The sequence below is a fragment of the Celeribacter sp. genome (assembly GCF_048259695.1).
GTDB lineage: Bacteria > Pseudomonadota > Alphaproteobacteria > Rhodobacterales > Rhodobacteraceae > Celeribacter.
The window spans coordinates 224493-280633 of the sequence record NZ_JBLXHL010000002.1 but is presented as its reverse complement, the minus strand read 5'-3'; the positions used below and the strand labels follow the sequence as shown (position 1 = coordinate 280633).

The following is a 56141-nucleotide window of genomic DNA, read 5'->3' as shown; positions in this document are numbered from 1 at the left end:
AACCGGCGAGCAACAGGATATCGGGAGCATTGGACAGGATGTGTTCACGGGCCGCCAAAACGTCAGGAGCGTCTTTTTCAAATATATCTTTGAGCAAGAGACCGGGACCGTCACGGGTCAGACCAACATCCCACATCGCGACCCGAACCGTGTCTTGGGCATGGGCGGCAAAACCGCAAGCCGCCAATACCACAGACAGGATCAGGCGGGTTGGTGGTCGAGATCTGCCTTGGCGTAGGTTTGACGGCGCTTGTCGGAAATCATGTCGGCAACACGCCCCATCGCGATCCCGCGCATGAACAGCGAGGCGGGCAAGAAGGCCCACGCGGATACGGCCCAGATAAGCGATTGGTAATTCTCCACAGTGATGGTGCCAAAGAGCGTTGCGGCCGACTTTAGCACTGCGGGGATCAAAAACGGCAAGAGAAAACCCAAAATGATGTTGAGGCGGGCATCGCGCGTAAGGCGTGCAACCACATCGCCACCCGCTGTCGGGTCAAAGGTCGGCAGGTTGATCCAGACATTGAACGTGCCGTTTTTAGCGGGCCAATTGCCCAACCGCAGCGCGATATAGAACACACACAGGGAGACCAGAGAAATCAGATAGCTCATACCGGCGGCAACGCGCACCAAGGCGACCTGTTCGAGCGGCATATCAGACGGCAAGACAAGAATAATCAGGCGCACAGGCGAAAACGGAAAGTCCATCACATAGCCGATCAAGCCGCCAATGGCGGTGACAAGAACGCTAAGAACCGAAGGATTGACAGTGCCCTGCATAATCACGGTGAGTAAAATCACGGTCGCATAAAGCGAGCCGAAGCGGATACGGTTGAACGGTGGCGCATCGCGAAACTCGACGAGACCGGGGTACGCGGAGACATATTCGAAAAAAGTCAAAGCGGCGCCGAACAGCGCAATAAGGGCGATGACCTGTGCAGAGTCACCTGACACATTCGGTAAAAACACCGATGGCCACACGATTAACGACACGACCAAAGCCGCGCGCACAATGGCACCTAGAATGCGGTTAAGCACTGTCCAATCCCCTTCAAAGTGGTCGACCGCGATGCGATGCCGCGCTCTTTTCCCAATTTGATTCCGCCAGTTATGGCGTATTGCCTCAATTTCGCCCAATTTTTGCCTTCTTTCGTTTCGGTCAGCAAGGAATGGTTAAGGTTAACGGGCAAAATGAGGCGTTTTCGTGGATAAAGCGGTGCCATTTTGCATCATTGTCCACGGACACCAGTGTGCGGTCGAGACACAGCCACAAGATGTTGGGTCTTCAGGCAAAAGCGACAATACGGCGGCCTTTTTGTCGCTTTTGTCGAATTGTTTGACACAGCGCATGGAAGCCCCGCATCGGGTAGCGTTCAACAGTGTGGGAGGACCGAAAACAGGAACGGAGACTCTTTATGCATCTTGCTATTTCTATCGAAGAAGCAGTCGACATGATCCCGGACGGCGCATCTGTCATGCTGTCGGGCTTTATGGGGGTCGGAACCCCCGATAAAATCGTCACGGCCCTGGCCGCCTCGGGGAAAAAGAACCTGACGCTGTTGTCCAACGACACCGCCCGTCCCCATTGCGGCCCCGGACCCTTGTTCAAGGCACACTGCGTCACCAAACTCATCTGTAGCCACATGGGTTTGAATCCGGATGTCCAAGAACAATTTGCCAGTGGCGAGTTGGATGTCGAGCTTGTCCCGCAAGGCACATTTGTCGAGCGCATTCGTGCCGCGGGTGTGGGGCTTGGCGGGATTTTGACGCCGACCGGTGTCGGCACCAAGATCGCGGAAGGCAAAGAGGTCATCACAGTAGACGGCAAAGAGTACCTTCTCGAAAAACCCCTTAGTGCCGATTTTGCACTGATTGCGGCGGCACGGTGCGACTACGTGGGCAACCTGTCCTATATGCTGACCGCGACCAACTTTAACCCGATTATGGCGTTGGCGGGGAAAACCGTCATATGCGAACCCGAAGCCATTGTGCCTGTTGGGGTTATTCCTCCCGACGAGGTCAAAACACCCGGCGTTCTTGTCGACCATGTTATCAAAAAATCGGCTTAAGGAGGCTCTGCCATGAACCCTAAAGAACTTATTGCCCGCCGCGTTGCACAGGAAATTCAACCCCGCACTCTGGTGAACCTCGGCATCGGCATTCCAACGCTGGTCTCCGACTATCTCGACGAATCTCTTGGCGTTTTCTTTCAGGCCGAAAACGGCGCCGTTGGCATGGGCCACCGCCCCCCCGAGGGCATGACCGACCGGCACCTCACCGACGCGGGCGGCAGTTTTGTCTCCTTTGTTCCGGGGGCCTCTACCATCGACAGCGCCTTTTCGTTTGGCCTGATCCGTGGCGGACACCTCGATCTGACGGTGCTTGGCGCGTTGCAGGTAGATGAGGCGGGACATCTCGCCAACTGGATCATACCGGGACACTATACACCCGGAATGGGCGGTGCGATGGACCTCGTGACAGGCGCGAAAAAGGTGATCATCGCAATGCAACACACCAACAAGGGCGAGCCGAAAATCCTGCCTGAATGCACCTTGCCACTGACGTCACAGCGCCGCGTCGACCTGATCGTGACCGAGATGGCCGTGATCAAACCGGAGGATGACGGGCTACACCTCATTGAGCGCGCCCCGAATGTCACCGTCGAGGCCATTATCGCAGCGACAGCGGCACAGTTGATCTATCGCGGTGATGTACCCGAAATGGTCGTTTCCGATCGCGTTGCGGCATAATCATCCGCCCAAAACGCGTTGGCTTTCCATGCAAAACGGCGGCCTGAATGGCCGCCGTTTCTCGTTTTTACACAGCGGGATCGGTTAGACCCAAGGACGCTCCTGCGCCATCTTGCCCTCATAGGTGTCGATGGCGGAGGCGTTGTTCATCGTCAGACCAATGTCGTCGAGCCCTTCAAGCAGACAATGCTTTTTGAACGCATCAACTTCGAACGGGAACTCTTGGCCATCAGACGTGGTCACAACCTGCTCCACGAGATCAACGGTCATACGCGCATTGGCCCCTTTTTCGGAGTCCTCCATCAACACGTCGACCACCTCTTGTGGCATCACGATTGGCAAGATGCCATTCTTGAAACAGTTACTATAAAAGATGTCGGCAAAGGATGTGGAGATGACACATTTGATGCCGAAATCCGCGATGGCCCAAGGCGCGTGTTCACGCGACGAGCCACAGCCAAAGTTGTCACCCGCAACGAGAATCTGCGCCTCACGATACTGTGGCTTGTTCAAAACAAAATCCGCGATCTCGTTACCGGCGCGGTCATAGCGCATCTCGTCAAACAGGTTCACACCAAGGCCGGAGCGCTTGATCGTCTTCAAGAAAATCTTGGGGATGATCATGTCCGTGTCGATATTCACGAGTGGCATGGGCGCAGAGATGCCGTGTAGTTTTTCAAACTTTTCCATTTGGATACTCCTTACAGCATTTCGCGAACATCGGTCAGATGACCGGTGATGGCAGCGGCGGCGGCCATTGCAGGGCTGACAAGGTGGGTGCGGCCCTTGTAGCCTTGGCGGCCTTCAAAATTGCGGTTCGAGGTGGAGGCACAGCGCTCGCCCTCGGCCAACTGGTCGGGGTTCATCGCGAGGCACATGGAGCACCCTGCAAGGCGCCATTCAAAACCGGCGCTGGTGAAGATGTCGGCAAGGCCCTCTTCTTCGGCTTGTGCGCGCACAAGACCCGACCCCGGCACAACCATAGCCCGCATACCCTCTTTGACCTTCTTGCCTTTGAGGATCTCGGCGGCGGCACGCAGGTCTTCGATGCGACCGTTGGTGCATGAACCGATGAACACGGTATCGATCTGGATATCGGTCAATTTTTGACCCGCTGTCAGACCCATGTATTCAATCGCGCGTTTTGCAGCCTCGACCTTGCCGCCCTTAAAGGACTCCGGTGCGGGTACAACGGCCGTAATCGGCAAAACGTCTTCGGGTGAGGTGCCCCATGTCACAACGGGCTCGATCTCTTCGCCTTTGAGGGTCACGACCTTGTCAAAGTGGGCGCCCTCATCGGTGAACAGCGTTTTCCACCATGTCAGCGCGACCTCGAACTGTGCGCCTTTGGGGGCGTGTGGACGCCCCTTGACGTACTCAAAAGTTTTTTCGTCTGGTGCGATCAGGCCTGCGCGTGCGCCGCCCTCAATCGCCATGTTACAGACGGTCATGCGACCTTCCATCGACAGATCACGAATTGCTTCGCCGCAATACTCGATGACATAGCCGGTACCACCGGCGGTTCCTGTTTCGCCGATCACCGCCATGGTGATGTCTTTGGCGGTCACACCGGGGCGCAGTTTGCCGGTGATCTCGACCTTCATGTTCTTTGACTTTTTCTGGATCAGCGTCTGGGTCGCCAGAACGTGCTCGACCTCGGATGTACCGATGCCATGCGCCAAGGCACCAAATGCGCCGTGGGTCGCGGTGTGGCTGTCGCCGCACACCACGGTCATACCCGGAAGGGTCCAACCCTGCTCCGGACCGACGATATGCACGATGCCCTGACGAACGTCGGACACGGGGTAATAGTGGATGCCGAAATCCTTGGCGTTCTTATCGAGCGCTTCGACCTGAATGCGGCTTTCTTCGTTGGCGATCACGCCGGACACGCGGTCCAGAGTGGTCGGAACGTTGTGATCGGGGACCGCAATGGTTTTGTCGGGAGCACGCACCGAGCGGCCCGCCATGCGCAGACCTTCAAAGGCCTGTGGTGAGGTCACTTCGTGAACGAGGTGACGGTCAATATAAAGAAGGCAGGTGCCGTCTTCTTGTTCATGGGCAACGTGTGCGTCCCAGATTTTGTCATAGAGTGTCTTCGGGGCGGTCATATCGCTCTCCGTGGATGTCATGGGAAAAAGGAAGATATCGTCTTTTGACGCGCCAAATCGGCACGCGGAGGCCGGCCTTAGCCGTGCAGTCGGGCAAGAACCGTCATCGTCGCACCGTGAAACCGCCAAGGAAGGCGGGCGCGGTCGTCCATATCAAAAAAGCGTACCATACCCGCACACATATAGGCTCGCGGCGAGTCCCGCAAGGCACATGACGTTAGGGGCGCAACCTGAGCCTGTACCGGACTTGCGTGCGAACGCAACATCATGCGACAATTTGAAAAAGAAGTGAGAGGCTTGATTTGGACCCGACGCAGATTTCCAACCTCGTCACCGACACCGGCGGCGACCTTGTCACGTTCTTGACGGGCCTTTTGCGGCGTTGGAACCTCTATCAGATCGCCATTATGGTTGTGGCCTTGCTTGGCGCAATTGGCATTGGCCACGTTCTCAGAGCACGCATGCGGGACTGGATGCGCAATCTCTCGGGACGCCCCAAGTGGCAATTGCGTTACCTGTTGGCGATAGAAAAGCGGTTGACCCTAATTGTGTGGGCCATCGTTTTATGGGCGACCTTCTTTGTCATGCACGAAATCACATGGCCATCTCGCTCCTATCTCATCGAAGTGGTCGCACGCATCGTCACGGCGTGGGTTTTGGTCGAATTTCTCGCGCAACTCATCAAAAACCGCCTCCTGCGACGTCTGGTGCGGTGGGGCATGTGGATTTACGTCACGCTCTATCTTGTCGGCGGTCTGGATCCGACATCCGAATTTCTAGACGGTCTGGCGATTGAGTTCGGCGATTTTCGCTTGTCTACCCTTGCTGTTCTGAAGGCTTTGATCGTCACGGCGCTCTTGTTCACCGTTGCCCGCATCGTCTCGACGCAGACATCGTCCCATGTGCGCAAAAACGAAGACATTTCGCCCTCCATGCGGGTTTTGATCGTGAAAGTTGCACAAGTGTCGCTCTACGGCGCTGCGTTTTTCATCGGACTGAAGGCCGTTGGGTTTGACCTCACAGGGCTCGCCGTATTGTCGGGGGCCATCGGGGTGGGTCTTGGATTTGGCTTGCAAAAGGTTGTCTCCAACCTCGTGTCCGGCATCATCATCCTGCTCGACAAATCGATCAAACCGGGAGACGTCATTTCCCTTGGCGACACCTTCGGTTGGATCAATACGCTTGGCGCCCGCTATGCGTCTGTGGTGACCCGCGATGGCAAAGAATTCCTGATCCCGAATGAGGACCTGATCACCAACCAAGTGGTTAACTGGTCGCATACAAACGATTTTGTGCGGCTCGACATCTTTTTCGGTACGGCTTACGGCGATGATCCACACGCCGTTCGCAAAATCGCCGTCGAGGCCGCCAGAACGGTGGATCGGGTTTTGACCACGCGACCTGCGGTATGCCACATCGTCGGGTTTGGCGACAGTTCGGTGGACTATATCTTGCGGTTCTGGATCACGGATCCGACCGGCGGGCTGACCAACGTGCGCGGCGCGGTGTACCTCGCGCTTTGGGACGCGTTCAAGGAAAACAACATTTCGATCCCCTTCCCACAACGCGAGATCAAGGTTCTGGACGTGATGGATGGCACCCCCGGGATCATTGACTGAGACCTGCCTTCATCAAGGTGACTGCGGTCGATTGAGATTTGCAATCAGCGATGCTATATTCGTTCAATCCTAGCGTCGGGGACTGATACGGCGCGTTTTAAAGGAGGACTTTGTCCTGTCTTACGCACAAACCGCAGCCAATAGGACTGCCGTTTCGGGGGAGTCCATGAGTAGCGACACGTCGACAAAATTCGGAGGCCAACAGATGTTGGACTTCGTCACCACTAACCTCGATCAGGAAAAAGCCGAAGATATCGTGACCGTAGACCTGCGTGGCAAGTCTCAGATCGCGGACTTTATGGTGATTTGCTCTGGCCGCTCCACCCGTCAGGTGGGCGCACTCGCAGAGAAAATGTCGGACCTGCTCAAGCAACAACACGGCGTTTTGACACGCATCGAAGGCAAGGGTCAGGGCGATTGGGTTCTGATGGATGCCGGCGACGTGGTTGTTCACATCTTCCGTCCGGAAGTCCGCGAATTTTATCAGCTCGAAAAGATGTGGCTGCCTGGTGAAGAGGCGACGACCAAAGCGACCAAGAGCTGATGCGCGTCCATATATGCGCTGTGGGCCGGCTTCGTTCCGGCCCGGAAGCAACGTTGATTGACGATTACACCACACGGTTTGACCGGACGGGGCGCGCGTTAAGCCTCGGGCCGCTCACCCTGAACGAAGTCGAAGACAAAAAGGGCGGCGGCATGTCCGCCGAAGCCGTTTTGTTAGAGCGCGCAATTCCCAAGGGGGCGATGATCGTCACCATGGACGAGCGCGGCAAGACCCTCACCTCTCCCGATTTCGCGGATAAACTGGCCGAATGGCGCGACAATGGACGTCAGGATGTGGCCTTTGTCATTGGCGGCGCGGACGGCATTGACCCGTCTCTACGCGCGCAATCCGATTTTTCGATCTCGCTTGGAAAAATGGTCTGGCCTCATATGTTGGCCCGCGCGATGTTGACCGAACAACTCTACCGCGCCGCCTCGATTCTGGCCGGTTCGCCCTACCATCGGGTCTAGGGCGTCTAATTTTGACGAGAGGTCGCACAACGGTTCACGCGGGTCATTTCCCGCGCTAGAACACGCACAACGAAAATGACAGGAGCCGATCATGGCCGCACCAAAACCCGTTGTCCTTTGTATTCTTGATGGTTGGGGCATTAGCCCGACCCGCGACGCAAGTGCGCCCGACCTGGCCAACACGCCGAATTTTGATCGCCTGATGGCGGATTACCCTCACAATACACTGATCACCTACGGTCCCGATGTGGGGCTGCCGTCAGGCCAGATGGGCAATTCCGAAGTCGGCCATACGAATATCGGCGCAGGCCGCGTGGTGGCGATGGACCTCGGCCAGATTGATCTCGCGATTGAGGACGGGTCGTTTTACGACAACGCTCACATCATCAGCTTTTGCAACACGCTCAAATCCTCTGGCGGTACCGCGCACCTCATGGGGGTGATTTCGGACGGGGGCGTGCACGGTCATATCGAACATACACTGGCGGCCGCAAAGGCCGTGACAGATCGCGGCATTCCCGTTGTCATTCATGCCATCACGGACGGGCGCGATGTATCTCCGACATCCGCCGATACATTCATGGCCGACTTTGTCACCCGCCTGCCCGAAGGGGCCACTGTAGGCACAGTGACCGGACGCTACTTTGCCCTCGACCGCGACAATCGGTGGGAACGGGTAAGCCAAGCCTATTTCGCGATGATCAACGCAAAAGGCATCGAACACGCCGTCACGCCACAAGAGGCAATTGACGCGGCTTATGCGCGGGGCGAAAATGATGAATTCATCAAAGCGACCGTGATCGGCGACTATGCAGGCGCCAAAGATGGTGACGGCTTTTTCTGTCTGAATTTCCGCGCGGACCGTGCACGTGAAATTTTGCGCGCCATTGGTGAGCCGGACTTTGCAGAGTTTGACACAGGCGGGCGGCCAAAGTTTGCAGCGCTTCTCGGCATGGTTCAGTATTCCGTCCGACACAACGACTACATGACGGTTGCCTACCCCAAAAGCGACATCGTCAACACACTCGGCGAATGGGTCGCCAAACAAGGGTTGCGTCAGTTCCGCCTCGCCGAGACCGAGAAATATCCGCATGTGACCTTCTTCCTCAATGGCGGCAAAGAAGTCCCCGAAAAGGGCGAAGACCGCTTTATGCCGCAATCTCCCAAAGTGGCGACCTATGATCTCCAACCCGAGATGAGCGCACCTGAAGTCACCGCAAAATTCATCGAGGCAATTGACGCAGGTTACGACCTCATCGTGACGAATTACGCCAACCCCGACATGGTGGGTCATACCGGCGATTTGAACGCCGCGATGAAAGCCTGCGAAGCGGTGGATCAGGGTCTTGGTCAAGTCATGGATGCGCTAGAGCGGGTCGGCGGTGCGATGGTGGTGATCGCGGATCACGGCAACTGTGAAACGATGGTGAACCCTGAAACAGGTGGGCCGCACACGGCGCACACGACCAACCCCGTGCCTGTGATCGTGTTCAACGGCCCGCGCGAAACGACCCTGCGCGATGGGGGGCGGCTTGCCGATGTGGCGCCGACGCTACTGGATCTGATGACCCTCCCCCTCCCTGAGGAAATGACAGGACGGACGTTGATCCAGACATGAAACTCCTCGCGGCGGCTTTTTCCATTCTGGCATTCACCGGATCGACGGCAGCGGGGCAAACCGCCCTGCCCGCCACCCTTGCCGAAGCCGCAGTGGCACAATTCAACGCCGCCCACGATCAACTTGAGGCCGCAGATGGCGCCTCTGATCGGGTAAAGGCATTGAGCGATGTGATCCGCGCCTATGAGGAAGGCCTCGAAGCAATGCGTGCAGGGCTTCGCCAGATTTCATTGCGCGAAGCAGAACTCTCCGCGGCGTTTGAGGATGAAAGCGGGCAAGTGGCCACGCTGCTCGGCGTATTGATTACACTGAAACCTGACGCAAGTCCCGAGGCGTTGGTCCACCCCAACGGGCCACTGGGCCATGCCCGCGCGGGCATGTTGGTGTCGTCAATCACACCCGCTATGCAAGATGCGGCAAACGCCTTGCGGGTACAATTGCAAGAGGCGACCATTCTGCGCGAATTACAGGACGAGGCTCTTGCAACGTTGGCTTTTGGCCTCAAAGACGCGCAACTGGCCCGCACCGAGTTAAGTCAGGCCATGTCAGACCGCGTGGATTTGCCCAAACGCTTTGTGACCGATGACGAGCGGCTTCAAACCCTGATCGATAGCTCCGAAACTCTGGAATCCTTTGCCTCAGGTCTAGCGGTCATGGACGTGGTGGACGGTGTGGCAGCGCTACCTGACCTCGGACATGCGAAAGGCACATGGGCAATGCCGGTGCGGGGTCGCATGTTGCGTGGATATAACGAGGCCGATGCCGCAGGTGTGGCGAGACCCGGGATATTGATTGCCACGCGGCAGTTGTCCTTGGTGACAAGCCCGTGGCCCGCAACCGTGCGCTATCACGGCGCTTTTCTGGACTACGGAAACGTGATGATCCTTGAACCAAGCAATGATGTATTATTGGTTTTGGCTGGATTAGAAGAGGTTTACGGCGAGATTGGTGAAGTCATTCCCGCGGGCGCGGCGATTGGCCTGATGGGCGGCGCGGCACCTGATCTGGATGCATTTGTTGAAAATGCAGAGGATGGTACTGGCCCGGGTCTTTCCGAAACGCTTTATATTGAGGTAAGAGAAGGTGGACAGCCGGTTGATCCGGCGGCGTGGTTCACGCAATAGGTCACTTTGCGGCCAAACGGATACACGAGGGGCATAGAGCCCCGAGAGAGGAATACGCATGAAGAAGCACATGATGGCAGGCGTCGCAGGCATTCTCGCAGGGACACTGATCACCACGCAGTTCGCCGGTCCCCTGATTGCACAGGAAGCCGAGAAGACGACGAATGTCTATGAACAGCTTGATCTGTTCGGCGATGTGTTCGAACGGATTCGCGCCCAATACGTTGAACCCGTCGACGAAGAGGCACTCATCGAGTCCGCCATCGACGGTATGCTGTCCTCGCTTGATCCACACTCCTCCTACCTCTCACCCAAAGATGCCGCCGCGATGCAGGTTCAAACCTCCGGCTCCTTTGGCGGTCTTGGCATTGAAGTGACCCAAGAGGAAGGCTTCGTCAAAGTGGTCGCCCCGATGGATGGCACCCCCGCCGACATCGCAGGTGTCGAAGCGGGCGATTTCATCACCCATGTCGACGGCGAAAGTGTTTTGGGGATGAACCTCGACGAGACCGTTGAATTGATGCGCGGCCCCGTTGGGTCAGAGATCATCATCACCGTAGTCCGCGAAGGCGTCGATGAGCCGTTCGATATTTCCATTGTGCGCGACACCATCAAACTGACAGCCGTGCGCTCGCGGGTTGAGGGCAAATCGGTTGTTCTGCGTGTGACCACGTTCAACGAACAAACCTACCCGAACCTCGAGGACGGCCTGAAAGAGGGCATTGAGGAACTCGACGGGATCGACAATGTTGACGGTGTCGTCATCGACCTGCGCAACAACCCCGGGGGTCTACTTGATCAGGCGATTATGGTGTCCGATGCCTTCCTCAACGAAGGCGAAATTGTTTCGACACGCGGTCGTCTTGCGGACGACAGCCAACGGGTCACCGCCGCCGTTGGCGATTTGGCCCAAGGAAAACCGATTGTAATCTTGATCAACGGTGGCTCTGCCTCCGCATCCGAGATCGTCGCAGGTGCGCTTCAAGATCATCACCGCGCTATCGTTGTCGGCACCAAATCCTTTGGCAAAGGCTCCGTTCAAACCGTGATGCAACTGCGCTCGCATGGCGCGATGCGCCTGACCACGGCACGCTATTACACCCCGTCGGGCCGTTCTATTCAGGCGCTCGGAATTTCCCCTGACATCGTTGTGGAACAACCGCCGCGCCAACCGGAAGCCGACACCGCGACGGAAGAGACAGCACCGCGTTTCCGCTCCGAAGCCGATTTGCGCGGAGCTCTTGATAACGACAGCCTCACCGAGGACGAAATCACCAAGATCGAAGAAGAGCGCGCCGCAGCGGACGAAGCGGCAAAACTACGCGATGAGGATTTCCAACTCGCCTATGCGCTCGACCTCTTGCGTGGCCTGTCAAAAATTCGCGACTGATTTCAATGAGGGGCGCTTTGTCGGCGCCCCTTTTCCGACGAGAGCATCCCATGACCAAAGTCGACCCGAACGACCTGCCGTACCGTCCTTGCGTTGGCGTTGTCCTGATGAATGACGCGGGCAAAGTTTTTGTCGGTGAACGCATCGACACGCCCGGCGCATGGCAAATGCCACAGGGCGGAATTGATGCAGGCGAAGCCCCCCGTGAGGCGGCTTTGCGCGAGTTATGGGAGGAGACAGGGGTTGATGCATCAGCCGTAGAGATCATCGCCGAAACATCTGATTGGCTCACCTACGACCTCCCTGACGCCCTTTTGGGAAAAGTCTGGAAGGGAAAGTATCGCGGTCAAAAACAACTCTGGGTATTGATGCGGTTCTCCGGCACGGACGCCGATATTCACATCGACAGCGACCACCCCGAGTTTTCCAAATGGCAATGGTGCGATAGCGCGTCGCTCGTGGACGGTATCGTCCCGTTCAAACGACACATTTACGAAAGTGTCGTCCGCGCGTTTTCTGAACACCTGAGCTGACCGGATCGCCTCAAGCGCCGAGGTTTATACCCTTGAAACAGGCAGTGTGATAACAAGGGTTGCGCCCGAACACCCCACCTTATCTTTGACTGTAAGGGTTCCGCCCCATCGCTCTACTCGTTTGCGGGCGATCGAAAGCCCAAGCCCACTGCCCTCGACCACATCGCGGGGTTTGAGGGTCGTCAGGGGGTCAAAGACTTTTTCACGAAATTCCTCCGGGATACCCTGGCCATCGTCACTGACATGAACGGCCCCATTCGTGCCAACATTTGTCACACGGATAACACCCGAATTGCCCCCATGATGCCGGCACGCATTGTCCAATAACGCGATGACAACACGCGCCAATTCGCCCTTGGGCAGGTCACAGGCCCAAGCGACCAATTCCATCTCGACCCTGAACCCGTCGGGCATAGAAAACTCCGCCACGGCAGCGTTAATTTCCGCGACACTATCAATCCGGCACCCCATCTCGGCAGGGCCATCCAGATCACAAAATTCACGCATCGACAAAAGAAGCGCATCCGCGCGATGGGCCTTTGCCTTTATATCCAATAGATAGCGATAAACATCACGTGGCACCGTTGCGGACAAGGGATCAAGGTCCTCGATGATCCAGTCGGGAAGGGTTGCAACAGCCCGCAACGATGCCCGTAGATCATGCACAAAACGGGATTCAAGCAGGTTTTGCGCATTGCGCGCCCCGTCTGCCTGCTTCTTTGTCTGCGTCGTAACCATCACAAGGCCTCACATCCACCTGATCCAGATTAGGGCAGCTTCGTTTCGAAACCCTTTATGTCCGGTCGGTCCATCAGGTGCAGCGGCTTTATAATGTCCGCAAACGATACGGGTCACACGCGCCCCACAAACAGCGCAAAGTCCGGTTTTGATAATCAGTTTTTAATAAAATTCAGCAATTTTCGAGAAGAACCAAGGAGGCTTCCGAATGATAGACCACGGATCAAGAGATCAACCGGATGCGCCCCAAAACAGTATCGTGCCACTCGGCGCCCGTGAAACCCGCGTCTTGATTGTCGATGACTCCGAATTCGATTGTATGAATATCGAGCGCCAATGCCGCCGCACCAATCTATTTCTTAGCGTGGATACGGCAAACGATGTCGAGGGAATGCGAAAGGCATTGGATGAAACAAAATACGATGTCATTTTCGTAGACTACCATCTTGCGTTTGAAACGGGCTTGGAGGCCCGCGAAGTCATCCGCGAACACCCGACAAACAAATCCGCCGCAACAATTATGATCACCGGGGAAGTGTGCCACGAGGTTGCTGTTTCTGCGATCAAGAACGGGTGTCACGACTATGTTGCCAAGGGCGATCTGGATGCGCTCTCCATTGAAATGATGATGGCCTCGGCCACAGAGCAGCTTGAAAACCACACAACACGGGTCTTGCGTGCTGAAATGGATGCAATCCATGACCGGACAATGGGGGCCGTGACCAAAGCAATGCAAGACGAGTTAAGTGATGATCGCATCATTTCACTACTCGTACGCGCCCTCGGTCAGGTGTCTGCAGCGGATGGTTTGGCAACGCCTCAAGACACCGACGATGAAACACCCCTGATCGATGTCGACGACACCGGTCCGAACTTTTTTGTATTCAAGTAGGCGGTGGAGGGCGTGACCGTTATGAGACCCAATAGCGCCACCACTGGGCGCCCACAAAGCCGGAACCTTAAAGCCGATGTCGAAGCGGAGCGGTCATCCATTGTGCGGTCCGGAAAACTGCACCGAATGCACTGGGCCGTGGTCGTTATCTCGTTTGGGATAACACTCGTGGCGTGGGATTTTTCAAGCACACAAGTGGAACGCAATAGCACCGCACAGTTTGAACACGCGACCGATCAGGTTTTGGGTTTGGTCGCTGAACGCATGGAAAAATATGAGGATGGACTTTGGGGTGGCGTGGCCCTCATCCAATCGCATGGCGGCGAGGTTTCTCTTTCCGAATGGCAGCGTTACACACAGACTCTTCGGATCGATGAAAAATATCCCGGCGTCAACGGAATAGGCCTCATACACGCGATTCAACCCGATCGCCTCTCGTCATATATCGACACGCAACGCATGTCGCGGCCGGAATTCGATGTCTATCCGCAGCATGATGGCACCCTCAAACTTCCCATCACGTTCATTGAGCCAGAGGTCGTGAATGCCCAAGCCGTTGGCTTGGATGTCGCACATGAGGGCAACCGGTATACAGCAGCTATGAACGCACGTGATACAGGGCGCGCCCAGATCACAGGGCCGATTAGCTTGGTTCAGGATGCGGAACACACCGCCGGCTTCTTATTCTACGCCCCCTACTATCGGGATCAGGTTCAGCCAACTCAGGATAGTCGTGCGGAACATTTCGTCGGAATGGTCTATGCACCCTTTGTATTTCATAAATTGATTGCCGGAACTTTGGGCAAAGACAGCCGTCAATTACATTTTACCGTGCATGACGGCGAGCATCTTTTGTACTCCGAAAGCACCGACCAAGCACCGGCCCCCGACATGGGGACGCCCTTTACCACCCGCAAAGAGCTCAACCTCTATGGGCGGACGTGGACGTTTGATATCTGGGCCGATCCGGAGTTTCGCAAAAATATGGCGAGCAGTGAGCCACTCCTCATCCTGATTGGCGGCATCTTCATAGATGCTATGCTCTTTTTACTATTCGTTTTGTTGACGCGTTCAAATCGTCGGGCATTGGAGTTCACGGAACTGGTCACACGGCAACTCAGCTACAAAGCGGATGAGCTGTCCGCGTCCAATGCGGATTTGGAAAAGTTTGCATACATGACGTCACATGACCTTAAAACGCCACTGCGCGGCATGGGGGATCTGACCGAATACCTTGAAGAGGATTTGGAGCCGTATCTCACAAGTGAGGGGGCCAACCCGCAGGTGGCGCACAACATTGGCCGTATGCACAATCAAATTTTGAGGATGGACAATTTGATCAAGGGTATTTTGGTATACTCCGGAATTGGGCACGGTGACGAGCATATCGAACACACGGACGTGAATGAGATGGTGCGCTATATCCGCGACGAGCTTGCACTGTCGGAGCAACAGGTGGTCTTGGCCAATGATCTACCGAACATTCAAACCAATGCAACGCGCCTGAATCAGGTATTGGCAAACCTGATTGGAAATGCCGCGAAGTATCACAACAACCTGACAGATGCGGTTATCAGTGTATCGTCCAAAACAGTCGGCAACTGGGTCCACTTTAGCGTTGAGGACAACGGCCCGGGCATTGAGGCGCGGTTTCATGCTAAAATTTTCGAACCGTTTCAAACCCTGCAGCCGAAAGATGAAATCGAAAGCACCGGAATTGGGCTTTCAATTGTAAAACGCAGCGTTGAGTTCTACGGCGGAGACATTGAAATTTCGTCCGCCGTCGGCACAGGCACAAAGATCACGTTCGCTTGGCCCGTTTTGCTCTCCGCCCCTATTTTGAAAGGTGCCGCATGAGTGACATCGCCCCCAATTCGATACCGGTTCCTCCCGCCAATTCGCTGGCGTTTCTCGTCGTTGATGACAATGACCTTGATTTCGAGAAGATCACGCGAAGTTTCACACACCTCAAAATCACAAACGAAGTACGGCGCGCACGCGACGGCATCGAAGCGTTGGAGATCTTGCGTGAACGGCACACGGATCAAACTGAACGTAGACCCTATATCGTCCTTTTGGATCTGAACATGCCGCGCATGGGCGGGCTCGAGCTTTTGGCAGAAATGCGTGACGATCCCGATCTCTCAAAGATTTCCGTCTTTGTTCTGACAACGTCGGATCACCCCAAAGACATTGCACTTGCCCATGAATTCAACGTGGCGGGATATATCGTAAAGCCTATCCGGCGTGAACAAATGTTTGAAGCCTTCAACGCGCTCAATCATTTTTGGATGTTGTGCGAATACCCCAAATAGGGTGCGCAACCATTATGAGGACAAGCGACACTCGGGCTGACTGGCGCGGCCCGAGTGTCGAAATGTCAGACTTTGTTATACTTTTCATCGACGGCATTGATCGCCGCCACGTTTTGAGCCGATGGACCCGTGGCGTCAAAAGTGGCGGACAGGTAGGCATCCGCAATGCTTTTGGCCAATTCCGCCCCGATGACCCGCGCACCCATTGTAATAATCTGGGCATTGTTTGATGTTGCGGCCTTTTGTGCTGAATAGGTGTCATGGCACTGGGCGGCACGAATGCCCGGGACCTTGTTCGCGGCAAGGCAAACCCCGATGCCCGTGCCACACACGAGTATCGCGCGTTCGAATTCACCCGCGATTACGGTCGCGGCAACACGGTCGGACATATTGGCATAAAACCCGTCATCCGGCGTTTGCGACATCTGCGTCACATCATGATTGACCGACAAATACTCGGCGAGGGTTTTTGCCAACCCCGCCCCTGCAGTGTCACCGGCAATTGCAATTTTCATAGGATGTTCCTTGGTATGTTTAGGTTAGATTTTCGCAGCACATTTGGCGAGAATGTCGAGATATCCGTTCACATCCCATGCAGACCTGCCGATAAAAAGCCCGTCAATGTGCGGACATGAAATAAGGTCTTCGCAGTTGTGTGGATTGACGGATCCGCCATACAGGCACGGGACTTTTCGCCCCAAGACATCATGCGCCACGTCGATGATTTCGGCATGTCGCGCGTCTGCGTAGTCGGAAGTTGCCGGAATGCCATGTTCACCGATGGCCCAAACGGGTTCATAGGCAAAAAGGATCGGGGCGTCGTACTGGGCGGTGTCCAACGCTCCAAGTGCTGCGCGCACCTGGGTTGCCAAGACCTCCCGGGCGCGCCCCGCATCCCGCTCGGCCAATGTTTCGCCAATGCAAATGAGAGGGGTCAGGCCATGACGGACCGCCGCCTGTGTTTTAAGGCCCACCGTTTCGTTCGTTTCACCAAAATGTTCTCGCCGCTCGGAATGACCCAATTCAACGATATCAAGGTTGCAATCCTTGAGCATCACGGGCGACACTTCACCCGTCCATGCGCCCTCATCCGCCCAATGCATATTCTGGGCCCCCACCTTGACGGAGGTGTCTTTCAGGATGTTGCTCACCTCACGCGCGGTTGTGAATGATGGGATAACAAACCGTTGGATACGGGCATCCCGTGATGGATCGGCATCTTTGAGCGCCGCGGCGAACTGCTCGGCCTGCACGAGCGTTTTGTTCATTTTCCAACTCGTACCAATCCAGAGTGATGGTTGTGTCATGTCGTTTCTTTCTGGTTTGGAGTGGCAATGGTCAGAACCAGACCCGCAGCATCCAGAGCGGCACGGCTTGGCCCATCGGGGGCGCTATTCGTGATGATGCTGTCGAATGCGGACAGGTCGGCAAGTTTGTGAAGAGCGGTGTGGCCAAAGCGGCTCTGGTTTACCAACAAGCACGTTTTGGTGGCGGCGGCCATCATCGCGCGTTTTGTACGCACGACATCCGCATCCATATGGAAAACTTCGGTTCCAGACACGGCAGGCGTTGAAACAAAGGCAAGGTCGGCCTTGAGCACGTTCAACGCGGCTTCCGTGACCAGTCCGAAAAATCCGTTAAATTTGGCGGAATAGGTACCGCCAAGCGCGACAAGCGTCATACCGTTTTCGAACTTTAGCGCATCAATGACTGCGGCGTTATTCGTCACAACCGTCAGGGGGCGCCGTTCGGTCAAACGCGCACCAAGCACCGCAGCCATCGACCCGTCGTTTATAATAACGGTCATCCCCGGCTCGATAAGAGCCAATGCAGCATCGGCCATAGCGCCTTTTGCATCACTGCCTTGCTGTTCACGGAACCGGAAATCACTTTCGAATTGTGTACCCGCCTCGATGGTCGCACCGCCCCTGATTTTGCGCAAAATACCCGCAGCCTCTAAATCATCAAGGTCACGATGGATCGTCATATTAGACACCGAGAAATGCGCCGCGAGCGCATCAAGGCTTACCGCCCCATCGCGCACCAGAAGATCCATGATTGCCTGTCGTCGCTCGTCCCGCTTCACAAAACATCCCCTTAATGTTTGACCCGTCACCTGCTTTCACAGGACATAACACAAGGCGCGTCAATATAACACAAAAAATGTTAGTTTTAACTTTTTCGTGGCGTGGGCTTCCTGGTTCGATCTGTAAGCCCGGCAATCAGTCGCGACCTAAACACCGCTACAATGTGCTCCAAGCCTGAAACAGAAGCCCCGCCGAAAACGAGCCAACCAGTGCAATGCCGAGGTAGAGAGCAAACACGCGCCATGTGACCAATGCCCATACTGCAATGGCCGCCGGAAGTGAGGTCACACCTCCGGCCAGTAGAAACGCAAGACCCGCTCCGGGTGCTATGCCTTGATCCATCAAACTCCCGACAAGAGGCAACGCCGCATAGCCGTTGAGATAGGCGGGAACACCAACCAACGTAGCAATACCAATCGGTGCAATCCCGTTGCCACCAAGGGATCGCGCCACCAAATCGGCCGGTAGCCACGCAACCATCAGACTTTCGAGCAAGAAAGCGAGAAAGAGCCATTTGGTCAAAAACAACGTAGTTTTGACCCCCTCGCGACCAAATTTTGTAACCCGCCCACCATCGCGCCAAAAGGCCCATACAACGGGCCGAGGGCTGCGTATTTTCTGCCCACCACAGCCGCCATTCCCAACGCCCTCACGTAGAGGGTCGGACAGGCCGCCCAACCGTGAAACGATATGGACGATTGTGCCGCCAAACACGCCCAGACCCACCGCGGCGATTGTTTTGGCAACCGCGAATTCAATGCCGATGACGCCGGTTGTCAGCGCGAACATCGACGGGTCCATGATGGGAGAGGCCAACCAGAATGCCATCACAGCAGAAAGCGGGACACCCATCGCCAGAAGCGCGGCAATAAGCGGAATAACTCCGCATGAGCAAAATGGCGCAAATCCACCTGCGATGGCCGCGACGATAATCATCACTCCCGGCGTTCCCGTAAAAGCACGCGCGACCAAACCATCCGCATCGCTGGCTCCGACATAGGCCGCAATGCCAACAGATAAGAGGAGAAAGGGCGCAACATTCAGCAGGTTCCCCATCACAAACCTTGCGCTTGTCGCCCCCTGCTGTGGCGCAAAGAGATACAGCGCTATCAAAAGGAGGCCCCCGAACAGCCACGCCTTTTCCTTTACCCAAAGCCTACGAACGAGGTTGATGGTCACAGCGGGAAAGCTCAGCGGAATGTCATTCATAACGTTATCCTTAGGTTTATAGTTTATTTGGGTAAATTTTTTCACGATCAGCCCGTGGCGTTTTGCCGTGTTAGTCCGACACCGACACAACATTCGGATGTCAAAAATGAAACGGTTGCATTCATCGCCTCGAAATCCACGCGATTGACAATTTGACGCCCGAACCGTTCTTGCACAACCAAACCCGCATCGACCAAGGCACCCAAGTGGTGGGCAAGGGTCGATGGCGCCGTCCCCAAATGGTGGCCGATCTCCCCGACGTTAAGACCGTCATTGCCAGCCTTCACAAGCAGGCGAAAGATCTCCAATCGCGTGTCGTGTCCGAGTGCAGCAAGTGACTTTGCAACTGATGTATGTGTGCTCATGGCGCCATTAAAACTACATATCTAGTTTTGTCAACAATGGATCACATCATGGTCACACCCCGCCGCCTCGTTACGGATTGTGTCGATCACAGTACGCAACCACAGAGGGTCACTGCCCGAGGTCAATGAAAGCCGGCAGGTCAATCATACGCGACCCCACGCCCTTTGGCCCCTTACCGCTTGAGATGATGCCAATCGCGCGGCGACCGATTTGACGCCGGTCAGTACGCGAGGTGGCAATTTTGATCGGTAGGCTGTCCACGAAATCAAGGCCATTGAATCCCGCGAGCATGATTTGATCCGGGACAGAAATCGCACGGGCCATGCAATGGAAAACGCCCCCCATCGCCACATCGTCATTTGAAAAGTAGAGGCAATCAAGGTCCGGATCCGTTTCAAGAATTTCAGCCGTTAACCGGCGCCCTTCATGCACGGTCGAGGGAGCCTCGGACAGTGCCTCGCACCTAAGCACATGACCCTGTGCGGCAAGGGCCTCGACGAAACCCGCATACCGTTTCGCCGCCCGCGTATCACGATGCAACCGGCACCCGACATACCCGAACCGGCGTCGCCCCGAATCCAGCAACGCCCGCGCCATATCCGCGCCTGCCTTCTTGTGGGACAACCCCACAACGGCATCCACCGGATCACCGTCAAGGTCCATTATCTGAACAATTGGGATATCCGCGGCCTCCAACAGTTTTCGTGTCTTTTCTGGTTGATCCAACCCCGTGACAATCAGACCGGCGGGGCGCCACGACAACATATTGAGAATAGTCTGATACTCTTTTTCGGGGTCGTAATCGGTCACGCCGAACACCGACTGCAAGTCCGTTCCATCAATCGCATCTGCAATGCCGGAGAGCACTTCGGCGAAGACAATATTGCTGAGGCCCGGAATCACAACACCGATAAGGTTTGTGCTCTGCGCGGAGAGTGACAGCGCAAGGTTGTTGCCAACATAGCCGATCTGCTCGGCCGCAGCCTGAACTTTTATGACATTGGCTCTGGACACATCACCCGCGTTTCGCAACGCCCGCGACGCCGTCATTTTACTCACCCCCGCAAGACGTGCGACATCCTCTAGGGTCGATTTGCGCATAATTTCCGGCACAGGATCACTGTTCGGTTTTTTCATTTCAACGTCTTCCTTAACCCGATACGCGGATGGCGACCCTACCCCGGACAAGTAGGAAATTGACACAACGACTTCACTCCGCTACCAAACTGGTATCGGTACCAGTTGTCAAGAATTTCGCCCACGGGCAGGAAAGGCACTCATATGACACATACGACACGCATCGCCGTCATCGGCCTCGGCTCAATGGGATACGGGATGGCCAAATGCTGTCTCGCCGCAGGCCTGACCACCTATGGCTATGACATCAATCCGGACCAGATGGAGAAATTCCAATCCGAAGGCGGCGCGGTCGGCACGCTCGATACGGTTGCCGGCACCCTTGACTGCGCGATGATCGTCGTTCTGAACGCCCCGCAAACAGAGGCTGTTTTGTTTGGAGAAAACGGGATTGTCGCGAAACTGAACAAAGGCGCGGTAGTCGTCGCCTGTGCAACTGTGCCGCCGGCATTTGCCCGCGAGATGGAAGCACGCTGTGCGCAACACGGCGTTTTGTATCTTGATGCGCCCATTTCGGGCGGGTCGCTAAAGGCCGCAAGCGGAACCCTGTCCATCATGGCATCGGGGGCTCCGGCCGCCTTTGAACAGGCGGGTCCAACACTCGCAGCAATATCAGAGACCGTTTTTGAACTCGGTGATGCCGCAGGTGCCGGTTCAGCCATGAAGGCCGTCAACCAACTGCTTGCAGGGGTCAACCTCGCGACGATGACCGAAGCGATTACCTTTGGCATGACGCAAGGTGTTACACCCGAGAAATTTTTCGAAGTGATCCCCAAATGCGCAGGCACCTCATGGATGCTGGAAAACCGCACGCCACATATTGTCGACGGGGACTACACACCGCGCAGTCAGATCGACATCTGGCCCAAAGACCTCGGGATCGTCCTTGATATTGCCAAGTCCGCAAAATTCAGCGCACCGATTACGGCCACGGTGATGCAACAATACCTTGCCGCATCCGGCATGGGGTATGGCGCCGAAGATGATGCGGCGCTTGCCAAAGTGTATGCCCGCAATTCCGGCCTCAAACTTCCGGGAGATGAATGATGAAATTAGGGTGCATCGGCGACGACTTTACGGGATCAAGCGATTTGGCAAACACCCTTGCGAAGGGTGGGATGAGAACCGTTCAATATACAGGGATCCCCTCAGGCCCCGCGCATGCCGATGTCGAGGCCGGCGTCGTAGCGCTCAAATCCCGCTCGATCGACCCTAAAGCAGCCGTAAAGCAGTCTTTGGCAGCACTGGAGTGGTTGCAGGCACAGGGCTGCACCCAGATCTTTTTCAAATATTGCTCAACGTTTGACTCGACCCAAGAGGGCAATATCGGGCCAGTCGCGGATGCCTTGGCTGATGCTCTGGACGCATACAAAGTCATCATTTGCCCCGCCTTTCCGGGGACCGGACGCTCCCTTTATCAGGGGCATCTTTTTGTCAAAGACCAGTTGCTAAACGAATGCGGGATGCAAAATCATCCCCTGACACCAATGGTCGACGCGGACATTCGCAGATGGATGACCACCCAATCCAGTTATGACGTAGGACATGTTGCCGCCCACTATGTGTTCCAAGGCGCAGACGCAATTTCCGATGCCCTCAACGCTCAACACGCTCTTGGAAAGCGCCATATTGTCGTGGATGCGATCCGGGATGAGGATCTTATCGAAATCGGCAAGGCGGCCAAAACCTTGCCACTGATTACAGGCGGGTCGGGTATCGCTCTCGGGTTGCCATCGAACTTCGGCTGCACCGCATCGGAGGTTCCGTGGGCGGGACAGGCGGGCAAAGCCATCGCCCTATCCGGATCATGCTCGATTGCGACACGGGCGCAGGTCGCCCGACACGCCCAAAACAACCCCACACGTGAAATCATCGCCGCCGACGTGATTGAAGGACGCCAAACCGCCCAAGACATGGCCGAATGGCTGTTGGCCCAAGACGGGCTTCCCCTTGCGTTCAGCTCTGCGGAGCCTGACGCGGTGAAAGCGATCCAGGAGACATTCGGGCGCGAAAAATCTGCCGCCGCACTAGAAGCTTTCTTTGCCGAAGTGGCCCGTATCTGTGTCGAAAATGGCGTGACCCGTGTGATCACTGCAGGCGGGGAAACCTCTGGCGCAATCGTTGAGGGGCTTTCATTGGATACACTTGAAATCGGGCCTGAAATTGATCCCGGAGTACCCGCTTTGCGTGCAGGGAGCCGCCTTGTCGTTGCGCTCAAATCCGGCAACTTCGGTGCTGAGGATTTCTTTCAAAAGGCCAATCAGATTTTGACAGGTGACGCATGACCGAAACCGCACTACGCGAACAGATTTGCCTGTTGGCCAAATCCCTATTCGATCGTGGTTTGACCCACGGGAATACGGGTAATATTTCTGCACGCACCCCGGATGGCGGCCTCCTGGTCTCGCCCACGGGAACAAGTTTCGGTCGCCTTGACCCCGCCCGCCTGAGCCGGTTTGATGCAAGTGGTCAGTTGATCTCGGGTGACAAGCCGACAAAAGAGATGCCCCTGCACACGGCATTTTACGACACACGCAGCACCGCGGGCGCCGTTGTCCATTTGCACTCGTGTCACTCTGTTGCGCTCTCCATGATGCCCGATGCGAACGGCGATGATTTTCTACCGCCGTTTACGCCCTACGGGATTATGAAATTGGGGCGGGTTAAATTGCTCCCTTTCTATTTGCCCGGGGACCCCGCAATGGGGGATGCCGTGCGCGGGCTTGCGGGCAAACGGTCTGCTGTGATGCTCGCCAATCATGGTCCCGTTGTTGCCGCGAAAGATGTCGAGGCCGCCTGTAATGCCGTGGAGGAGTTAGAAGAAACCGCCAAACTGGCCCTCATGATGCGCGGCATTGAGGCGCGTATGCTCACAGCCGAACAAATCGGCGCAGTCGTTTCAAAATTTGATGTGGAGTGGGATGAATGACTTTGTTTTCCGCCAATCTTGGGTTTTTATGGACCGAATTGCCGCTGCCCGATGCTATCCGTGCGGCGAAATCTGCGGGGTTTGATGCCGTCGAATGCCATTGGCCCTATGACACCCCCGCACAAGATGTGAAGGCCGCATTGGATGAAACAGGCCTGACAATGCTCGGCCTCAATACGCGGCGCGGTGATTTGTCTTCGGGTGAAAACGGTTTGGCCGCGTTGGTCGGCCGCGAAGAGGACGCGCTTGCCGCCATCGACGAGGCTCTGGATTACGCAACCGCAGTCAACGCCACCTGCGTGCATGTGATGGCGGGATTTGCATCGGGCGAAGAGGCTCGGCACACCTTTGTGGCAAACCTCACCTATGCCTGCGAAGCGGCGTCACGTCTTGGCAAAACCATCCTGATCGAACCGTTAAATCGCCATGATGCGCCCGGCTACTTTTTGCAAACCACCGATCAGGCGCGTGCGATCATCGAGCAGGTCGCAGAACCAAACCTGAAGCTTATGTTTGATTGCTATCACGTTGGGCGCACCGAGGGTGATGTAGCCACGCGGGCCCAAGACTTGCTTCCATTCATCGGTCATGTCCAATTTGCATCCGTACCTGATCGCGGGCCACCCGATCACGGAGAGCTTGATTACTGGTACTTGTTTTCAACGTTTGACACCCTCGGATGGACCGCGCCGCTTGGTGCAGAATACAAACCCAACGGGGATACAGATGCGACCTTGGGTTGGATGAAAACACTGAAATAATTCAAAAAGGGCGGCGCATGATGCACCGTCCTTTTCGTTCAACTGCTTTTGGAAACCACGCGGTTACGCGTCGAGGTTTTCAACGTTTAGCGCATTATCCTGAATGAACTCACGGCGCGGCTCGACCACATCTCCCATCAATTTGGTAAAGATATCGTCGGCTTCGGCGAAGTCGTCAATCTTGACCTGCAACAACGTCCGCGCCTCCGGATCAAGCGTTGTTTCCCAAAGCTGCTCCGGGTTCATCTCACCGAGGCCTTTGTAGCGTTGCAGAGACAGTCCCTTTTCGCCCTCTTCAAGGATCGCGTTGAGCAGGTCGACAGGTCCGTGAATAAGTGTCTCGCGCTCTTTGCGCACAAGGCGGGCAGGATTGTTATAATAGCCGCTTGTCGCCTCGACCTCTTTGTTGATCCGACGTGCTTCGCCACCGCGCAGGATTGCCCCGTCAAGGGTCCGCACCTCCTCAACACCGCGCAGAACACGGGTCAAGCGAATGCCGACATCCTGGGTCGGGCGTCCCGTCCAACCGCGCTCATATTCAAGTGCGATTTGATCGAGGCGCTTGGCCACAATCTCCGCTGTGCCGGACAAATCCGAATCCACACGACCAGGTTCAAACGCACCCGCAAGGGCGGCCTGCTCCACAATGTGGCGGGGGTATTGTGTTGGAAAGGCTTCGAGGATGCGTTTAAACGTCCGCGCCCCTTCTACAACGCGCGTCAGATCGGCACCTGCAATTTCCTCACCGGAGGTCAGCCGCAAAACGGCACCATCGACCCCTTGTTGGATCAGATATTCTTCCATTGCGGCTTGGTCTTTTAGATACACCTCGGACTTGCCTCGCGCCACTTTGTAGAGCGGCGGTTGCGCGATAAAGAGGTGACCCTGTTCGATCAACTGCGGCATCTGACGGAAGAAGAACGTCAAAAGCAGTGTGCGGATGTGAGCGCCATCGACGTCAGCATCAGTCATGATAACGATTTTATGGTACCGCAACTTATCGAGATTGAATTCGTCGCGCCCGATGCCGGTGCCAAGAGCCATCACGAGGTTGCCGATTTCCTGACTGCCCAACATACGGTCAAACCGCGCCCGTTCGACGTTCAGGATTTTACCTTTGAGAGGCAAAATAGCCTGTGTGCGGCGATCTCGCCCTGTTTGCGCGGAACCACCGGCGGAATCACCCTCCACGAGGAAGACTTCGGTTTGGCTCGGATCTTTCTCGGAACAGTCTTTGAGTTTTCCTGCGAGGAAGTTCACGTCCAAGGCCGACTTGCGACGGGTGAGTTCGCGAGCCTTACGGGCCGCTTCACGCGCCATTGCCGCTTCGACAATTTTGGAGACGATCATCTTCGCCTCTACAGGGTTTTCGTCAAACCACTCGGTCAACTTTTCACCCACAAGGTTTTCCACCGCAGGGCGGACCTCGGATGAGACTAACTTGTCTTTTGTCTGCGAGGAAAACTTCGGATCCGGAACCTTCACCGACAAGACACAGGTGAGCCCCTCACGGGCGTCGTCCCCCGTAAACGTGACCTTTTCACGCTTCGCAATGCCGCTCTCGGCCGCGTAGCGCGTCAAGGTGCGGGTCAACGCACCACGGAACCCCGCAAGGTGCGTACCGCCATCACGCTGTGGAATGTTGTTGGTAAAGGGCAGGACGTTTTCGTGGTAACTGTCGTTCCACCACATCGCCACTTCGACACCAATGTCATCGCGTTCCCCGCGCACAAAAATGGGCTCGGGGATCATGGCTTGCTTGGACCGGTCAAGATATTTGACGAATTCCTTGACGCCACCCTCATAGAACAGTTCGGTTTTCAATGGCTCCGAGGGGCGCTGATCCTCAAGAATGATACGCACACCGGAGTTCAGGAACGCCAGTTCGCGCAGCCGTTTTTCCAACACATCGAACTGATAGTTGAGATCGGAAAACGTCCCCTCCGGATCATTGATTTTGGCAGAGGCAAAGAACCGGACTTCGGTGCCGGTCTCATCGCCCGCCTCACCGATGATCTTCAGGGACTCGGATGTCTCGCCTTTTTCAAATCGTGCGACGTGGACCTTGCCGTTTCGCCAAACCTTGAGCTCAAGCCACTCGGACAGTGCGTTCACAACGGACACACCAACGCCGTGCAGACCACCGGACACCTTGTAGGAATTGCTATCGAACTTACCACCCGCGTGAAGCTGGGTCATGATCACTTCGGCGGCGGACACGCCCTCTTCGTGGTGGATGTCGACAGGAATTCCACGTCCGTTATCACGCACCGAAACAGAGCTGTCTTTGTGGATGATGACGGTCACATAGTCGGCATGACCCGCCAGAACCTCGTCGATCCCGTTGTCCACAACCTCATAAACCATATGGTGCAGACCAGAGCCGTCGTCCGTGTCACCGATATACATACCGGGGCGCTTTCGAACGGCTTCCAAGCCTCTGAGAACCTTAATAGAATCGGCGCCATACTCAGGGCTTTGGGATGTGTCGTCAGACATGCGTTTTCCTCGTCTTTTCTTTGACGGATTTATACGCGAATGCTTGGGGAATGTCACGTGAATGACACAAGATTTGGTGGTTTTAACCGATCACGCGAACGGGATCACAAAGGCGACACAAATCAACAAAACACCCGCCGTACGGTTCATCCGGCGGAGCGCATCAGGCGAGCTCAACAGCCCGCGAATTTTGCCGACAAAGGCAGCCAAAATCAGGTTGCCAACCAAAGGCACCACCGCAGAAATCATACAAATCGCAATGACATCCGCAGGGACAAGAGCGGAGAGGTCAAAAAAGCCGGGCAACAGGCCCATGTAGAACAAGATGGCTTTAGGGTTGCTGATAATGACCACCAGACCCGCAATGAACCCCGCAGCCATACCCGGGCGGGTTAACCGGCTATCCGATGAAATTTTCTTGTCAGCGTGGCGGATCAACAGCACCCCCATAGCAAGGAACATAAACACCGCAACCCACCGCATCACGGTCAGGAACACCTCGAATTCCGAGATAATCCACGTCACCCCGAGAATAGCCAAAAGGGGCCAGATCGCATCCCCTACCATAACCCCAAGCGCGAGCGGCGCAGCGGAGGCAAAGCCACCCGACATCGCGCGCGCCAACATGGCCACCCAAACCGGACCTGGTGTCAAAAACAGGACAAAGAGGGCGAGGGAGTAAATGCCGAGCTCTGCAACACCGAGGGTCATGGATGCTCTTTCAACTGAGAGGTTCCGGCATCATCCGTGACCTCGAAATGGGAGGCCCTCGACCCGAGCTCCGCGAATAACTCCGGCCCCGTTCCGGTCATGAACGCCTGCGCCCCAAGGGCGCAAATTTCATCATAAAGCGCCGCACGGCGCCCCGCGTCAAGATGGGCCGCAACCTCGTCCAACAAAAGGATCGGAGCGGCTCCGAAATCCTCGGAGAGGGCGCGACCATTGGCCAAAATCAGCGAGATCAAAAGCGCCTTTTGCTCACCCGTTGAACACTGATCGGCAGGGACATCTTTTGCCGTGTAGATCCCGCTCATATCGGCGCGGTGCGGGCCAATAAGCGTCCGCCCCGCCTGCAAGTCCCGCTGACGGTTGTCGCGCAGGGCCGCGAGCAGATCCTCCTCGCCCTCAGGGAGCGGTTTGTCGTCAGAGGCTTGTAATTGCAGTGTTGCAACGGGAAACGCCGTCTGCGCCCCCACCTGTGCTGATGCCAGCCGGTCAAGCGTCGTCAAACGGTTCGCCATAATCACCGCACCCTGGGTGGCCATTTGCGCCTCAAGCGCTGCGTACCAATGGGCATCTCGCACCATATCCTTGAGCAACCGGTTGCGTTCGCGCATCGCCTTTTCATAGCCCAGAACGGCCTCGGCATGGCGCGGCTCAAAAGACATCACCATGCGGTCCAAAAAACGTCTGCGCCCTTCGGGGCTTTCGATCCACAGCCTGTCCATGGCAGGGATGAGCCACACCACACGCGCCACACGGCCCAACGCAATCTGTGCCGCAGCTTTGCTGTCAATTTTGACCGAACGCGATTGTCCCGCCTCTGCCCATGTTTCGATGTCATGGGTTTGGTGAAGAGACCGCAGATCCGCTTTGATTTTCCATCCGAGGCGCTCGGGTTTTCGGGAAATTTCATCGGGCGATGCACGCCGCAAACCGCGCCCGGGCGACAACAGCGAAACAGCTTCGAGGATATTGGTTTTTCCCGCGCCGTTGGGTCCGTAAATCGCAACAGGCCGCCCGTCCAGTTCGAGACGCGCGGCCCTGTGCGAGCGGAAATGCGACAGGCTTAGCTCTTCGAGATAAAGGCCGCCCATCGCGTCTCACTTGTCAGTTTAGATGTTAAAATACTCAAACACGCATCGGCATGACAACGTAGACGGCGGAGGTGTCATTGCCCTCACGCATCAGCGTCGGATCACCCGAGGAGTTGAACAGGAATACCGCGTTTTCACGATCCACCTGTGAGGCAATTTCGAGCAGGTATTTCGCGTTAAACCCGATCTCCAGACGCTCGTCATTGTAAGCAACCGCCAACTCTTCTTCGGCCGCACCGCTATCGGGCGCGTTTACGGAGAGGGTCAGTTTATCAACTTCGAGGGACAGCTTCACCGCACGTGAACGCTCGGACGAGACCGTTGCAACACGGTCGACAGCCCGCGCAAATTCGGCGGCGTCCACTTCGAGTTTACGGGTGTTTCCGACCGGAATAACCCGTGTGTAATCAGGGAACGTTCCGTCGATGACCTTGGAGGTCAATGTGATGCTCGGTGTGGCAAACCGGACTTTGGCCTCGGAAACCGATACGGCAATCGTCATGTCATCATCGTCGAGAAGCTTGCGCAGCTCACCGACCGTTTTGCGCGGGACAATCACCCCGGGCATATCGGCCGCACCATCGGGAAGCGCCGCATCCACACGCGCCAAACGGTGACCGTCGGTGGCGACACAGCGCAACACCTTGCCACCTTCGGCGTCGGAAATATGCATGTAGACGCCGTTGAGATAGTAACGGGTCTCTTCGGTCGAGATTGCGAATTTGGACTTGTCGAACAGGCGGCGCAAAACCGGAGCAGGGATTGCGAAATTGCTCTCGTAATCCGCATTGGCCATGATTGGGAAATCTTCTTTGGGCAGTGTTGCCAAAGAAAAGTTCGAGCGGCCCGCTTCGACCGTCAAACGGCCAGTTGCGCCATCATCGGTCAGCTGCACCATTGCGCCATCGGGTAGCTTGCGCACGATTTCATGGAGCGTCACGGCGGACACGGTTGTGGAGCCCGCGCGTTCGACCATGGCGTTGCACTTGTCGACAACCTCGATATCGAGGTCAGTGGCGCGGAACGACACGTCATTCCCCTCGGCCTCGATCAAGACGTTGGCAAGAATTGGAATGGTGTTGCGGCGCTCGACAACAGATTGCGCCTGTCCCACGGCTTTTAGAAGCTCGCCGCGTTCGATGCTGATTTTCATACCACCCTCGTATGTACATATGGCCGGGGTGGTGAACGTAAACCATTCACCGCGCGGCGCAAGATATTGTTTCGGGGACTGTGTTGCGTTGCAGCGCAACCGTCAAGGGCAAGCGCCCCCGGAGACAGGATTTGTCACCCGGGAACAGCGTTATTGCCACATGTTATGCATATCACGCCTCAAGAAGACGGCGCAGCAGTTCCAGATCATCGGCAATCTGGCTGTCAGAGGATTTCAACTCTTCGATCCGGCGCACCCCGTGCATGACCGTTGTATGATCGCGCCCACCAAACCGGCGCCCGATTTCGGGCAAGGAGCGGGATGTCATTTGCTTTGACAGGTACATGGCAACCTGACGCGGACGGGCAATGGCGCGCACGCGCTTTGGCCCGATCATGTCACTCAGGCGGATCGAATAGTGCTCGGACACACGACGTTGGATTTCCTCGACCGTGACCTTGCGTTCGGAGGCTTTGAGAATGTCGGCAAGGCATTCTTGCGTCATCTCAAGGGTGATCTCCCGCCCCACGAGTGAGGCAAAGGCGAACAGGCGCATCAATGCACCTTCCAGCACGCGAACGTTTGTGGTGATGCGGTGCGCCAGAAATTCGAGCACGCCCGCGTTGAACACCAGATCAGGATACTGAAGGCGATAGTTTTCCGCTTTGGTCTGAAGCACGCCAAGGCGCAGCTCATAATCGGTCGGGTGAAGATCCACGACGAGACCGCACTGCAGACGCGATTTGATCCGGTCCTCGAGGTCTTTGATCTCTCCGGGCGCACGGTCGGCAGAGATGATGATCTGTTTATTCTGGTCCACAAGCGCGTTGAAGGTGTGAAAAAACTCTTCTTGCGTGCTTTCTTTGCCCGCGATGAATTGCACATCGTCAACCATCAGAACATCCACGGACCGGAACAACTGTTTAAAGTCGATCATTTGCTTGTCGCGGAGCGCCTGAACAAAGCGATACATGAATTGTTCAGCAGACAGATAGAGGACGCGCAGCTCGGGATTACGCTGTTGAATTTCGTGGGCGATCGCGTGCATCAGGTGGGTCTTACCGAGGCCAACTCCGCCATAAAGGAACAAAGGATTAAAGGTTACGGGGCCGCCCTCGGCCACACGGCGCGCGGCAGCGTGCGCCAGTTCATTGGGCTTTCCGACGACGAAATTGTCAAACGTAAAACGGGCATCAAGGGGCGCACCGGGGAGGTCGGATTGCGCAGGTGCAGAGTGCGCGACAGGGGCCGAATAACGCGGCTCTTGCACCGTTGGCTGCACAGCCACGGCCGCAGGCTGGGTGGCAACAACCTGAAATTCCAAACGCGACGTCGGCGCATTGGCGGCTTTGAGATGCGCCAGAATTTGATCCGTGAAATTGCGCGACACCCAGTTGGCCATGAAGCTCGTTGGCACCGAAAAAACCGCCACACCGTTTTCGATTTTCGTTAGATCAAGTGGCTCGATCCAGTTTGAGTAGTTGTTTTGCCCAATATCATCGAGCAAGCCCTGTTTGACACGTCCCCACGTATTTTTCATTTTTCTTGTTCGACCCAATTTATCGTTTTCGTTGACCACAGCAGGTGCCGCGGCTGACACTTCAGGAGTGTCGCGGATTGCGCGCTCACAACAATTCGGGTTGGAAATTGCCAAACCCATTCATGCGCCGACACCTCACTGTCAGCACTCGAACGGGCGATGGCCCCAACAGTCCCGCACCCGAACGGCACAAAACTATTGTCGTGACGGATACCTTGAGCATCCGCCAAGACCACACAGCTTGGCACAGTTAGAGCCGGGTCTTTGGACTGCCGGATAACCCCGCGAATATGCACGGAATCGACCGAAAGCTTTGCACCGGTTTCCCTAAACCAATGCAAACCTTAGCAAAGCACGTCTCGTTCAAGGTAGCCCGAAAATGGCACCCTAGACACAACACGCACATTCCTCATGTCCCCCCAAGACGAAGTGAATCGCTCACTGAAATTAGCGCCCTGATGCGAGCCCGCGCAATCGATCTTCGCGCTTGACTCTGCCTTTGGTGAAATCGAATCTGAAAAGCCTTTTTTTACAATGGCGGCGTGGCGGATATGACGCAAATCATCTACCGCCAACGCAGAGGACAATTTGCCTGTTGCAAGATTTGACGTGTTTTTGGTAGCGGCCATCGCGTCATCGAGAATCACTTATCCACAGGGCAAATCGCATGATGTCAGGTGCCGTGGGCGCAATAAAAAACGCGCCCAAAGGCGCGTTTTTGTCGTCCGGAATGTCGGTCGGCTTAGGCGATTGCTTTAACGCGAGCGGCCAAACGGGACATTTTACGGGATGCCGTGTTTTTGTGCAGGATGCCTTTGGTCACGCCACGCATCAACTCGGGCTGAGCTGCGCGAAGTGCTTCTTGGGCTGCGGCTTTATCGCCGGATTCGATGGCTTCTTCGAGTGTGCGAAGGAATGTGCGGATGCGCGAGCGGCGTGATTTGTTGACGTCGGTGCGGCGAACGGCCTGACGGGCGCGTTTCTTGGACTGTGGAGAGTTTGCCATGATAATGTCCCTCTTAGGGTTGTTTGCAATTTCGGTAGCACACGGACCCCAATTACCCGAACGGGTACCCGAATTCGGGTTGGTCAACTCACAGCCTAAGCGGGCTCCACGCGCATGTAAGCCGTCCCTTTAGATGAGAATCGCCGCAAAGGAAAGCCTTTTGTGGCCAAAACAGTGTTCACTCACTTGTCGCGGAACTGTGGCGCACGTTTTTCGAGAAAGGCATCCATACCTTCGCATTGGTCATCGGTCGCAAAGAGGGCGTGAAAAGACCGGCGTTCGAACAGAATACCTTCGTGCAAGGTCGTCTCATAGGACCGGTTGACGGCCTCTTTCGCGGCCATAACCGAGATCTGGCTCTTCTCGGCAATCTTTCCTGCTGTTTCCAAAGCATCTTCAATCAGCTTTGCCGCCGGAACAACACGCGACACAAGGCCGGATCGCTCGGCCTCATTGGCGTCCATAAACCGCCCCGTGAGATGCATTTCCATCGCTTTGGATTTGCCGACAAACCGCGTGAGACGCTGTGTACCGCCAAGACCCGCCATAATGCCCAGATTGATCTCGGGCTGACCAAATTTCGCGGTGTCCGCCGCGATGATAAAGTCGCACATCATCGCCAACTCACAGCCCCCACCCAAGGCGTAGCCCGCAACAGCGGCAATGACGGGTTTGCGAATTGCGGTGATGGCGTTGGCCTCAGCGGCAAAGAAATCCGTCAGAGCCATATCGGCAAAGCTTTTCTCCGACATTTCTTTGATATCCGCACCCGCGGCAAAGGCCTTTTCCGAACCGGTGATTACAATTGCGCGCACCTTTGGATCCTTGTCAGCCGCCGCCAAGGCCGCCGCCAGTTCACCCAAAAGCTCCGAATTCAAAGCATTCATGGCATCGGGACGGTTCAGTTGGATCAAGGCAACGGATTTGTTCGTGTCGGATTTAATCGTGGAATAGGCCATGAGTGGTTTGTCCTTGGTAAAAGCGCGTCTAGACCTTTATCAGTCAATGCGGTGCGTTCAAACTATCTTTGACACGACGGACATAGGAAGGTCGACCGGCCGGCCTGTACCACGCGCTCGATTGTGGCCTTGCAGGTTTCGGTTTTACAGGCCTCGCCTTCGCGCCCGTAGACGCGGAAACTGTGTTGGAAATATCCCAATTCGCCATCCGCTTGTCTGAAGTCTTTCAACGACGACCCGCCCGAGGTGATGGCTTCGGCCAAGACTTCGCGAATGATCGGCACAAGGGACGCAACACGCGCCGCCGAAATGCGTCCCGCTTTGCGGGTCGGGTCAATCCCTGCACGAAACAGAACTTCGCAAACATAGATATTGCCCAAACCCGCCACGATGTGTTGATCCAGAAGCGCCGTTTTTACGGGTGTGTTTTTGCCCTGAAATGCCGCGACCAGATGTGCCTCATTGAACGTATTCCCGAGTGGCTCCGGACCAATCTTTGCCAATAGGGGGTGAGACTGTGCCGTGGCGGTTTCTATCAGATCCATTGCCCCGAAGCGGCGTGGGTCGTTGAATGTCACACGTGCGCCGTTATCCATGTGAAAGACAACGTGGTCGTGTTTTTGCACCGCGGGATGCGTATGCGCAAATTGCCCGAGCGGATCACCCGATACAGTCATGCGACCCGACATGCCCAAGTGGATCAAAAGCGTCTCGCCGCGATCAAGATCGGCCAGAATATATTTCGACCGACGCCGCAGCCGCTCCACTCTTGCACCCGTTAGGCGCTCGGCCATGCGATCGGGAAAGGGCCAACGCAAATTGGGACGGTTCACATCCGCCTGCATGATGGTCGCCCCCGACATGGAGGGCTCCAGACCGCGACGAACCGTCTCGACTTCGGGTAATTCGGGCATTTCGCTCCCCTTATGGTGGCGCTTGCGATTGTATCGCGCGTCGTGAGGCCTATAAGAAGGGTAAGTTTCAGAGAGGTTCAAGGGCGATGGCGCAGACGAGCGACAAGACCACCCATTTCGGCTTCAAAGACGTCGCCGAAGATCAAAAAGCCGGCATGGTCCACGGCGTATTCACATCGGTGGCGTCGAAGTACGACATCATGAACGATGTTATGTCGATGGGCATCCACCGCGTCTGGAAAGACGCGATGATGGATTGGCTGGCGCCGCGCCCCGATCAACGGCTGCTTGATGTAGCGGGCGGAACGGGTGACGTCTCCTTTCGCTTTCTCAAACGTGCACCGGGAGCCACCTCTGTCGTTCTGGACATGACCGAATCGATGCTCGTCGCGGGCCGCAAACGCGCCGAGGCCGATCAACTGGCAAAGAACCTGTCGTGGGTGACAGGCGATGCGATGGCCTTGCCGTTCGAAGACAGCCAGTTTGACGTCTACACGATTTCCTTTGGCATCCGGAATGTCACACGCATTCAAGACGCATTGAACGAGGCATACCGCGTCCTCAAGCCTGGCGGCCGCCTGATGGTTCTGGAGTTTTCACAACTGCCGAACCCCGCGATGCAAAAGGCCTACGACCTCTATTCGTTCAATGTCATCCCGCCGATGGGAGAGATCATTACGGGCGACCGTGACAGCTACCAGTACCTTGTCGAGAGTATCCGCAAATTTCCCGATCAGGAGACCTTCGCGTCGATGATCGCAACGGCAGGCTTCGAAAACGTGAAATACCGCAATCTTTCAATGGGTATCGCGGCACTTCATTCCGGGTGGAAACTCTAATGCGTGGTCCCCACAATATCTGGCGCCTCATCCGGACCGGCGCCACGATGGAACGCACCGGCGCGATGAAGGTCGCAATGGACGCGATGGAGGCCCCCCGCGCCTTTCGCATTCTTGCCCGCACCATTGTCTGGCCCATCCAGTGGCTCGGGATCAAGGGTGATCCGGAACAGCCCCCCGTCACGCGCGCCCTCACCGCGCTTGGGCCCGCCTACATCAAATTCGGGCAAGTTCTATCCACCCGCCCGGATGTGGTCGGGACGGAACTGGCGCAGCAATTGCGGGTTCTACAAGATGAATTGCCGCCCTTTCCGCGCGACCGTGCGATCAAAACCATTGAGGCCGAGTTGGGCAAACCCATCGCGGAGCTTTTCACCGATTTTTCCGAACCAGTTGCAGCGGCCTCCATCGCACAAGTCCACAAAGCAAAGTCGGTCCACGACGGGCGCGATGTGGCGGTCAAGGTTCTGCGCCCCGGAATTGAGCGCGCGTTTCACAAGGACATCGATGCATTCTATTTTGCCGCGTGGATGATTGAACACCTATCGCCCTCCTCGCGCCGCCTGCACCCACAAGAGGTGATTGCCCACTTCGAAGGTGTTGTGAACGGCGAACTGGACCTGCGCCTCGAAAGCGCCTCCGCGTCAGAGTTTCGTGCCAACACGCAAAATGACGCCGGCTTTTCGGTCCCTGCGGTTGATTGGAAAATGTCCGCACGTCGCGTGATGACACTCGAATGGGTCGACGGGATCTCTGCCTCCGACACCAAAAAAATCGACGCCGCACACCATGACCGCGCGGCGCTTGGCCAACGGGTTTTGCAGATGTTCCTCAGCCATGCGTTGCGGGACGGATTTTTCCATGCCGACATGCACCACGGCAACCTGAAAATTGCACCGAACGGAGACATCATCGCCCTTGATTTCGGCATCATGGGGGCGCTCGACGCATACACCCGCCGCGTCTATGCCGAGATCCTGTTCGGGTTCATCCAACAGGATTATCGTCGCGTTGCAGAGGTGCATTTCGAGGCAGGTTATGTTCCCGCCGATCAAGATGTCGATGCTTTTGCACGGGCTTTACGTGCCGTGGGGGATCCCATTTTTGGAATGGACGCCGACCATATTTCAATGGCCCGCTTGCTGTCCTATCTGTTCGAAGTCACCGAACGTTTCGGGATGGAAACCCGCACCGAGCTGATCTTGCTCCAACGCACGATGGTTGTGGTCGAGGGCGTTGCACGCTCGCTCGACCCGCACATCAACATCTGGGAAGTCGCCAAGCCTATCGTGGAAAGCTACATCAAAGACAACATCGGGCCAAAAGCGCTTGCGCGGGATCTGGTATCAACCGCACGGGTATTGTCACGGTTTGGTCCGCGTTTGCCCAAGTTGGCCGAGGCGATGCTCACCGCACAGAACACTCCAACGCCCGCAACAAAGCCACAATCAGCGGCAAAATCCGCATTTTGGCTGGCCTTGGGTGGGGGGGTGGCCGCGACCCTCGGAGCGCTTGTGGCACTTACACTCGGCTAAGCTCAAGCGCGACACAATCGGCATAGTCCGTTTCGCCACGGGCCGCCTTCCATACGCAATAGGCCGCCATACGCCACGCCAAACAGGGGCGTATGGCGCGAAATCGTGCTATCGTACCGGCGTCCGGATAGGCGCTTAGTGCGGCCTCCTCACGATCTTCGGTTAGGGGGGCCGACCCGTAGATGCGATGCATCGCGGGCGACAGTGCGACATAGAGATCGTCCACCGCATCGCCAGTTGCGGGGCATTGCCAATCCAGAAAACAAATGCCTGTCTGCGTCTTTATCACATTCGCCGGCACAGGGTCACCGTGCAAAAAAACCGCGCGCGCCTCGGGCATCTGTACCGGTTTGGGGCGTCGCTCCCGCACATGTTGCGACAATCCGGTGTCCAACCCGTCAAGCAACTGATCACCCATCGTCAAAAGACGGTCCGCCCCCAAAGGCAACGTCCGTATCCCCATGGGCGGAGTCGTCGTGTGAATAAGGTGTAGGGCCTTTATGATCCGGGATGTGGTTTGGGCAAAGACGTCTCCCGTCACAAACTCATAGGCCACGATGCGACCATTCTCCGCCTCGAACTGCGCGACGGGTTGTGGCGCAAGACCTGTGCCAATAAGCGCTGACAAGCATGCCCACTCTTGTGAAGGGTCATTCGGGAAAAGCGGGTTGGCACGATCTGCACGATACAGTTTGTACACAACGGCGCGATTTTTTGACCGTCCGACCCATCCGCTATTGGTCCGCCCGCCGGCCAGATGCTGCCACACGACTGACGCCCCCAATAGAGAGCGCGCATGGTTTTCAATGACCTGTGACGGGGGGCGGGCAATCGTCATACGTGCGTAGGGGCTCCAAGTTCGGAGCACCATACGGCGCAGATGAGACGCGGCGCAAGCCGCTTGCCGCTAGAGCGCCTCGCGTAGGGATTGGACCTCATCCGCGCTAATTTCACCACCGCCATTGAGAATCAGGGTGATGTCACCCCCATCGCGGCGCGCCTCCACAACTTCGGTATAGGTCATCGCGCCCGCACTGGACAAATACGCACCGTTCGCGTGGTTTTCGACCGCGAAACTATAGCGCCCGTTGGGGAACGCATAGCCGTCTTTATCCATGCCACTCCATGACACCTCCGACTCCGTTGGATCAATCGCCACCCGCTGTATTTCCGTTCCCGCGGAATTACGCACCAGAAGGTATGACGCATCCGCCGAAGCATTGGGAGTGACGGACAAAGAGACAGGATCACCGTCAAAATAGGCAGGCGCATCACTTTTGACTTCCATCCCGACCCAACTCGCAGTTTGCGACATGCCGATCACGCCAAGTTGGTCGGACAATGCCGTAATCAACGTATTGGTCTGCACTTGCTGTTCAACACTGGAAAACGTAGCCAATTGAACCGCGTAATCGGTGGATTCAATCGGGTTCATCGGATCCTGGTTTTGCATTTGGGCCGTCAGCATTTTCAAAAATGTCTCGAAGTCCGACGAGATTGCGCTTGCCGTTGTTGTTTGGTTCGCAGTCTGTGTTGCGGCTGCCGATGTGGCCGCCGATGTTGTTTGGGAAATCTCGGTCATATCGCTACTCCTCAGAGTCTAATGTCGACGCGGGCATTGCCATTCAATGACAAACGGTGCGGTTGAATAGATGCGGCGGCCCCGTCGAGATCAGCTGCAACCTGCTGTTCTGCGCGTGAGCCAGAGCCATTCGAGGTGCCACGTTTCGCATTTTCAGACGAATGTCCCTGACCCTCTTGTTGGAACTCGAAGGTACTGCCTTCGTAGCCCATGGACGCGAAATCTTCTTGGAGCGTGTGGATATTGCGACGCATCAGATCCGCCGTTTCCGCCTTCTCTGCCTGAACCACCACGGACATTGCCCCGTTCTCGGAAACATGGAAGGTGAGTTTTACACGACCCAATTCCTCTGGAGACAGTGTGATTTCAACGGGCTTATCGGGAAGCTGACGTGCCGCTTCGGCAATCTGTCCGGCAATATGATGCGGCAATTCCGTTCTTTGAACCTGTGTCAAAACCGACGCCTGTACCGATTCGCGGGCAACAGTGCTCGACACACCATCCAACCGGAAATCCAACATTTCAGATGGTTCCACACCTTGCGTATTTAGCTCGGAGGAGCCTTGAACCTGCGCATAGGCGAGCGCAGTCTGGGGAGCTGTTTTGTCGGATGCAGAAGGTGTCGGTGTTGTCATATCGGATGTGGGCGGCTTGGCGTCCTGCACATCATTCGTCGCCTGAAATTCACCGCGCGGGCTTTTGCCGTCATCCACAGACATACCGTTGTTGCCGGCGGTCACCACCGGCGTTGAAACGGGTGCTGTGGCCGTTGCGGATACAGCCGCAGATCGCGCGGTACCCTCGGTGAATGTATCTGAATCCGTCCCTCGAACCGAAGCCTGTGATGCGACGTCGCCTCGTCGGGTTTTCATATCAATAGCGGTCGCATCAGGCTGTGATGTCGGCGCTGCACCCTCTCCCGTCGTCACGCTACCGGACCGGATGGCCTGTTCGCCAGACACGACATGGGACATCTGGGCTGGATTGAGGCCATTCGAGGCGGGACTGGTCGGTTGTGCCGCTTCGGGGCCCATCCCTTGTGCCGCGTTTTTTCCCATTGCCTGGACATCAATGGATCCGACCTGTGGCGCCACCGCATCTGTTGTTTTCGTCAGGGAGGCCTCGGTTGCCACCAAAACACCCTCGCCATTTTTACCGTTTTGCACGACCCCAAGGCGCATGGCCGCCTCATCCACAGTCGTCGCAGGCGAGGCCCCAACGGCTCTGGCGTCTCCCGGTAACCCACCCCCCGCATCCGCTTCAGATACGATGGCATCCGTAGTCGCGCCAAGAGGGATCGTAGGTTGCAACAGCGAACCGTTATGACCATTCGCAGGCACGACCACCTCACCGTCCGATTGAATGGCGGTTGCGGTAGTTGCCCCATCCGTCGGGGTCACGTCCAAGGAAAAACTCTGACGAATCGCCGTTGTCGCCGCCGCCATAGTCATATCCCGGGCTTGCGCCGGCGTCTGTGCAGAGGGCATTCCCTGATCCGTCAGATCAGGCGTCTCGCCACCACGCGTTGTCCGGTCATCTACCGAAGGTTCGCCCCCCTTTACCATATCATCGAATGATTTTTCATCCGATGAGGGTGCGGGCGTCTCGGCTTTGCGGCGATCTTGCGTCGGTTCCCCGACGGGCGCGCGCATCATTGTAGGGATCTGCATTTCTTGCATCCGTTTTTGATCACGTTGCCGCAACTATGTCTCACGTTGGTTACTGCTTCTTTACCGTGATGACGTATCCCTGAAATAATTATGTAGAATTGGAGGTACCCAAAAATGGATGTATCTGGCTCACTCGCTCCCCAGACAAGCACCCTCACGAAAGATCAGGCGCGCATAGAGCAACTGCGTGACGCATCGGAAAAACTCGAAGCGGGCTTTCTCGCCGAAATGCTCAAAGCTTCTGGCTTGGGCAAAACACCCGATACGTTTGGCGGCGGTACGGGTGAGGATCAATTCACCTCCTTCCTCGTTCAGGCACAGGCCGAAAAACTGGTAGAGGCGGGCGGCATCGGATTGGCGGAACATATATTCCAGGCATTAGTGGAGAAAGAGTAATGGCATTTTTTGATCGATTCCGCGCGGCCAAGACTATGGCGGCCGTTTATGATCGCGAGTATGCGGCCATCCTCGCACAGGACTATGACGCACTGTCGCGTCTCACCCCGAGAAAAGCACAAGCCCTCACCGCGCTGACCCAAGAGGACATTACTCCGGATGAGTTGGGTCACCTGAAAACCTTGGCGGCGCGCAACCAAAGACTCCTTGAGGCAACCTCGAAAGGAATCCGTTCCGTGACCGACCGACTCGCTGCACTCAAAGAGAAAAAACCCGATTTCCAAACCTATGGTCCAGGGGGCCAAGTGGCGCCAATGGCACGTAAGCCGTTAACCATAAAGAGAAACTCTTAACAGACTGCCCGATTTTTGCCTCAAATTGAGAACAACTTAGAGGCACAGCTTAGGACACTTTTAGTCTTTAGGCCTCAAACCTCAGAAGGCACCCGAGGGGGTGGCACGGTAAGACGTAAAACGACTTTCCGTAACTGGTCAGAATGACAGTCATGAAGCGGCCAAATCGGCGGCAATTGAAACTTACGGCGCAAAACGCGTCTACAGATCAAAGGAAAATGCTATGTCCAGCATTCTGACAAACAATGGCGCAATGGTTGCGCTTCAAACTCTCAAATCCATCAACAACGACCTGTCCTCGACACAGAGCCAGATTTCGACAGGTAAATCTGTCGCCACAGCCAAAGACAACGCCTCTGTTTGGGCCATCTCGAAAGTGATGGAATCTGACGTCAAAGGTTTTCAGGGCATTTCTGATAGCCTTGCACTTGGCCAGTCCACCCTCGCCGTTGCCGCAAGCGCATCAGAGACGGTGACCGACCTTTTGACCGACATCAAAGGCAAAATTGTTGCAGCTCAAGAATCCAACGTTGATCGTGAAAAAATCCAAACAGACATTGATGCCCTCACCAACCAGATTAAATCTGTTGTCGGCGCGGCGCAGTTTAACGGTCTGAACCTGATTGACGGTACGTCACAAGACGATATGAAAGTTCTGTCATCGCTTGATCGTGCATCTGATGGAACGGTGTCTGCGTCTCACATTTCAGTCGGTCGTCAAAACCTGTCCGTGACAGCGCCAACAACGTCTGCAAGCTTTGGTGCGGGTGCACCGGCTGACCAAGCCGCGGGTAACGCCATGATCCAAGCGGGCTCCGATAACACGGATTTCGCTGGGACCGCATATGACGGAACCAACAACACCTCTTCCATCACCGCAAGCGGTGGCACACTCGCCTTCACGATCGGTGAAGTGCAAGAAGGTTCAAGCTTCCGCGTCATTCTCGATGACGTAACTGTTAACGTTGCTGGAGGCGGTACAACCACAGGTTCGCGTACGTTCGAGTATGTCGCTTCGGCAACCGATGGTACGGGTGACGTTGCTCAGAATTTGAGCAGCCAAATCAGCGCCTTCTTTGGTGCTGCAACAAACTCTTCGGACGCCTATTCCGTTGCCCAGGGCACTGGGGCCAACACCAACCAACTGACCATCACCAACGGTTCTGGTACGGCTATGAAAGTCTTCACCGAAGCCGCAACGGGTGGTACCGCTGGTTCCTCCGCGTCTAGCGGTGGCTTGGGTGCTTTGTCGCAAATCGACGTGACGTCCGATTCCGGTGCAACAGGCGCTCTGGCAGCCATCGACGGCTTGATCTCACAAGCAGTCGACGCCTCTGCAGCCTTCGGTTCGGCTCAAGGGCGCATCGAAACACAATCGTCCTTCATCTCCAACCTGACCGACTCGTTGAAATCAGGCATCGGTTCGATGGTGGACGCCGATATGGAAGAAGCATCGGCACGCTTGCAGGCGCTTCAGGTCCAACAGCAGCTCGGTGTGCAATCGCTTTCGATTGCCAACCAGTCGCCACAGACCATCTTGTCGCTCTTCCGCTAAGGGCACTCGCCCGGGCGTCTTGAATGATGCCCGGGCACCATCGCGGAAAACCCGCGCAATAGAATTCATTGTCACCGGAAGGATCCGACGTGAACGCTTTGAACATGGCCCGAACGGCCTACACCAATACCGCCGCCCCGATTCGCACATCGCGCGGCACCGAGTACGCCGCTTTCGCGCGCATCTCGGCTCAACTCAAACTGACAGCGCAAAATAAAAAGCTGGAGTTTCCAAAATTTGTGACCGCGCTAAATCACAATCGTCGTTTGTGGACGCTGCTCGCCTCGGATGTTGCCGACAACAACAATACGCTTCCCAAAGAGTTGCGCGGTCAAATTTTCTACCTCGCCGAGTTTGTCATCCACCACACCGCGCAAGTTCTTGCCGGAAAGGCCGATGAAGAAGCTCTTCTCGATATCAATCGCTCGATGATGCGCGGGCTTCAAGGTGAAGGGGTCCAACCATGAGCGGTCTTGTCCTAAAACTTGGCCCCAAAGAGCGGGTCCTTATCAACGGTGCGGTTATTGAGAATGGTGACCGTCGATCGCGCCTTTCGATTGTCACGCCGAACGCCAATATTTTGCGACTGCGCGATGCCATTCACCCCGAAGAGGTCAATACGCCCGTGCGTCGCATTTGCTACATTGCCCAACTGGTTTTGTCGGGTGACGCGGATGCCGTGGAGGCCAAACACCAACTGTTCCGCGGCATTGAACAGCTCAGTCAGGTTTTGACGGATGACGACAGCCGTAAATTGCTCAACCTCGCAACTCAGGCCGTTCAAACGGATGAGTTTTATCAGGCTCTCAAATCATTGCGGAGCCTTCTACCAAGAGAAGAGCGGCTCTTGTCTGCTCACAACATGCAATGAGCTTTCAACCCGTTGTCCCATTCGGAGGTTACTCCGGATGGGCCTTTCTCAATCGAACCAAAGAGGCCCAGTTAGAAACGTTTCGGGAATCGTCGGACATCCAGAGAGATGTCGCGTATTTCAAAGAGAACATCGGAAACGTAAAAACAGCCGAAGACCTCGTGTCAGACCGCACCTTGAGAAAGGTGGTGCTCGGTGCCTTCGATCTTGATGATGATATCGACAATATCTACTTCATCCAGAAGGTTCTCTCGGATGGAATTTTGAAAGACGATGCGCTTGCCAACAAATTGTCGGACACCCGATACTATGACATGGCAAAAGCGCTTGGGTTTGATCTTGGCACGCCAAACACCTCGCTTAGTACATTTCCGGATGAAATTGCGGCCAAGTTCGAGGAGCAGCAGTTCGAAATTGCCGTTGGCGATCAAGACGCGAACATGCGCCTTGCGATGTCTCTGGATCGCGAATTGGAAAAAATCGCATCCAAATCAACAACCGATAACGGACGCTGGTATTCGGTAATGGGCAACACGGCTGTTCGTAGCGCCCTTGAAACCGCACTTGGTTTGCCCACGGCTTTGGGCAGCCTCGACCTTGACCAACAGCTCAGTGAATTTCGCGAAAAAACGGACCGCTATTTTGGTGGCTCGGAGGTGTCCCAGTTTTCAGACCCCGAAGCACGCCAAGAGATGTTGCGGCTCTTTTTGGTACGTGCAGAGATTCAATCGACAAGCCAACAGTATTCATCCGCTGCGAATGCACTCTCTTTGCTCTCCGGCTCATATTAATCTCGGATTGCCTCAGCGCCATGTAGGCATTTGGCAAGTTGAGCGAAGCTATTCGCCGTTCCGTCCCGTCCCGAAGCAGCCAGAAATTTGTCCAGATCAGGCCAGATCGCAACGGCCTTATCAAGAATCTCGTCGCTCCCCTTATTATACAAACCGGCCTGAATCATCATTTCAGATCGCTCATAGGTGCCTAAGTAACTACGCGCATCCCGAATTAGAACATTCTCTTCTTCCGAGGCCGCCTCCGGAAGGGCGCGTGACACGGAGCGCAGCAAATCGATGGCCGGAAAGCGCCCGCGTTCAGCGATTTCGCGGCTGAGCACGACGTGTCCGTCCAAAACCCCGCGCAAAATATCCGCAATAGGTTCATCCATGTCGGATCCGGCCACCAAGACTGTAAAGACCGCCGTAATATCACCTGCCGCTTCGGGGCCAGGTCCAGCGCGCTCACACAACGATGTGATCAGATGCGAGGTCGAGGGTGGAAAGCCGCGCAGGGAACTTGTCTCGCCTGTCGCCAAAGCAATCTCGCGATGGGCTTCGGCAAAACGGGTCACGGAATCGGCCAGGAACAAAACCTGTTTGCCCTGATCGCGAAAATGTTCGGCAATCGCCATCGCTGTCCACGCACACCGCCGACGCACCAATGGTGCCTGATCCGAGGTCGCCGCCACAATAACTGCGCGCTTCATCCCCTCAGGCCCAAGAACCCGTTCGATAAACTCGCGCACTTCGCGACCGCGTTCGCCAATCATCGCCAAGACCACAACATCGGCCTGTAATCCCGTTGCAAGCTTTGCCAATAGCGTGGACTTCCCCACGCCTGACCCCGCGAACAGGCCAATACGTTGCCCGCGCACAATTGGCAGCAAGGTGTTAAAGACCGCCAGTCCGGTTTCCAGACGCGCACCCAAACTGCGCCGTTCGGTTGGACTTGGCGCGGATGCGCGTAATGCCCGCGTCTTTGCCCCGCGCAAAATGGGTTTTCCGTCGATCGCCTTGCCAAAGGGATCAATCACACGACCGATCCAACTGTTATCCGGTGCAATTTCATTTTTCCCGAGGTGTGTAACAGGGTCGCCAAACGACAATCCATCCGCACCGCCATCGGCAAGCACGGTGATTGTATTTTCATAGAGCTGCAACACTTCGCCACGGCGCACCGTGGACCCGTGACCGATTTCGACAAGGTCGCCAATTGCGGCCGTGTCCGTCAAACCCGACACAGTTAACACCCCGCGCGAAGCCTCAACCACACGCCCCATAGAGTGCGTTGCTTTTACCGATGCGATCTCAGCTCTGAGCTGATCTAGACCGATCCCTTTCATAACGTCCTCCATGTTCTGCAACCCTTTCTAAAGGAATCACGGTTAAGTCTTGGTTGACACGAAGTCGCGGGAGAAGCCCCGATGTTTGAAAATCTGGATATTTTTCGCCTTACAAGCGGATTAGCTCGCCATTCCACAGCGCGCCAAGAATTGGTTGCAAAGAATGTGGCGAACGCAGACACGCCCGGGTACCGGGCGCGTGATACACAGCCGTTCTCGGAAGCCTTTCGGGCCTCCGAAGGCGGTACTGACCTGCGCACAACACGTGCGGGTCACATCACGAACACCGGTTCTAATTCTCCCCTAGTTGAAACGATCGATTCGCCCGATCCGTCTTCGCCCAATGGCAACACGGTCGCGCTCGAAACGGAAATGATGAAGGCGGCGGATACGCGGCATCAGCATGAGTTGGCACTCAGTGTCTACAAAAGCTCGATGTCGATACTGCGCTCCTCCATCGGCAAACGGTGAGGACAGATAGATGGCAGACCTAACACAAATTCTTTCGCTGTCCGCGTCGGGCATGAAGGCACAAGCAAACAGATTGCGCCATGTCTCGGAGAACATCGCGAACGCAGACACGCCAGGATACCACCGCAAAACCGTCTCTTTCGAGGCGGAGTTCCAAAACGGAACAAAGACCGGCGGAGTCGATACCGGCCCCGTTGAACTGGATCGCACGGCCCTTAGCCGCATTTTCGATCCAGGCCACCCGATGGCTGATGAACAAGGGTTCTATGACGGATCAAACGTGGACCTCATGTACGAGGTTGCCGACGCACGTGAAGCCCAACGCAGTTATGAGGCGAACCTCAAAATGTTCGATCAGGCGCGACAAATGTCGTCGTCTTTGCTCGAACTCCTGCGCCGTTAAACTAAAGGAAGGTAACCAGAATGGATATCCGCTCCGCTATCGCCAACCAAGGATACGCAGCCACGAAACCGGCCACGTCTCCTAAAGCCGACCCCAACGCAGGCGCCCAAGGCGGCGCATTGGTCGATGCTGGCAAATCCTTTGCCCAGACATTGTCGCAAAGCGAAGAAATTGCAAAAGCCGCCCTCGTGGGTCAGGCCGACAGCCAGGCGCTCGTCATGGCATTGGCCCAATCCGAACTTGCGGTCGACACCGTTGTAACGGTCCGCGACAAGGTCGTCGAAGCCTACCAGGAAATCCTGCGGATGCCGGTGTAAGTTATGGATGAGATCATTTTCTATGACACGCTGCGCCAAGGACTTTGGATGGCTGTGATGATTTCCACCCCTATTCTCTTGGTGGCGCTCGTCACAGGGGTGGGCGTTGGTCTGTTTCAGGCCCTCACCAGCATTCAGGAAATGACACTGACCTTTGTGCCCAAACTGGGCGCCATCCTCATCGTGTTCTGGATGTCGATGGGCTTTATGACGGAAAGCCTCATCTCGTTTTTCCAAGACCGCCTCATTCCGATGATTGGAGGGTTCTAATGGACAGCGCAGGTTACACCGTTCTCACACGTCTTTCGGGGCTCAAGAACGAACTTCAAGCCATTGCAAACAACGTGGCCAACGCATCGACGACGGGCTTTCGCAAAGAGGGTTTGATTTTCTCGGAATACATTTCCGCACTTGAACCCGGGGAGCCATCGCTGTCGATGGCGCATGGCAATGTACGACTGACCAATGATGCACAGGGGCCATTGACGCCCACCGGTGGCACGTTTGATTTTGCCATCGAAGGCGACGGGTTTTTCATGATTGAAACACCTCAGGGCGAAGCATTGACCCGCGCAGGGGCCTTTACCCCCAACGATCAAGGTGAGTTGACCACCCATGACGGCTACAGATTGCTCGACAACGGCGGCGCGGCAATTTTCATCCCGCCAGACGCAAAAACCGTCGCTGTCGCCGCCGATGGCACGCTTTCGGCAAACGGCCTGCCGTTGGCCCAAGTTGGCCTCTATATGCCGACCGACCCAAGCACGCTCACCCGTCAGGACGGGGTACGGTTCTATACCGATGGCGGCATCGAACCCTTTGAGGGGGCGGCGATCCTTCAGGGGTATGTCGAAAATTCCAATGTGAACCCCATCGCCGAGATCACCCGTATGATCGAGGTTCAGCACGCCTACACGATGGGACAGAAATTCTCCGAGCAAGAAGATGAGCGCATTCGCGGTGTCATCTCGACGCTTGGCCGATAGAGGAGATCGATCATGAGAGCTCTTAAAATCGCAGCAACGGGCATGAGCGCACAGCAAATGCGGGTGGAAACCATTTCGCAAAACCTCGCGAACATGAACACCACCGGGTACAACGCGCGGCGTGCCGAGTTTGCCGATCTCCACTATCAACAGATGGCCCGCCCGGGCACGATCAACGCCGCCGACGGCACAGTTTTGCCAACGGGCATTCAGCTCGGTCTCGGCGTGCGTCCATCCTCCGTCACAGTACAACTTGCCCAAGGGTCATTGTCACAAACAAACGGTGATCTTGATATTGCAATCGAGGGCAAAGGCTATTTGGAACTGACCCTGCCGTCAGGGCAATCCGCCTACACACGTGACGGCACACTCAAACGATCCGCCGATGGCCTAATCGTCACATCAGAGGGCTACGGCGTGGTCCCTGATATCACCATTCCCGAAGATGCGCGGTCGATTTCGATCAATGGTGAGGGCGAAGTTTACGCCTATTTCAATGACCAAGTGGACCCACAGTTGCTTGGCCAATTCACCTTGGCCGGCTTCACCAACTCCAAAGGTCTGGAGGCAATCGGATCCAACATGTTTCTCGAAAGCCCTGCATCCGGGCCTGCTGTTGTCTCGATTCCCGGAACCGATGGGTTGGGGACCTTGAGACAGGGATACCTCGAAGACAGTTCGGTTGACGCGGTACGCGAAGTGACGGAATTGATCGAGGCCCAACGCGGATACGAGTTGAACGCCAAAGTCATCACCGCCGCCGACCAAATGCTATCCGCCACGAGTAACATCCGATGATCCGCGCCGGCATCATAACAATCGCGGCAGCTTTGATCGCGCCAAACGTGGCGCAGTCCGACACTCTGGTCGCAACACGCACCATCCGCGCTCAATCCATCTTGATGGCCGAGGATCTGAAAGTGGTGGAGGGCGACGTGGCAGGCACGTTGATTTCGGTCGACGAAGCCGTCGGCCTTGAAGCCCGCGGAATGCTTTATGCAGGTCGCCCTATTCGCATGTCGGATGTCGGGCCGCCCGCTCTTGTCGAGCGCAATTCAATCGTACCTTTGTATTTCACACAAGGCTCGCTCACCATTTCAGCGGATGCGCGATCACTCAGTCGCGCAGGTGTCGGTGATACCGTCCGCGTTATGAACCTATCGTCAAAAACCATCGTCACGGGAATCGTCGGACCAAACGGCGGCGTTCATGTTGGCCGGCTCACATCTCAATGAGGAAAACTATGAAACCAATCGCAGCATTTATGGCACTCGTGGCGCTTTGCGCCTGTTCCCCTTTGGAAGAGGTCGGTCGTTTGCCCGACTTCAAACCTATTCAGGATTCGGCCGAAGCCTCTGCAATGAGGTATCCCGGACTGCCAAAAACCATTGAAAAAACGACCCCGACAGATGGGGCGTCGCTCTGGACAGCATCGCGTCAATCCCTTTTGGGGGACCGCCGCGCCATCGAACGTGGTGACATTTTGACAGTTGTCATCGAAATCGACGAGAGCGCGGAGATTTCCAACAATACATCGCGCGGGCGGTCCGGATCAGAAACCATGGGCGTCGACGGTCTGTTTGGTATTCCCGAACGCATTGACGAAGTCCTGCCCGAAGGCGCATCGATGGCGAATGCGGTGGGGACGTCGAGTACATCCGCCTCTTCTGGCTCCGGGTCCGTGCGGCGCAACGAAAAGCTCCAACTCATGGTTGCCGCCACAATCCTTGATGTACTGCCCAACGGCGTTCTGCACATCTCCGGATCCCAAGAGGTTCGCGTGAACTATGAAATTCGTGAACTCTTGGTCGAAGGTTACGTCCGGCCCGAAGACATCTCGCGCAAGAACGAGATTACCTACGACAAAATCGCGTCAGCACGCATTTCCTATGGCGGGCGCGGCCAGATTTCTCAAATGCAACAACCGCGGTACGGCCAACAAATTGCCGATATCCTCCTGCCGTTTTAACGGGGTGATGTAATGCTCGGAAAACTCATACCAATCTTACTCGCCCTGATAGGTCTCGGTTTGGGCGTTGGCGGGGGGCTGATGTTGCGGCCCCCGCCCGAGGTGGCGGAGCTTGGCCCTTGTGGCGAAGATCCGAACGCGCCACATCAAACAGATGGTCAAGAGGAAGACATGCCCGCGGAAGCGGTGGTGTTCGAATACGTCAAACTCAACAACCAATTCGTCATTCCCGACATGGAAGACGGACAGGTTGCGGCAATGGTTGTGCTGTCAATCAGCCTTGAAACCCTGCCGAATGCGCGTGAAAAAATCTATGCGCAGGAACCCAAGCTACGTGATGCTTTCTTGCAGGTCCTATTTGACCACGCCAACATCGGCGGGTTCAAAGGATCCTTTACCGAGACAACCAAGATGCAAAGCCTTCGCGCCTCCCTACTGGAAGTCGCCGCGGCCATTCTGGGTGATGATATCGAAAGCGTGCTTGTCACGGATATTGTCCGGCAGGACGTCGGGTAGACTACGGTTTCAACGCACTCTTTTTCGCAATGGATTTGAGGGCCTCAACCTTACCAAAAGCGCGGCGCGTGAGTTCAAACTGAACCTCGCGCCGTTCTGCTATTGCGGCCATACCGCGCAAAACACTGCGGCGCTCGCTTGCGAGCCATTCATTCCATTTTACATCCGCACCCCCATACATCGCGGGATCAAACCCGGCAGCGTTTTTGATCTGCGCATGACGCTCTTTCGCGGCATCTTTGAGGGTATTCAGGCGGGTTTGTTGTGCTGTCTCTTCGTCTCGCATTTGCGCCAAGCGGGCGAGCTCCAGAGTGAGGGTCACTTCCGCCACTTTTTTCAATTGCTCCAACTTTTTGGCTTTGGTTGTCATAGCCCTGCCTTCCTTTTGGCACGCACTTTCTTGCGCATTTCCTCGGCAAAACGGATTGACGCGGCAACTGCCGGATAATGCTCCGGCCAAATTTCCTGGCCGATATCGATGGTGGCGTAGAGCGCACGGGCCGTAGGCGGATCGCGATGGATCGGAATGTCGTTTTCAATCGCAATCTCACGAATGGTCGCCGCGATGTCATCGACACCTTTCGCGACACAGACCGGCGCTCCCCCCCTGAGCCGATCCCACGTCAACGCAACGGCATAGTGGGTCGGGTTCACAACGATAACATCAGCTTTTGGAACCTCGCTCAACATCTGGTTCATCGCAATCTCGTAGCCTTTTTGGCGGCGCTTTTGTTTCATATGCGGATCGCCATCTTGGTCTTTTGCCTCATCACGAAGCTCCTTGTGCGACATACGGTTTTTGCGCAAATGCTCATTGTGTTGGAAAAGATAATCCACACCGCCAATCACCGCCGAAATTGCCAACACAATTGCAAAGAACCCCAGGCCCAACTGCAAAAGTTCGACCGTAACCATACCGGGGCTAAGAGACATCGAGGCAATCATTTCCGGAATTTTGGACCAGAGGTAAAACCCGACGACGATCGAGTAGATCGAAAGCTTGAAAAAGCTTTTGGCAAATTCGAACAATCCGGCCCGCCCAAATTTATTTTTGGCGTTCGAGATCATGGAAATTTTGGACAGCTTTGGCTGGATTTTTTCGGGAGCAAATAAAAGGGATTGGGTGGCAAAAAGTGTGGCAATCACAAAGACCGCAGGAATCGTGAACCATGGGATAAGAGACATCAGGATTTCAGCCATCAGCCCCCCGCCCCAAGGTGACCCGGACCCGTCAAACCAGTCATCATTCAACCGATCAACGTTTTCAAACAGCCCGTATAAAACGCCGCCGGTGGATTTAAGCGCCATTTCACCGAACGCCATCGCCGTAATCACAAATCCGAGGTAGGCCGCAGCAGTCGTAACATCGATAGATCGTGGAATTTCACCCCGCTTGCGCGCATCATCCAACTTTTTCTGGGTTGGTTCGTGACTCTTGTCACTATCGTCGTCGCCCGACATCAGAATGCTCCGATCGGGTTCTCGAGGGCGCGGTGGAAATGACCGATCCAAATTTCAAGCAGCAATGGCGCCGTGAGAAACAACAGGATCAAACCGCCCAGAGTGATGGCCGGCGCCCCGACAAAAGCGACCATCAGCTGTGGCATGGCGCGGTTAATGACGCCCAGAGCGGTGTTGTAAATCACCGAGGCGATCAAAAACGGCGCAGCAAAGGAAAACGAAAGCGCGAATGAATGCGCCACATGCCCCACCATGAGAATCGAGAGTTCGCTCGAATCCGGCAAGCGACCCGCAGGAAGGTAATCGTAGGATTCGATCATCATAAAAGCCACGCGCTCATGCAGGCCGAGGGTGACAGCAAGGGCCAGACCTGCCGTAAAAAGGATGTAACCCATCGCAGGTTGCGCATCCACAGCACCGCCGCCGAACAATTGAGAAAGCGATGTGGATTGCGAAATGATCGTACCCGCGACCTGTAGTGCGATCACGGTTAGACGTACAATTAACCCAATGGTCAAACCGGACACAACTTCAGCCAACATTGCGGGCCATAGCACGATGGGGGCCGTTTGAAGTGTCGCCGGGTCGATCGTCACCGCCGGAAAAACAATAAGCGTGAACGCCAATGTCAGGACCAAACGCACCTTTACGGATACCGTCTGTTCCCCGAATGCAGGCAAAACCGCCATCACGGCGCCAACTCTCACGAAAACGAGAAAAACCGCGACAAATGTCGGTTGTGACATCGCCGATATCATTTCAAGGAGGTCCATCATGCCGGCACCAAACCAACGAGGGACGGTCGCGCATCGACCCCGATTTCATCGAATGAGAAAACAGGATTTTGAATACCCTGTGCCGAGAGGACTGTGCGAATAAAACGACGCCGCGGCGTGGAGGTCACAACAGCGGGATAAACCCCGTTTTCACCCGCCTTCGCGATACGGTCCGCCATTGCTTTGGCCAATTTGTTGAACTGGTCAGGTGGCAAGGCGAGATCACCACGGCCACGGTCATTTTCAACCTGATAGGCCGAGAACGTTTGTTCCCATTCAGGTGCCAATTGCAAGAGCGGCAATGTCCCGTCCTCGCGGCGGATTTCAGAAATGATTTGAAACCCGAGTCGTTGGCGGACGTGTTCACACACACTTTCGGGGGTCGCGTGTGCGCCACGTGCCTCCGCAATAGATTCGAGGATAAGCGGCATATTTCGAATGGAAACACGCTCATCCAACAACAAACGCAACACCGATAACAACATGTCCATCGGAACTTTATCAGGGATGAGATCATCGATCATACGTTGGTTGGCATCGGCACGGGTGCGATCAGACAGGTTGGTCATTTCATCAAGAATACGGCGCAAGGACTTCATCGTCAGAAGACGTGGGAAGCTTCGTTTCACAACTTCCAAAAGATGTGTGGCCAAAACTTCGGTGGGGGTCACAACAGTACAACCCTGCATCGCGTAGTCATCTTTTGCGCTTTGATCGATCCATCGTGCGGGCGCCCCATACACCGGTTCGGCAACATCCTCACCCAACGGAAGACCCGCCTCACCCCCACCCAAGAGTGCCAGAACCTTCTCTTGGCGTAGTGAGTCGGCAACTTGTTGCACGCCCTGTACCCGAACCACATAGCGCCCCGCAGGAAGCGACGGGTCATCCGTCAGGCGGATTTCCGGAAGGATCAGACCAAATGACGTCGCCACATGATTGCGCATATTGGTGATCCGCGCATCAATTCCGGTTTGCGGGTCAAGAACCATCGGAATGAGATCTGCCGCAAACTCAACGTGAATTTCATCGAGATCTAGAATGTCACCAAGAGACTCTTCATGTTCCATCTCAACAGCATCACGTTTTTGAACGGTATCTTTTTCCAGATCATCCGCCCGCTTTTTAACGATCCAACCCGCAGCCCCCAACCCGATGGCCCCCGCAAAGAAGGGCACGAAGGGCAGGCCCGGAACAAATGCAAACAGAGCCAAAAGCACAGCAACTGTAAAAAGTGCTGGAGGATAGCGCCCAAGCTGATTGAACATGGCCATATCAACGGGACCATTGGCGCCACCTTTGGCCAACAATAGCGCGGCCGCGATGGAAATAATGACCGACGGAATTTGGCTGACAAGTCCGTCGCCAACCGTCAGAATTGTGTAGGCCTCAAAGGCTTCACCAATGGGCATGCCTTTCGACACAACCCCGATGATGAGCCCCATCACCAAATTCATCAAGGTAATGAGAAGGCCGGCAACTGCGTCACCTTTTACAAATTTGGACGCCCCATCCAAAGAGCCGAAAAATGTGGTTTCAGCGAGTTCAAGTTCGCGGCGCTCCTTGGCCTCGGAATGGCTGATAGCACCTGCGGACATGTCGGCATCAATCGCCAACTGCTTGCCCGGCATACCATCCAACGCAAATCGCGCACCGACCTCGGCCATACGGCCCGCACCCTTGGTGATCACCATAAAGTTCACAATCAAAAGAACGATAAAAACCACAAGGCCAAGGACCACAGACCCGCCCATGACAAAGTTGGCAAAGCCCTCGATGACGTGTCCCGCCGCGGCGGTTCCTGTATGACCTTGCCCGATGATAAGTTTTGTCGATGACACATTGAGCGATAGACGGAGCATCAAACTTGCGAGCAATACCGTTGGAAATGCGGAAAAATCCAACGGACGCTCGGCAAAAAGTGTGACGGTGAAAATCAGAATAGCCAACGCGAAACTGGCCGCCAATCCCACATCCAGTATCCATGACGGCATGGGCAGGATCATCATGACAATGACAGTCATCAATGCCAATGCGAGCAAAATTGTCGGACTGAACATGGATTTCAGAGTGAAATTCATACCCGATCACTCCGAACAGAACGAAACAATACCAACGGCTCACGAACGGGGCCGGTACCTTTCGCATCACAACTGGTCGCAGTGCTCGGAGAGCAAACATGCCTATTTTGCATTATGTATCACCAGAAATTCTTTCTTTGGTAATACTGTTTTAGTGCTCAGAGGGTTTATAAATGGTAAGCGCGAGGGGGACGTACAGGTTATTTCGAGAGAAGTTCAAGAACAGACTCACGTTTGGATTTAATGTCCGTCAAGAGCGTCTCAAGCTGCTTTAGGTTCGGGATACGCGCACCCTCGGTCAAGACACTCGGTTCATCCACAACGGCTTCTGCCAAAGTGGCATAATCCGGATCTTCGGACTGGCTCAGCGCCGCCCAATCCCCTGAGACCAATGCACGGTGATCTTCACTCCCCTCATCCATGGCACGCGCGCCTACCCCGTAACCGAGACGCATTGCGGCGTCATCAAACCCGAGACCATAAAGGCGCTCAGAAACACCATCCAATAGGATGTCATCATTCATCTGCGCCTCAATGAAATCTATATTTTTGAATACAGCCTTTACAAAAACCTCATCTGATACAGACTTGAGAGATGCCGCCAAGGCAAATTTTCGCAAGTCAATTGCTACAGATTCCGGCAAGCGGCTTGCCGTTTCTGCGCGTTTGAGTTGAGCCAGCGCTTTGTCCAAATCACCCGTCAAGATACGTGCCGTTACTGACGCTTCGACAAGAGCCTCTTCCAATTCGTGATGACGGTATTCCACAGCAATCGCCTCCGCAGTGTCGGCAACCTCATCGGTCACAAGCGCATTTTGGGCGCGCTTTTCTTTGACAAATTCGATGAGGGTTTGGGGCTTTTCATGCGCATGCTTTTCCACAACCTCCAAAACAAGCTCGTCAGAGGTATCAAAATCGTCTTTGCTCGCAGCAATGGATGCATCCATCAAAAGAACATCTGTACTTTCCAAAGGCGCGGTGCGGGTGAAGACACTCTTAATCTGCGCCGCCGTCTGGGTGTCGCCAATATCCGCAAATCTTCGCGCAAGCCCCGGGCCAATTTCCCGTCGTAGATGAACCGGCAACACCGTAAAGGCCGCAAGAATCGCAGACCGGTTATAATCTTTGCCCTTGGACAGGGTTTGCGTTGCCATCACGCTCCAAAGCGCCGATGCGGTATCACAGCTTTGTTGATCCAAAAGCGGCCCTGAATTTTCGGCATAACTATTTTCGAATATGTCGGCGAGCACCAGAAGAAGCGGTAAATCCTTGTCCTCTTCAGGAAGGAAACTCAGCACGGATTTGGCCTCCGCCCCATAGGTGAGGTAAAGGTAATACCGCGCAAGATCCAGAACGCCCTCCTGGCGCGGGACGTCCAATTCGTCGACCAACTGCGCCCGCAACCTTGGAAGTTCGAACTCCTCTTCCAACGGCAAGCCCCATGTCACCATGTCGAGACGCTTTGTCGGGATACATTCCCCTCCATCCGTCGCAAAATTACGACGCGATGTTGAGCTTGATTTTTGAGCCCGGTCCGTAGCGGATTCAATTTCCAGATGAGAACCGCTTTCTTCTTGGGTCAGTGCCACATCCGGTTCAATTTCGCCGCTCTCAGTGGGAATCGCAGTTGGGGTGTTTGCACTTTCAATGATGGCTTGCGTCTCTTCCACGTCCGGAAGGGCCGGAACCAAAAGGCCGTCTGCGGATGCGCGTCCAATTTGCTCAATCAGGTTTTGCTCCAACTGGCGCACGAACTCTTC

Annotated in this window: 61 protein-coding genes (2 of these 61 cut by a window edge); 33 read left to right on the top strand and 28 right to left on the bottom strand. The window is 55.6% G+C overall.

The genetic code is table 11. The features are described from left to right. Window positions 1-136 carry the start of an endonuclease/exonuclease/phosphatase family protein gene (locus ACN0Q0_RS04900; RefSeq protein WP_417242250.1) on the bottom strand. It extends 839 nt beyond the left edge of the window, so the window shows 136 of its 975 coding nt (coding positions 1-136); the start codon lies at window positions 134-136; its stop codon lies off the left edge, out of view. Window positions 137-201: 65 nt separating this feature from the next. Further along, window positions 202-1038 (bottom strand): hypothetical protein, encoded by an 837-nt coding sequence (locus ACN0Q0_RS04895; RefSeq protein WP_417242249.1) that lies wholly within the window; start codon window positions 1036-1038, stop codon window positions 202-204. A 377-nt stretch (window positions 1039-1415) separates the two neighbouring features. Between ACN0Q0_RS04895 and ACN0Q0_RS04890 the strand changes: the two genes are divergently transcribed. Continuing rightward, a complete protein-coding gene (locus ACN0Q0_RS04890) occupies window positions 1416-2069 on the top strand; it encodes a CoA transferase subunit A (protein ID WP_417242248.1) in 654 nt (217 codons plus the stop codon). Between the two features lie 12 nt (window positions 2070-2081). Next, window positions 2082-2750: a 3-oxoacid CoA-transferase subunit B gene (locus ACN0Q0_RS04885; protein ID WP_417242247.1), complete on the top strand. Its 669-nt coding sequence runs from the start codon at window positions 2082-2084 to the stop codon at window positions 2748-2750. A gap of 84 nt (window positions 2751-2834) precedes the next feature. Here ACN0Q0_RS04885 and leuD read toward each other — a convergent pair whose 3' ends face one another. Then, the gene (gene leuD, locus ACN0Q0_RS04880; RefSeq protein ID WP_417242246.1) at window positions 2835-3440 is read right to left on the bottom strand and encodes a 3-isopropylmalate dehydratase small subunit; all 606 of its coding nucleotides are present in this window, start codon (window positions 3438-3440) and stop codon (window positions 2835-2837) included. An 11-nt stretch (window positions 3441-3451) separates the two neighbouring features. Further along, complete coding sequence (gene leuC / locus ACN0Q0_RS04875; RefSeq protein WP_417242245.1) at window positions 3452-4861, bottom strand: 3-isopropylmalate dehydratase large subunit; 1410 nt, start codon at window positions 4859-4861, stop codon at window positions 3452-3454. Window positions 4862-5163: 302 nt separating this feature from the next. Here leuC and ACN0Q0_RS04870 point away from each other — a divergent pair, with 302 nt between their 5' ends. From ACN0Q0_RS04870 to ACN0Q0_RS04840, 7 genes are all read left to right on the top strand, one after another. After that, window positions 5164-6480 carry a mechanosensitive ion channel family protein gene (locus ACN0Q0_RS04870; RefSeq protein WP_417242244.1) on the top strand — a complete coding sequence of 439 codons (1317 nt, stop codon included), beginning with the start codon at window positions 5164-5166 and terminating at the stop codon, window positions 6478-6480. Window positions 6481-6646: 166 nt separating this feature from the next. Further along, on the top strand, window positions 6647-7024 hold the full coding sequence (rsfS, locus tag ACN0Q0_RS04865; protein WP_417242243.1) for a ribosome silencing factor: 378 nt from the start codon (window positions 6647-6649) through the stop codon (window positions 7022-7024). After that, window positions 7024-7494 carry a 23S rRNA (pseudouridine(1915)-N(3))-methyltransferase RlmH gene (gene rlmH, locus ACN0Q0_RS04860; RefSeq protein WP_417242242.1) on the top strand — a complete coding sequence of 157 codons (471 nt, stop codon included), beginning with the start codon at window positions 7024-7026 and terminating at the stop codon, window positions 7492-7494. Before rsfS ends, rlmH begins: the two co-directional genes overlap by 1 nt. Window positions 7495-7585: 91 nt before the next feature. After that, window positions 7586-9112, top strand: a complete 1527-nt coding sequence (gene gpmI / locus ACN0Q0_RS04855) for a 2,3-bisphosphoglycerate-independent phosphoglycerate mutase (protein WP_417242241.1) — start codon at window positions 7586-7588, stop codon at window positions 9110-9112. Continuing rightward, window positions 9109-10236, top strand: coding sequence for a murein hydrolase activator EnvC family protein (locus tag ACN0Q0_RS04850; RefSeq protein WP_417242240.1), 1128 nt, complete (start codon window positions 9109-9111; stop codon window positions 10234-10236). The genes gpmI and ACN0Q0_RS04850 overlap by 4 nt, the downstream gene beginning before the upstream one ends. Before the next feature lie 58 nt (window positions 10237-10294). After that, a complete protein-coding gene (locus tag ACN0Q0_RS04845; RefSeq protein WP_417242239.1) occupies window positions 10295-11626 on the top strand; it encodes a S41 family peptidase in 1332 nt (443 codons plus the stop codon). Window positions 11627-11676: 50 nt separating this feature from the next. Then, complete coding sequence (locus ACN0Q0_RS04840; protein ID WP_417242238.1) at window positions 11677-12159, top strand: RNA pyrophosphohydrolase; 483 nt, start codon at window positions 11677-11679, stop codon at window positions 12157-12159. A 24-nt stretch (window positions 12160-12183) separates the two neighbouring features. Here the strand turns inward: ACN0Q0_RS04840 and ACN0Q0_RS04835 are convergent, their stop codons facing one another. After that, complete coding sequence (locus ACN0Q0_RS04835; RefSeq protein WP_417242237.1) at window positions 12184-12897, bottom strand: sensor histidine kinase; 714 nt, start codon at window positions 12895-12897, stop codon at window positions 12184-12186. Window positions 12898-13105: 208 nt separating this feature from the next. Here ACN0Q0_RS04835 and ACN0Q0_RS04830 point away from each other — a divergent pair, with 208 nt between their 5' ends. The 3 genes from ACN0Q0_RS04830 to ACN0Q0_RS04820 are packed head-to-tail and all read left to right on the top strand — an operon-like array spanning window position 13106 to window position 16104. Next, on the top strand, window positions 13106-13789 hold the full coding sequence (locus ACN0Q0_RS04830) for a response regulator (protein ID WP_417242236.1): 684 nt from the start codon (window positions 13106-13108) through the stop codon (window positions 13787-13789). Between the two features lie 21 nt (window positions 13790-13810). After that, the gene (locus ACN0Q0_RS04825; protein ID WP_417242235.1) at window positions 13811-15646 is read left to right on the top strand and encodes a CHASE domain-containing protein; all 1836 of its coding nucleotides are present in this window, start codon (window positions 13811-13813) and stop codon (window positions 15644-15646) included. Further along, window positions 15601-16104, top strand: coding sequence for a response regulator (locus ACN0Q0_RS04820; protein WP_417242234.1), 504 nt, complete (start codon window positions 15601-15603; stop codon window positions 16102-16104). Before ACN0Q0_RS04825 ends, ACN0Q0_RS04820 begins: the two co-directional genes overlap by 46 nt. Window positions 16105-16169: 65 nt before the next feature. On the opposite strand, the gene ACN0Q0_RS04815 is transcribed toward ACN0Q0_RS04820, so the two are convergent. The 6 genes from ACN0Q0_RS04815 to ACN0Q0_RS04790 form a co-directional block, all read right to left on the bottom strand. After that, window positions 16170-16619, bottom strand: a complete 450-nt coding sequence (locus ACN0Q0_RS04815; protein WP_417242233.1) for an RpiB/LacA/LacB family sugar-phosphate isomerase — start codon at window positions 16617-16619, stop codon at window positions 16170-16172. 24 nt (window positions 16620-16643) lie between these two features. Further along, complete coding sequence (locus ACN0Q0_RS04810; protein WP_417242232.1) at window positions 16644-17411, bottom strand: triose-phosphate isomerase; 768 nt, start codon at window positions 17409-17411, stop codon at window positions 16644-16646. Then, window positions 17408-18190 (bottom strand): DeoR/GlpR family DNA-binding transcription regulator, encoded by a 783-nt coding sequence (locus ACN0Q0_RS04805; RefSeq protein ID WP_417242231.1) that lies wholly within the window; start codon window positions 18188-18190, stop codon window positions 17408-17410. Before ACN0Q0_RS04805 ends, ACN0Q0_RS04810 begins: the two co-directional genes overlap by 4 nt. Window positions 18191-18347: 157 nt before the next feature. Then, window positions 18348-19400 (bottom strand): permease, encoded by a 1053-nt coding sequence (locus ACN0Q0_RS04800; RefSeq protein WP_417242230.1) that lies wholly within the window; start codon window positions 19398-19400, stop codon window positions 18348-18350. A 47-nt stretch (window positions 19401-19447) separates the two neighbouring features. Next, the gene (locus ACN0Q0_RS04795; RefSeq protein WP_417242229.1) at window positions 19448-19765 is read right to left on the bottom strand and encodes an ArsR/SmtB family transcription factor; all 318 of its coding nucleotides are present in this window, start codon (window positions 19763-19765) and stop codon (window positions 19448-19450) included. A 109-nt stretch (window positions 19766-19874) separates the two neighbouring features. Then, entirely contained in the window at window positions 19875-20903 is a 1029-nt protein-coding gene (locus ACN0Q0_RS04790) for a LacI family DNA-binding transcriptional regulator (RefSeq protein WP_417242228.1), read from the bottom strand. Between the two features lie 144 nt (window positions 20904-21047). Between ACN0Q0_RS04790 and ltnD the strand changes: the two genes are divergently transcribed. The 4 genes from ltnD to ACN0Q0_RS04770 are packed head-to-tail and all read left to right on the top strand — an operon-like array spanning window position 21048 to window position 24593. Further along, complete coding sequence (gene ltnD, locus ACN0Q0_RS04785; RefSeq protein WP_417242227.1) at window positions 21048-21950, top strand: L-threonate dehydrogenase; 903 nt, start codon at window positions 21048-21050, stop codon at window positions 21948-21950. Continuing rightward, complete coding sequence (gene otnK / locus ACN0Q0_RS04780; protein ID WP_417242450.1) at window positions 21950-23188, top strand: 3-oxo-tetronate kinase; 1239 nt, start codon at window positions 21950-21952, stop codon at window positions 23186-23188. The genes ltnD and otnK overlap by 1 nt, the downstream gene beginning before the upstream one ends. After that, entirely contained in the window at window positions 23185-23832 is a 648-nt protein-coding gene (locus ACN0Q0_RS04775; RefSeq protein WP_417242226.1) for an aldolase, read from the top strand. The genes otnK and ACN0Q0_RS04775 overlap by 4 nt, the downstream gene beginning before the upstream one ends. Beyond that, window positions 23829-24593: a hydroxypyruvate isomerase family protein gene (locus tag ACN0Q0_RS04770; protein WP_417242225.1), complete on the top strand. Its 765-nt coding sequence runs from the start codon at window positions 23829-23831 to the stop codon at window positions 24591-24593. The genes ACN0Q0_RS04775 and ACN0Q0_RS04770 overlap by 4 nt, the downstream gene beginning before the upstream one ends. Window positions 24594-24656: 63 nt before the next feature. On the opposite strand, the gene gyrB is transcribed toward ACN0Q0_RS04770, so the two are convergent. The 8 genes from gyrB to mutM form a co-directional block, all read right to left on the bottom strand. After that, on the bottom strand, window positions 24657-27092 hold the full coding sequence (gene gyrB, locus ACN0Q0_RS04765; RefSeq protein ID WP_417242224.1) for a DNA topoisomerase (ATP-hydrolyzing) subunit B: 2436 nt from the start codon (window positions 27090-27092) through the stop codon (window positions 24657-24659). 90 nt (window positions 27093-27182) lie between these two features. Beyond that, on the bottom strand, window positions 27183-27803 hold the full coding sequence (locus ACN0Q0_RS04760; protein ID WP_417242223.1) for a LysE family translocator: 621 nt from the start codon (window positions 27801-27803) through the stop codon (window positions 27183-27185). Beyond that, a complete protein-coding gene (recF, locus tag ACN0Q0_RS04755; protein ID WP_417242222.1) occupies window positions 27800-28909 on the bottom strand; it encodes a DNA replication/repair protein RecF in 1110 nt (369 codons plus the stop codon). Before recF ends, ACN0Q0_RS04760 begins: the two co-directional genes overlap by 4 nt. Before the next feature lie 34 nt (window positions 28910-28943). After that, window positions 28944-30062 carry a DNA polymerase III subunit beta gene (dnaN, locus tag ACN0Q0_RS04750; protein WP_417242221.1) on the bottom strand — a complete coding sequence of 373 codons (1119 nt, stop codon included), beginning with the start codon at window positions 30060-30062 and terminating at the stop codon, window positions 28944-28946. Window positions 30063-30234: 172 nt separating this feature from the next. Beyond that, the gene (dnaA, locus tag ACN0Q0_RS04745) at window positions 30235-31602 is read right to left on the bottom strand and encodes a chromosomal replication initiator protein DnaA (protein WP_417242220.1); all 1368 of its coding nucleotides are present in this window, start codon (window positions 31600-31602) and stop codon (window positions 30235-30237) included. A 742-nt stretch (window positions 31603-32344) separates the two neighbouring features. Continuing rightward, window positions 32345-32608: a 30S ribosomal protein S20 gene (gene rpsT / locus ACN0Q0_RS04740; RefSeq protein WP_417242219.1), complete on the bottom strand. Its 264-nt coding sequence runs from the start codon at window positions 32606-32608 to the stop codon at window positions 32345-32347. 182 nt (window positions 32609-32790) lie between these two features. Next, a complete protein-coding gene (locus ACN0Q0_RS04735; protein ID WP_417242218.1) occupies window positions 32791-33567 on the bottom strand; it encodes an enoyl-CoA hydratase in 777 nt (258 codons plus the stop codon). A gap of 62 nt (window positions 33568-33629) precedes the next feature. Then, window positions 33630-34481, bottom strand: coding sequence for a bifunctional DNA-formamidopyrimidine glycosylase/DNA-(apurinic or apyrimidinic site) lyase (gene mutM / locus ACN0Q0_RS04730; protein WP_417242217.1), 852 nt, complete (start codon window positions 34479-34481; stop codon window positions 33630-33632). 86 nt (window positions 34482-34567) lie between these two features. Here mutM and ubiE point away from each other — a divergent pair, with 86 nt between their 5' ends. Then, window positions 34568-35320, top strand: a complete 753-nt coding sequence (gene ubiE / locus ACN0Q0_RS04725) for a bifunctional demethylmenaquinone methyltransferase/2-methoxy-6-polyprenyl-1,4-benzoquinol methylase UbiE (protein WP_417242216.1) — start codon at window positions 34568-34570, stop codon at window positions 35318-35320. Continuing rightward, the gene (gene ubiB / locus ACN0Q0_RS04720; protein WP_417242215.1) at window positions 35320-36855 is read left to right on the top strand and encodes a 2-polyprenylphenol 6-hydroxylase; all 1536 of its coding nucleotides are present in this window, start codon (window positions 35320-35322) and stop codon (window positions 36853-36855) included. The genes ubiE and ubiB overlap by 1 nt, the downstream gene beginning before the upstream one ends. Here the strand turns inward: ubiB and ACN0Q0_RS04715 are convergent. The 3 genes from ACN0Q0_RS04715 to ACN0Q0_RS04705 all read right to left on the bottom strand — a co-directional run bounded on the left by ACN0Q0_RS04715 (window position 36842) and on the right by ACN0Q0_RS04705 (window position 40107). Next, window positions 36842-37693, bottom strand: a complete 852-nt coding sequence (locus tag ACN0Q0_RS04715; protein ID WP_417242214.1) for a phosphotransferase family protein — start codon at window positions 37691-37693, stop codon at window positions 36842-36844. The genes ubiB and ACN0Q0_RS04715 overlap by 14 nt on opposite strands. A 69-nt stretch (window positions 37694-37762) precedes the next feature. Beyond that, a complete protein-coding gene (locus ACN0Q0_RS04710; RefSeq protein ID WP_417242213.1) occupies window positions 37763-38437 on the bottom strand; it encodes a flagellar hook capping FlgD N-terminal domain-containing protein in 675 nt (224 codons plus the stop codon). An 11-nt stretch (window positions 38438-38448) separates the two neighbouring features. Then, window positions 38449-40107, bottom strand: a complete 1659-nt coding sequence (locus tag ACN0Q0_RS04705; protein ID WP_417242212.1) for a flagellar hook-length control protein FliK — start codon at window positions 40105-40107, stop codon at window positions 38449-38451. A 114-nt stretch (window positions 40108-40221) separates the two neighbouring features. On the opposite strand from ACN0Q0_RS04705, the gene ACN0Q0_RS04700 reads away from it, so the two are divergent. From ACN0Q0_RS04700 to ACN0Q0_RS04675, 6 genes are all read left to right on the top strand, one after another. After that, entirely contained in the window at window positions 40222-40503 is a 282-nt protein-coding gene (locus tag ACN0Q0_RS04700) for a rod-binding protein (protein ID WP_417242211.1), read from the top strand. After that, complete coding sequence (locus ACN0Q0_RS04695) at window positions 40503-40856, top strand: hypothetical protein (protein ID WP_417242210.1); 354 nt, start codon at window positions 40503-40505, stop codon at window positions 40854-40856. The genes ACN0Q0_RS04700 and ACN0Q0_RS04695 overlap by 1 nt, the downstream gene beginning before the upstream one ends. Window positions 40857-41079: 223 nt before the next feature. Beyond that, on the top strand, window positions 41080-42411 hold the full coding sequence (locus ACN0Q0_RS04690; protein WP_417242209.1) for a flagellin: 1332 nt from the start codon (window positions 41080-41082) through the stop codon (window positions 42409-42411). Between the two features lie 89 nt (window positions 42412-42500). Then, on the top strand, window positions 42501-42878 hold the full coding sequence (gene flaF / locus ACN0Q0_RS04685; protein ID WP_417242208.1) for a flagellar biosynthesis regulator FlaF: 378 nt from the start codon (window positions 42501-42503) through the stop codon (window positions 42876-42878). Beyond that, window positions 42875-43282 carry a flagellar biosynthesis repressor FlbT gene (flbT, locus tag ACN0Q0_RS04680; protein WP_417242207.1) on the top strand — a complete coding sequence of 136 codons (408 nt, stop codon included), beginning with the start codon at window positions 42875-42877 and terminating at the stop codon, window positions 43280-43282. The genes flaF and flbT overlap by 4 nt, the downstream gene beginning before the upstream one ends. After that, the gene (locus ACN0Q0_RS04675) at window positions 43279-44073 is read left to right on the top strand and encodes a DUF1217 domain-containing protein (protein ID WP_417242206.1); all 795 of its coding nucleotides are present in this window, start codon (window positions 43279-43281) and stop codon (window positions 44071-44073) included. The genes flbT and ACN0Q0_RS04675 overlap by 4 nt, the downstream gene beginning before the upstream one ends. On the opposite strand, the gene ACN0Q0_RS04670 is transcribed toward ACN0Q0_RS04675, so the two are convergent. Continuing rightward, on the bottom strand, window positions 44070-45413 hold the full coding sequence (locus tag ACN0Q0_RS04670; protein WP_417242205.1) for a FliI/YscN family ATPase: 1344 nt from the start codon (window positions 45411-45413) through the stop codon (window positions 44070-44072). The two genes, ACN0Q0_RS04675 and ACN0Q0_RS04670, sit on opposite strands and share 4 nt — an antisense overlap. A gap of 69 nt (window positions 45414-45482) precedes the next feature. Here ACN0Q0_RS04670 and ACN0Q0_RS04665 point away from each other — a divergent pair, with 69 nt between their 5' ends. From ACN0Q0_RS04665 to ACN0Q0_RS04625, 9 genes are all read left to right on the top strand, one after another. Further along, complete coding sequence (locus tag ACN0Q0_RS04665; protein ID WP_417242204.1) at window positions 45483-45872, top strand: FlgB family protein; 390 nt, start codon at window positions 45483-45485, stop codon at window positions 45870-45872. A 10-nt stretch (window positions 45873-45882) separates the two neighbouring features. Then, window positions 45883-46275 carry a flagellar basal body rod protein FlgC gene (gene flgC, locus ACN0Q0_RS04660; protein WP_417242203.1) on the top strand — a complete coding sequence of 131 codons (393 nt, stop codon included), beginning with the start codon at window positions 45883-45885 and terminating at the stop codon, window positions 46273-46275. Window positions 46276-46295: 20 nt separating this feature from the next. Next, window positions 46296-46592 (top strand): flagellar hook-basal body complex protein FliE, encoded by a 297-nt coding sequence (gene fliE / locus ACN0Q0_RS04655; protein WP_417242202.1) that lies wholly within the window; start codon window positions 46296-46298, stop codon window positions 46590-46592. 3 nt (window positions 46593-46595) lie between these two features. Beyond that, window positions 46596-46862, top strand: a complete 267-nt coding sequence (locus ACN0Q0_RS04650; protein WP_417242201.1) for a flagellar biosynthetic protein FliQ — start codon at window positions 46596-46598, stop codon at window positions 46860-46862. Beyond that, window positions 46862-47578, top strand: coding sequence for a flagellar hook-basal body complex protein (locus ACN0Q0_RS04645; protein WP_417242200.1), 717 nt, complete (start codon window positions 46862-46864; stop codon window positions 47576-47578). The genes ACN0Q0_RS04650 and ACN0Q0_RS04645 overlap by 1 nt, the downstream gene beginning before the upstream one ends. A gap of 12 nt (window positions 47579-47590) precedes the next feature. Beyond that, complete coding sequence (flgG, locus tag ACN0Q0_RS04640; RefSeq protein ID WP_417242199.1) at window positions 47591-48376, top strand: flagellar basal-body rod protein FlgG; 786 nt, start codon at window positions 47591-47593, stop codon at window positions 48374-48376. Next, window positions 48373-48813 (top strand): flagellar basal body P-ring formation chaperone FlgA, encoded by a 441-nt coding sequence (gene flgA / locus ACN0Q0_RS04635; protein WP_417242198.1) that lies wholly within the window; start codon window positions 48373-48375, stop codon window positions 48811-48813. The genes flgG and flgA overlap by 4 nt, the downstream gene beginning before the upstream one ends. A gap of 8 nt (window positions 48814-48821) precedes the next feature. Continuing rightward, window positions 48822-49547 carry a flagellar basal body L-ring protein FlgH gene (gene flgH, locus ACN0Q0_RS04630; RefSeq protein WP_417242197.1) on the top strand — a complete coding sequence of 242 codons (726 nt, stop codon included), beginning with the start codon at window positions 48822-48824 and terminating at the stop codon, window positions 49545-49547. A gap of 171 nt (window positions 49548-49718) precedes the next feature. After that, entirely contained in the window at window positions 49719-50063 is a 345-nt protein-coding gene (locus tag ACN0Q0_RS04625) for a flagellar basal body-associated FliL family protein (RefSeq protein ID WP_417242196.1), read from the top strand. 1 nt (window position 50064) lies between these two features. Here ACN0Q0_RS04625 and ACN0Q0_RS04620 read toward each other — a convergent pair whose 3' ends face one another. From ACN0Q0_RS04620 to ACN0Q0_RS04600, 5 genes are all read right to left on the bottom strand, one after another. Then, window positions 50065-50433, bottom strand: a complete 369-nt coding sequence (locus ACN0Q0_RS04620; protein WP_417242195.1) for a hypothetical protein — start codon at window positions 50431-50433, stop codon at window positions 50065-50067. Further along, a complete protein-coding gene (locus ACN0Q0_RS04615; RefSeq protein ID WP_417242194.1) occupies window positions 50430-51524 on the bottom strand; it encodes an EscU/YscU/HrcU family type III secretion system export apparatus switch protein in 1095 nt (364 codons plus the stop codon). Before ACN0Q0_RS04615 ends, ACN0Q0_RS04620 begins: the two co-directional genes overlap by 4 nt. Further along, window positions 51524-52270: a flagellar biosynthetic protein FliR gene (locus ACN0Q0_RS04610; RefSeq protein WP_417242193.1), complete on the bottom strand. Its 747-nt coding sequence runs from the start codon at window positions 52268-52270 to the stop codon at window positions 51524-51526. Before ACN0Q0_RS04610 ends, ACN0Q0_RS04615 begins: the two co-directional genes overlap by 1 nt. Before the next feature lie 26 nt (window positions 52271-52296). Next, window positions 52297-54381: a flagellar biosynthesis protein FlhA gene (gene flhA, locus ACN0Q0_RS04605; RefSeq protein ID WP_417242192.1), complete on the bottom strand. Its 2085-nt coding sequence runs from the start codon at window positions 54379-54381 to the stop codon at window positions 52297-52299. A gap of 200 nt (window positions 54382-54581) precedes the next feature. Next, on the bottom strand, window positions 54582-56141 hold the 3' portion of the coding sequence (locus ACN0Q0_RS04600) for a hypothetical protein (protein ID WP_417242191.1). Its footprint extends 681 nt past the window's final position; 1560 of the gene's 2241 nt are visible here — the last part of the coding sequence; the start codon falls outside the window, past its right edge — the gene reads right to left on this strand; its stop codon occupies window positions 54582-54584.

Coding starts and splice junctions, on each gene's coding strand:
- ACN0Q0_RS04890 (WP_417242248.1), top strand. CDS start 1,416: ATGCATCTTGCTATTTCTATCGAAGAAGCAGTCGACATGATCCCGGAC.
- ACN0Q0_RS04885 (WP_417242247.1), top strand. CDS start 2,082: ATGAACCCTAAAGAACTTATTGCCCGCCGCGTTGCACAGGAAATTCAA.
- leuD (WP_417242246.1), bottom strand. CDS start 3,440: ATGGAAAAGTTTGAAAAACTACACGGCATCTCTGCGCCCATGCCACTC.
- leuC (WP_417242245.1), bottom strand. CDS start 4,861: ATGACCGCCCCGAAGACACTCTATGACAAAATCTGGGACGCACACGTT.
- rsfS (WP_417242243.1), top strand. CDS start 6,647: ATGAGTAGCGACACGTCGACAAAATTCGGAGGCCAACAGATGTTGGAC.
- rlmH (WP_417242242.1), top strand. CDS start 7,024: ATGCGCGTCCATATATGCGCTGTGGGCCGGCTTCGTTCCGGCCCGGAA.
- gpmI (WP_417242241.1), top strand. CDS start 7,586: ATGGCCGCACCAAAACCCGTTGTCCTTTGTATTCTTGATGGTTGGGGC.
- ACN0Q0_RS04850 (WP_417242240.1), top strand. CDS start 9,109: ATGAAACTCCTCGCGGCGGCTTTTTCCATTCTGGCATTCACCGGATCG.
- ACN0Q0_RS04845 (WP_417242239.1), top strand. CDS start 10,295: ATGAAGAAGCACATGATGGCAGGCGTCGCAGGCATTCTCGCAGGGACA.
- ACN0Q0_RS04840 (WP_417242238.1), top strand. CDS start 11,677: ATGACCAAAGTCGACCCGAACGACCTGCCGTACCGTCCTTGCGTTGGC.
- ACN0Q0_RS04835 (WP_417242237.1), bottom strand. CDS start 12,897: ATGGTTACGACGCAGACAAAGAAGCAGGCAGACGGGGCGCGCAATGCG.
- ACN0Q0_RS04830 (WP_417242236.1), top strand. CDS start 13,106: ATGATAGACCACGGATCAAGAGATCAACCGGATGCGCCCCAAAACAGT.
- ACN0Q0_RS04825 (WP_417242235.1), top strand. CDS start 13,811: ATGAGACCCAATAGCGCCACCACTGGGCGCCCACAAAGCCGGAACCTT.
- ACN0Q0_RS04815 (WP_417242233.1), bottom strand. CDS start 16,619: ATGAAAATTGCAATTGCCGGTGACACTGCAGGGGCGGGGTTGGCAAAA.
- ACN0Q0_RS04810 (WP_417242232.1), bottom strand. CDS start 17,411: ATGACACAACCATCACTCTGGATTGGTACGAGTTGGAAAATGAACAAA.
- ACN0Q0_RS04800 (WP_417242230.1), bottom strand. CDS start 19,400: ATGAATGACATTCCGCTGAGCTTTCCCGCTGTGACCATCAACCTCGTT.
- ACN0Q0_RS04795 (WP_417242229.1), bottom strand. CDS start 19,765: ATGAGCACACATACATCAGTTGCAAAGTCACTTGCTGCACTCGGACAC.
- ACN0Q0_RS04790 (WP_417242228.1), bottom strand. CDS start 20,903: ATGAAAAAACCGAACAGTGATCCTGTGCCGGAAATTATGCGCAAATCG.
- ltnD (WP_417242227.1), top strand. CDS start 21,048: ATGACACATACGACACGCATCGCCGTCATCGGCCTCGGCTCAATGGGA.
- otnK (WP_417242450.1), top strand. CDS start 21,950: ATGAAATTAGGGTGCATCGGCGACGACTTTACGGGATCAAGCGATTTG.
- ACN0Q0_RS04775 (WP_417242226.1), top strand. CDS start 23,185: ATGACCGAAACCGCACTACGCGAACAGATTTGCCTGTTGGCCAAATCC.
- ACN0Q0_RS04770 (WP_417242225.1), top strand. CDS start 23,829: ATGACTTTGTTTTCCGCCAATCTTGGGTTTTTATGGACCGAATTGCCG.
- gyrB (WP_417242224.1), bottom strand. CDS start 27,092: ATGTCTGACGACACATCCCAAAGCCCTGAGTATGGCGCCGATTCTATT.
- ACN0Q0_RS04760 (WP_417242223.1), bottom strand. CDS start 27,803: ATGACCCTCGGTGTTGCAGAGCTCGGCATTTACTCCCTCGCCCTCTTT.
- recF (WP_417242222.1), bottom strand. CDS start 28,909: ATGGGCGGCCTTTATCTCGAAGAGCTAAGCCTGTCGCATTTCCGCTCG.
- dnaN (WP_417242221.1), bottom strand. CDS start 30,062: ATGAAAATCAGCATCGAACGCGGCGAGCTTCTAAAAGCCGTGGGACAG.
- dnaA (WP_417242220.1), bottom strand. CDS start 31,602: ATGAAAAATACGTGGGGACGTGTCAAACAGGGCTTGCTCGATGATATT.
- rpsT (WP_417242219.1), bottom strand. CDS start 32,608: ATGGCAAACTCTCCACAGTCCAAGAAACGCGCCCGTCAGGCCGTTCGC.
- ACN0Q0_RS04735 (WP_417242218.1), bottom strand. CDS start 33,567: ATGGCCTATTCCACGATTAAATCCGACACGAACAAATCCGTTGCCTTG.
- mutM (WP_417242217.1), bottom strand. CDS start 34,481: ATGCCCGAATTACCCGAAGTCGAGACGGTTCGTCGCGGTCTGGAGCCC.
- ubiE (WP_417242216.1), top strand. CDS start 34,568: ATGGCGCAGACGAGCGACAAGACCACCCATTTCGGCTTCAAAGACGTC.
- ubiB (WP_417242215.1), top strand. CDS start 35,320: ATGCGTGGTCCCCACAATATCTGGCGCCTCATCCGGACCGGCGCCACG.
- ACN0Q0_RS04715 (WP_417242214.1), bottom strand. CDS start 37,693: ATGACGATTGCCCGCCCCCCGTCACAGGTCATTGAAAACCATGCGCGC.
- ACN0Q0_RS04710 (WP_417242213.1), bottom strand. CDS start 38,437: ATGACCGAGATTTCCCAAACAACATCGGCGGCCACATCGGCAGCCGCA.
- ACN0Q0_RS04705 (WP_417242212.1), bottom strand. CDS start 40,107: ATGCAGATCCCTACAATGATGCGCGCGCCCGTCGGGGAACCGACGCAA.
- ACN0Q0_RS04700 (WP_417242211.1), top strand. CDS start 40,222: ATGGATGTATCTGGCTCACTCGCTCCCCAGACAAGCACCCTCACGAAA.
- ACN0Q0_RS04695 (WP_417242210.1), top strand. CDS start 40,503: ATGGCATTTTTTGATCGATTCCGCGCGGCCAAGACTATGGCGGCCGTT.
- ACN0Q0_RS04690 (WP_417242209.1), top strand. CDS start 41,080: ATGTCCAGCATTCTGACAAACAATGGCGCAATGGTTGCGCTTCAAACT.
- flbT (WP_417242207.1), top strand. CDS start 42,875: ATGAGCGGTCTTGTCCTAAAACTTGGCCCCAAAGAGCGGGTCCTTATC.
- ACN0Q0_RS04675 (WP_417242206.1), top strand. CDS start 43,279: ATGAGCTTTCAACCCGTTGTCCCATTCGGAGGTTACTCCGGATGGGCC.
- ACN0Q0_RS04670 (WP_417242205.1), bottom strand. CDS start 45,413: ATGGAGGACGTTATGAAAGGGATCGGTCTAGATCAGCTCAGAGCTGAG.
- ACN0Q0_RS04665 (WP_417242204.1), top strand. CDS start 45,483: ATGTTTGAAAATCTGGATATTTTTCGCCTTACAAGCGGATTAGCTCGC.
- flgC (WP_417242203.1), top strand. CDS start 45,883: ATGGCAGACCTAACACAAATTCTTTCGCTGTCCGCGTCGGGCATGAAG.
- fliE (WP_417242202.1), top strand. CDS start 46,296: ATGGATATCCGCTCCGCTATCGCCAACCAAGGATACGCAGCCACGAAA.
- ACN0Q0_RS04650 (WP_417242201.1), top strand. CDS start 46,596: ATGGATGAGATCATTTTCTATGACACGCTGCGCCAAGGACTTTGGATG.
- ACN0Q0_RS04645 (WP_417242200.1), top strand. CDS start 46,862: ATGGACAGCGCAGGTTACACCGTTCTCACACGTCTTTCGGGGCTCAAG.
- flgG (WP_417242199.1), top strand. CDS start 47,591: ATGAGAGCTCTTAAAATCGCAGCAACGGGCATGAGCGCACAGCAAATG.
- flgA (WP_417242198.1), top strand. CDS start 48,373: ATGATCCGCGCCGGCATCATAACAATCGCGGCAGCTTTGATCGCGCCA.
- flgH (WP_417242197.1), top strand. CDS start 48,822: ATGAAACCAATCGCAGCATTTATGGCACTCGTGGCGCTTTGCGCCTGT.
- ACN0Q0_RS04625 (WP_417242196.1), top strand. CDS start 49,719: ATGCCCGCGGAAGCGGTGGTGTTCGAATACGTCAAACTCAACAACCAA.
- ACN0Q0_RS04620 (WP_417242195.1), bottom strand. CDS start 50,433: ATGACAACCAAAGCCAAAAAGTTGGAGCAATTGAAAAAAGTGGCGGAA.
- ACN0Q0_RS04615 (WP_417242194.1), bottom strand. CDS start 51,524: ATGTCGGGCGACGACGATAGTGACAAGAGTCACGAACCAACCCAGAAA.
- ACN0Q0_RS04610 (WP_417242193.1), bottom strand. CDS start 52,270: ATGTCACAACCGACATTTGTCGCGGTTTTTCTCGTTTTCGTGAGAGTT.
- flhA (WP_417242192.1), bottom strand. CDS start 54,381: ATGAATTTCACTCTGAAATCCATGTTCAGTCCGACAATTTTGCTCGCA.